Annotated in this window: 35 protein-coding genes; 15 read left to right on the top strand and 20 right to left on the bottom strand. The window is 69.9% G+C overall.

Annotated elements, in window-relative coordinates; all coding sequences use genetic code 11:
- The 12 genes from ACFVX6_RS27160 to ACFVX6_RS27105 all read right to left on the bottom strand — a co-directional run.
- A partial coding sequence (locus ACFVX6_RS27160; protein WP_389695724.1) for an amino acid adenylation domain-containing protein occupies positions 1-8,908 on the bottom strand: 8,908 nt, incomplete at its 3' end.
- A 231-nt stretch (positions 8,909-9,139) separates the two neighbouring features.
- Positions 9,140-9,976 carry a siderophore-interacting protein gene (locus ACFVX6_RS27155; protein WP_389695722.1) on the bottom strand — a complete coding sequence of 279 codons (837 nt, stop codon included), beginning with the start codon at positions 9,974-9,976 and terminating at the stop codon, positions 9,140-9,142.
- Positions 9,976-12,621: an amino acid adenylation domain-containing protein gene (locus tag ACFVX6_RS27150; protein WP_389695720.1), complete on the bottom strand. Its 2,646-nt coding sequence runs from the start codon at positions 12,619-12,621 to the stop codon at positions 9,976-9,978. Before ACFVX6_RS27150 ends, ACFVX6_RS27155 begins: the two co-directional genes overlap by 1 nt.
- Positions 12,622-12,693: 72 nt before the next feature.
- The gene (locus ACFVX6_RS27145) at positions 12,694-13,485 is read right to left on the bottom strand and encodes a 2-keto-4-pentenoate hydratase (RefSeq protein WP_389695718.1); all 792 of its coding nucleotides are present in this window, start codon (positions 13,483-13,485) and stop codon (positions 12,694-12,696) included.
- Between the two features lie 14 nt (positions 13,486-13,499).
- Entirely contained in the window at positions 13,500-14,492 is a 993-nt protein-coding gene (locus tag ACFVX6_RS27140; protein WP_389695716.1) for a class I SAM-dependent methyltransferase, read from the bottom strand.
- A gap of 28 nt (positions 14,493-14,520) precedes the next feature.
- The gene (gene dmpG / locus ACFVX6_RS27135) at positions 14,521-15,558 is read right to left on the bottom strand and encodes a 4-hydroxy-2-oxovalerate aldolase (protein WP_389695714.1); all 1,038 of its coding nucleotides are present in this window, start codon (positions 15,556-15,558) and stop codon (positions 14,521-14,523) included.
- Positions 15,555-16,412 carry an acetaldehyde dehydrogenase (acetylating) gene (locus ACFVX6_RS27130; RefSeq protein ID WP_389695712.1) on the bottom strand — a complete coding sequence of 286 codons (858 nt, stop codon included), beginning with the start codon at positions 16,410-16,412 and terminating at the stop codon, positions 15,555-15,557. Before ACFVX6_RS27130 ends, dmpG begins: the two co-directional genes overlap by 4 nt.
- 109 nt (positions 16,413-16,521) lie before the next feature.
- A complete protein-coding gene (locus ACFVX6_RS27125; protein ID WP_389695710.1) occupies positions 16,522-17,694 on the bottom strand; it encodes a prephenate dehydrogenase in 1,173 nt (390 codons plus the stop codon).
- Between the two features lie 23 nt (positions 17,695-17,717).
- On the bottom strand, positions 17,718-19,208 hold the full coding sequence (locus ACFVX6_RS27120) for a tryptophan 7-halogenase (RefSeq protein WP_389695708.1): 1,491 nt from the start codon (positions 19,206-19,208) through the stop codon (positions 17,718-17,720).
- A gap of 56 nt (positions 19,209-19,264) precedes the next feature.
- Entirely contained in the window at positions 19,265-20,359 is a 1,095-nt protein-coding gene (locus ACFVX6_RS27115) for an alpha-hydroxy acid oxidase (protein ID WP_389695706.1), read from the bottom strand.
- Positions 20,360-21,442: a 4-hydroxyphenylpyruvate dioxygenase gene (hppD, locus tag ACFVX6_RS27110; RefSeq protein WP_389695704.1), complete on the bottom strand. Its 1,083-nt coding sequence runs from the start codon at positions 21,440-21,442 to the stop codon at positions 20,360-20,362.
- 62 nt (positions 21,443-21,504) lie between these two features.
- Positions 21,505-21,717 carry an MbtH family protein gene (locus ACFVX6_RS27105; protein WP_389695702.1) on the bottom strand — a complete coding sequence of 71 codons (213 nt, stop codon included), beginning with the start codon at positions 21,715-21,717 and terminating at the stop codon, positions 21,505-21,507.
- Positions 21,718-22,546: 829 nt separating this feature from the next.
- On the opposite strand from ACFVX6_RS27105, the gene ACFVX6_RS27100 reads away from it, so the two are divergent.
- The 6 genes from ACFVX6_RS27100 (at position 22,547) to ACFVX6_RS27075 (ending at position 37,942) form a co-directional block, all read left to right on the top strand.
- Entirely contained in the window at positions 22,547-23,635 is a 1,089-nt protein-coding gene (locus ACFVX6_RS27100; protein ID WP_389695700.1) for a transcriptional regulator, read from the top strand.
- A gap of 215 nt (positions 23,636-23,850) precedes the next feature.
- On the top strand, positions 23,851-32,721 hold the full coding sequence (locus tag ACFVX6_RS27095; protein ID WP_389695698.1) for an amino acid adenylation domain-containing protein: 8,871 nt from the start codon (positions 23,851-23,853) through the stop codon (positions 32,719-32,721).
- 73 nt (positions 32,722-32,794) lie between these two features.
- Complete coding sequence (locus tag ACFVX6_RS27090) at positions 32,795-34,114, top strand: MFS transporter (protein ID WP_389695696.1); 1,320 nt, start codon at positions 32,795-32,797, stop codon at positions 34,112-34,114.
- A gap of 53 nt (positions 34,115-34,167) precedes the next feature.
- Positions 34,168-35,508: a PLP-dependent aminotransferase family protein gene (locus ACFVX6_RS27085; protein WP_389695694.1), complete on the top strand. Its 1,341-nt coding sequence runs from the start codon at positions 34,168-34,170 to the stop codon at positions 35,506-35,508.
- A 30-nt stretch (positions 35,509-35,538) separates the two neighbouring features.
- A complete protein-coding gene (locus tag ACFVX6_RS27080; protein WP_389695692.1) occupies positions 35,539-36,780 on the top strand; it encodes a cytochrome P450 in 1,242 nt (413 codons plus the stop codon).
- A gap of 166 nt (positions 36,781-36,946) precedes the next feature.
- Positions 36,947-37,942, top strand: coding sequence for a hypothetical protein (locus ACFVX6_RS27075; protein WP_389695690.1), 996 nt, complete (start codon positions 36,947-36,949; stop codon positions 37,940-37,942).
- 215 nt (positions 37,943-38,157) lie between these two features.
- Here ACFVX6_RS27075 and ACFVX6_RS27070 read toward each other — a convergent pair whose 3' ends face one another.
- Together ACFVX6_RS27070 and ACFVX6_RS27065 are read right to left on the bottom strand one after the other, a co-directional pair.
- Positions 38,158-38,505 carry a hypothetical protein gene (locus ACFVX6_RS27070; protein WP_389695688.1) on the bottom strand — a complete coding sequence of 116 codons (348 nt, stop codon included), beginning with the start codon at positions 38,503-38,505 and terminating at the stop codon, positions 38,158-38,160.
- Between the two features lie 16 nt (positions 38,506-38,521).
- Complete coding sequence (locus ACFVX6_RS27065) at positions 38,522-38,695, bottom strand: hypothetical protein (RefSeq protein ID WP_389695686.1); 174 nt, start codon at positions 38,693-38,695, stop codon at positions 38,522-38,524.
- Between the two features lie 695 nt (positions 38,696-39,390).
- Here ACFVX6_RS27065 and ACFVX6_RS27060 point away from each other — a divergent pair.
- Positions 39,391-40,320, top strand: coding sequence for a LuxR C-terminal-related transcriptional regulator (locus ACFVX6_RS27060; protein ID WP_389695684.1), 930 nt, complete (start codon positions 39,391-39,393; stop codon positions 40,318-40,320).
- Between the two features lie 133 nt (positions 40,321-40,453).
- A complete protein-coding gene (locus ACFVX6_RS27055) occupies positions 40,454-43,726 on the top strand; it encodes a tetratricopeptide repeat protein (RefSeq protein ID WP_389695682.1) in 3,273 nt (1,090 codons plus the stop codon).
- Between the two features lie 81 nt (positions 43,727-43,807).
- Here ACFVX6_RS27055 and ACFVX6_RS27050 read toward each other — a convergent pair whose 3' ends face one another.
- Positions 43,808-44,026 (bottom strand): hypothetical protein, encoded by a 219-nt coding sequence (locus ACFVX6_RS27050; RefSeq protein WP_389695680.1) that lies wholly within the window; start codon positions 44,024-44,026, stop codon positions 43,808-43,810.
- A gap of 2 nt (positions 44,027-44,028) precedes the next feature.
- Positions 44,029-44,910 (bottom strand): mycothiol conjugate amidase Mca, encoded by an 882-nt coding sequence (mca, locus tag ACFVX6_RS27045; RefSeq protein ID WP_250751581.1) that lies wholly within the window; start codon positions 44,908-44,910, stop codon positions 44,029-44,031.
- 120 nt (positions 44,911-45,030) lie between these two features.
- On the opposite strand from mca, the gene ACFVX6_RS27040 reads away from it, so the two are divergent.
- Both ACFVX6_RS27040 and greA read left to right on the top strand, forming a co-directional pair.
- Positions 45,031-45,444 carry a DUF4307 domain-containing protein gene (locus tag ACFVX6_RS27040; protein WP_389695678.1) on the top strand — a complete coding sequence of 138 codons (414 nt, stop codon included), beginning with the start codon at positions 45,031-45,033 and terminating at the stop codon, positions 45,442-45,444.
- Positions 45,445-45,638: 194 nt separating this feature from the next.
- A complete protein-coding gene (gene greA, locus ACFVX6_RS27035; RefSeq protein ID WP_389695676.1) occupies positions 45,639-46,136 on the top strand; it encodes a transcription elongation factor GreA in 498 nt (165 codons plus the stop codon).
- Between the two features lie 118 nt (positions 46,137-46,254).
- Here the strand turns inward: greA and ACFVX6_RS27030 are convergent, their stop codons facing one another.
- The 3 genes from ACFVX6_RS27030 to ilvA all read right to left on the bottom strand — a co-directional run bounded on the left by ACFVX6_RS27030 (position 46,255) and on the right by ilvA (position 49,583).
- Positions 46,255-47,106 carry an ABC transporter permease gene (locus tag ACFVX6_RS27030; protein ID WP_389695674.1) on the bottom strand — a complete coding sequence of 284 codons (852 nt, stop codon included), beginning with the start codon at positions 47,104-47,106 and terminating at the stop codon, positions 46,255-46,257.
- A complete protein-coding gene (locus ACFVX6_RS27025) occupies positions 47,103-48,143 on the bottom strand; it encodes an ATP-binding cassette domain-containing protein (protein ID WP_389695672.1) in 1,041 nt (346 codons plus the stop codon). The genes ACFVX6_RS27030 and ACFVX6_RS27025 overlap by 4 nt, the downstream gene beginning before the upstream one ends.
- A 207-nt stretch (positions 48,144-48,350) precedes the next feature.
- A complete protein-coding gene (gene ilvA, locus ACFVX6_RS27020; RefSeq protein ID WP_389695670.1) occupies positions 48,351-49,583 on the bottom strand; it encodes a threonine ammonia-lyase in 1,233 nt (410 codons plus the stop codon).
- Between the two features lie 243 nt (positions 49,584-49,826).
- Between ilvA and ACFVX6_RS27015 the strand changes: the two genes are divergently transcribed.
- The 3 genes from ACFVX6_RS27015 (at position 49,827) to ACFVX6_RS27005 (ending at position 51,231) form a co-directional block, all read left to right on the top strand.
- The gene (locus ACFVX6_RS27015) at positions 49,827-50,360 is read left to right on the top strand and encodes a MarR family winged helix-turn-helix transcriptional regulator (protein ID WP_250751631.1); all 534 of its coding nucleotides are present in this window, start codon (positions 49,827-49,829) and stop codon (positions 50,358-50,360) included.
- A 113-nt stretch (positions 50,361-50,473) separates the two neighbouring features.
- Positions 50,474-50,992, top strand: a complete 519-nt coding sequence (locus ACFVX6_RS27010) for a sigma factor-like helix-turn-helix DNA-binding protein (RefSeq protein ID WP_389695668.1) — start codon at positions 50,474-50,476, stop codon at positions 50,990-50,992.
- Positions 50,989-51,231, top strand: coding sequence for a hypothetical protein (locus tag ACFVX6_RS27005; protein WP_389695666.1), 243 nt, complete (start codon positions 50,989-50,991; stop codon positions 51,229-51,231). The genes ACFVX6_RS27010 and ACFVX6_RS27005 overlap by 4 nt, the downstream gene beginning before the upstream one ends.
- 74 nt (positions 51,232-51,305) lie before the next feature.
- On the opposite strand, the gene ACFVX6_RS27000 is transcribed toward ACFVX6_RS27005, so the two are convergent.
- Positions 51,306-52,463 (bottom strand): cystathionine gamma-synthase, encoded by a 1,158-nt coding sequence (locus ACFVX6_RS27000; RefSeq protein ID WP_389695664.1) that lies wholly within the window; start codon positions 52,461-52,463, stop codon positions 51,306-51,308.
- 135 nt (positions 52,464-52,598) lie between these two features.
- Between ACFVX6_RS27000 and ACFVX6_RS26995 the strand changes: the two genes are divergently transcribed.
- Entirely contained in the window at positions 52,599-53,705 is a 1,107-nt protein-coding gene (locus ACFVX6_RS26995) for a hypothetical protein (protein ID WP_389695662.1), read from the top strand.
- A gap of 86 nt (positions 53,706-53,791) precedes the next feature.
- A complete protein-coding gene (gene msrA, locus ACFVX6_RS26990; RefSeq protein WP_389695660.1) occupies positions 53,792-54,457 on the top strand; it encodes a peptide-methionine (S)-S-oxide reductase MsrA in 666 nt (221 codons plus the stop codon).
- The last annotated feature ends 47 nt before the right edge of the window (positions 54,458-54,504 follow it).

Genomic DNA, 54,504 nt, shown 5'->3' with positions numbered 1-54,504 from the left:
GCACCATGAACAGGGTGGTGTTCGTTTCCTGGGCCAGTTCGGCGAGCGCGCGGTGCAGTGCGGCGTCGATCCGGATCGGGACGGTGTCACCGCGGAAGCCGGCCACCTTGGGCCGCGGGCGGTCGAAGGGCAGCTCGAGCTGGTCGGGAATCCCGGCCAGGGTGCTCTTCCAGAAGTCCAGCTGCCCGCTCACCACGGAGTCGGAGTCCTCCTCCGAGCCGAGGAGTTCGCGCTGCCACAGCGTGTAGTCGGCGTACTGCACCGGGAGCGCGGACCACTGCGGTGCGCGGCCCTGGAGCCGGGCGCCGAAGGCGGCCTCCAGATCGCGTCCGAAGGGCCCCATCGAGGCACCGTCGCTCGCGATGTGGTGCATGAGGAGCAGCAGGGTGTGCTCGCCGGGGGCCACCGTGAACAGAGTGGCCCTCAGCGGGAGTTCGGCGGTCAGGTCGAACACGTACTGACCCGCGTCGCTCAGCGCCGTGGCCAACTCGTCTGCGCGGCACGTGGTGTGGTGCAGCTCCAGAGCGACGGCGTCCGCCGCGAGCACCACTTGGGCCGAGCTTCCGTCGATCTCCAGGAAGACGGTCCGCAGGCTCTCGTGGCGCACCACCACATCGCTCAATGCCCGTTCGAGAACACCCGCGTCCAGGTCACCGGTGATCCGGAACGCCACCGGGACGTTGTACGTGGCATTCGCACCCTCCAGCTTGTTGAGGAACCAGAGGCGGTTCTGTGCCGGCGACAGCGGAATCCGTGCCGGGCGCTCCATCGCGGTCAACGCGGTCCTGGCTGATCCGGCCTGCATGATCTGGGCGGCCAGGCCGGCGATGGTGGGGGTCTCGAAGAGGGTGCGGACGGGGAGTTCGATGTCGAGGGTGGTGCGGATGCGGCTGATGAGACGGGTGGCGAGGAGGGAGTGGCCGCCGAGCTCGAAGAAGCTGTCGTCGATGCCGACGGTCGGGAGACCGAGGGTGTCGGCGAACAGGCCGCAGAGGATCTCCTCGCGCGGGGTCCGCGGTCCGCGCCCTGTTCCGGGCGCGGACAGGTCGGGGGCGGGCAGGGCCCGGTGGTCCAGCTTGTTGTTGGTGGTCAGCGGCAGCTGGTCCAGGACCACGATGGCGGAGGGGACCATGTACTCCGGGAGGAGTCCGGTGGCGTGCGTGCGCAGGGCTTCGATGTCCAGCGTGTCGGGGCCGGTTTCGGCGACCACGTAGGCGACGAGGCGCTTGTCGCCGGGCTGGTCCTCTCGGGCGACGACCGCGACCTGGGATAGTCCCGGGAACTGGCCGAGTACGGCTTCGATTTCGCCGAGTTCGATGCGGAAGCCGCGGATCTTGACCTGGTCGTCGGCCCGGCCGACGAAGTTCAGGAGTCCGTCGCCCGACCAGCGGGCCAGGTCTCCGGTGCGGTACATGCGGCTGCCGGCCGGCCCGAACGGGTCGGCGACGAACCGTTCCGCGGTCAGGTCCGGGCGGCCGTAGTAGCCGCGGGCCAGACCCGTGCCCGCCAAGTAGAGCTCACCTGCAACGCCTTGGGGGACCAGGGAGAGGGTGTCGTCGAGGATGTAGGCGCGCATGCCGTCCAGCGGGCGTCCGACCGGGACCGGCGCGGGCACGGTGTCGCCCGCGGTCCAGGGGGCCTGGGTCGCGAACAGGGTCGTTTCGGTGGGGCCGTAGGCGCAGCGGACCAGGGTGTCGGGGCTGTGTTCCAGTACGCGGCGTACGGCGGTGGGGGAGATGAGGTCGCCGCCGGTGATGACTTCCCGCACTCCGGTGAAGCAGTCCGGGGCCTCCTCGGCCATGACGCGGAACAGGCCTGCGGTGATGTCCAGGCCGGTGATCTCCTCCTCGATGATCAGACGGGCGAGTTCGGCGACCGCAAGGTCGCCCTCGGGGGTGATGACGGTGCGCCCGCCGTGCAGCAGCGGTACCCAGAACGCGTAGGTCGAGGGGTCGAAGGCGTACGAAGCCAGGAGCAGGACCCGCTCGTGGGCGCCGGGCCGCTCGAACATGCCGTCCACGACCAGGTCGAGGATGTCGCGGTGGGTGACCGCGACTCCCTTGGGACGCCCGGTGGAGCCCGACGTGTACATCACGTACGCCAGCTGCTCCGGCCGGCATGCCACCCCCGGGTCGGAGACCGGGAGCGAGGCCAGCTCGGTGTCCTGGTCGATGAGGACGACCTGCGGGGCGTCGGGCAGACCCCGCTCATACATCGTGGCGTCAGCGAGCAGGACCGGGGCGGAGGTCTCGTCGACGATCCACTGCATCCGCTCCAGCGGATATCCACTGTGCAGCGGCAGGTAGAACGCTCCGGCCTTCAGCACCGCGAGCAGTGCCACGACCAGGTCCACGGAGCGTTCCATCAGCACCGCGACCGGTGCTTCCGGGGCCACGCCCAGACCCACCAGGCGGTGGGCGAGCTGGTTCGCCCGCCCATCGAGCTCCCGGTAGGACAGCTCCCGACCGGCACACCGCACCGCGACCGCGTCCGGGGAACGCAGCGCCTGCGCCGCGAAGGCCGCCTGCACGGAACCGGCCTCGAGCTGCCGGCGGGGCTCCGCGCCCGCCCACGACTCCAACAACCGCACACGCTCGGCCGGATCGATCACGTCGATGCGGCTGATCGTCTGCTCCGGGTCGGCGGAAACGGATTCCAGGACACGGACGAGAGTGGCGAACAGACGCTCGATGGTCTCCCGGTCGAACAGATCCGTGGCGTAGGTGACGTACGCGCGCACCGGCCCGGGAAGGCCTTCATCGGTGTGCTTCATGAGGAAGTTCAGCGACATGTCGAACTTCGCCGTCTGCTGCTCCCCGACGATCTCCCGGGCTGCCAGACCGGGCAGGTCCAGGGCACTGCCGTCGCCGGTCTGCAGGTTGAGGAGGACCTGGAACAGCGGGTGGCGGGCCAGCGAGCGCTGAGGGTTGACGGCCTCCACGACGCGCTCGAACGGCACGTCCTGGTGGGAGTACGCGGCCAGGTCGGTCTCCCGGACCTGCTCCAGCACCTCGCGGAACGTCGGATTCCCCGAGGTGTCCGTGCGCAGCACCAGGGTGTTGACGAAGAAGCCCACGAGGTCGTCCAGCGCTTCGTCGGCGCGCCCTGCGACCGGGGTTCCGACGGGGATGTCCGTCCCCGCGCCCATCTTCGTCAGCGCCACCGCCAGTGCCGCCCGCACCACCATGAACGGGGTGGCACCGGTGGAACGGGCCAGGTCGGCCATCCCGCGGTGCGCTTCGGCGGCCAGCTCGAAGAAGACCGTGTCGCCGCGGTAGCCGGCCGTCTTCGGCCGGGCGTGGTCGTAGGGCAGTTCGAGCTGGTCCGGGATCCCTTCCAGGGCCTTGGTCCAGAAGGCGAGCTGCTCGCTCACCAGGGAGTCGGGGTCGTCCTCCGCTCCGAGGAGCTCGCGCTGCCACAGCGTGTAGTCCGCGTACTGCACCGGCAGCGCCGGCCACGACGGCTCGGCCCCCTGGGCCCGGGCCCGGAAGGCGACCTCCAGGTCGCGCCCCAGCGGCCCCAGCGAGGCGCCGTCGCTCGCGATGTGGTGCATGAGCAGGAGCAGCACGTGCTCGGTGGGGGCGACGGTGAACAGCGTTGCCCGCAGGGGCAGTTCGGCCGACAGGTCGAACACGTACTGACCGGCCTGGCCCAGGAGCGCGTCCACCTCGTCCGCACCGCAGGCGATCCGATGCAGTTCCACGCCGGCGGCGTCCTCGGCGAGGATCACCTGGACCGGGTCCCCGTCCACCTCCTGGAACACCGTCCGCAGGCTCTCGTGGCGTGCCACCACGTCGCCCAGGGCGCGTTCGAGCACGTCGGGGTCCAGCTCCCCGGCCAGTCGGAAGGCCACCGGAGCGTTGTAGGTGGCGCTGGTCTCCTCGAGCTTGTCGAGGAACCACAGCCGGTTCTGCGCCGGAGACAGCGGGATCCGCTCCGGGCGGGCCACCGCGGTCAGCGCGGGCCGGGCCGCCCCTGCCTGCGCGACCCTCTCGGCGAGGGCGGCGACGGTGGGCGACTCGAACACGGTCCGCACCACCAGCTCGACACCCAGGACCGAACGGATCCGGCTGGCCAGCCGGGTGGCGAGGAGCGAGTGGCCGCCGAGCTCGAAGAAGTTGTCGTCGACACCGACCGCGGGCACGCCCAGGACGTCGGCGAACAGGCCGCACAGGACCTCCTCGCGCGGGGTACGGGGAGCACGCCCGGCCCCGGCGGCCGGCAGCTCGGGGGCGGGCAGCGCGCGCCGGTCCAGCTTGCCGTTGGTGGTCAGGGGGAGCCGGTCCAGGACCACGAGGGCGGAGGGGACCATGTACTCCGGGAGGAGCCCGGCGGCGTGGGTGCGCAGGGCCTCGGTGTCCACCGCGTCGTGACCGGCCTCGGCGACCACGTAGCCCACCAGGCGCTTGTCGCCGTCCTGGTCCTCACGGGCTATGACGGCCACCTCCGACAGTCCCGGGAAGCCGGCCAGTACGGCTTCGACCTCGCCGAGTTCGATGCGGAAGCCGCGGATCTTGACCTGGTGGTCGACCCGGCCGACGAACTCCAGCAGTCCGTCCTCCTGCCAGCGCACCACGTCACCGGTGCGGTACACCCGTGCCTGAGGGTCGTCCGAGAACGGGTGCTTGACGAACCGCTCCGCGGTCAGCTCCGGGCGGTTCCAGTAGCCGCGGGCGAGGCCGGGGCCGCCGACCCACAGCTCGCCGGGAATCCCGGGGGGAAGCAGGGCACCGTTCTCGTCCATGACGAACACTTCCGTGTTCGTCAGCGGTCGGCCGATGGGGAGCTGCCCCGTCCGAGGGGTGGTGCGGTCCACCGTGTAGCACGTGGTGAACACCGTCGCCTCGGTCGGACCGTACCCGTGGATCAGGTGCTCGGGGGCCCACGGCCCGGCCACCAGCTGGTCCACCACCGGCCGGTCGATCGCCTCGCCGCCGAAGAACACGTAGGGGAGGTCGGCCAGGAGGTCGGGGCAGTCCAGCAGGTGCTGGCGGAGCAGGGGGGACGTCAGCCACATCATCGTCACGCCGGAACGGCGCAGGGCGGCCTTGAGCTCGACGGCGTCGAGGAGGACCTCCTTGTCCATCACGGCCATGGCGGCGCCGGACGTCAGCGCGGGCCAGCATTCGAAGGTGAAGGCGTCCCAGGCGAAGTTGGAGGGATGGGCGACCACGTGGCCGGGCCCGATGCCGTCGAACACGTCGCTGTCGACGAGCCGGCAGACCGAGCGGTGCTCGATCATGACGCCCTTGGGCGTCCCGGTGGAGCCGGAGGTGTAGATGACGTGGAACAGGCTGTCGGGGCGGACCTGCACGGACGGGTCCGTGTGGGGCCGGGTGGCGATCTCGTGCCACTCCTCGTCGATCAGGAGCAGCTCGGCTTCCACGGCCCCCAGCCGGTCCTGGAGGTGGGCATGGGTGATGACCAGCGGCGCCTCCACATCGGCCACCATGAACTCCAGCTGGTGGACCGGGTAGTCGTGGTTGAGCGGCACGTAGGCGGCGCCCGCCTTCAGTACGCCCAGGACGGCGACGACCGCGTCGATTCCCCGCTCGACACAGACCGGAACCAACTGCTCCGCGCGGACCCCCAGGTCGATCAGGTGGTGGGCGAGCTGGTTCGCCCGCATGTCCAGCTCGCGGTAGCTCACCGCCTCCTCGCCGCAGAACACCGCGGGCGCGTCCGGAGTTCTGGCTACCTGGTCCTGGAACAGCTGGTGCACGGTGGTGTTGTCGGGGTACGGCGCTGTCGTGTCGTTCCACTCGACGACGAGCTGCTGGTGTTCCGCCGCGGACAGGAGGCCGATCCGGCTCAGCGGCAGCTCCGGTTCCGCCGCGACCGCGGCGAGCAGTCTCTGCAGGGACGCCGCGATCCGCTGTGCGGTGTCCGCGGTGAACAGGTCGAGGGCGAACCCCAGCCGCCCGGTGACTCCGTCGGGAGCTCCGTCTCCCGCGTGCTCCTCGAAGAGTTCCAGGGTGAGGTCGAACTTGGCGACGTCGGTGTCGCCCAGGCTCACGTCCGCGGTCAGGCCCGGCAGGTCCAGGCGGACGGCCGTGTTGTTCTGCATGGCGAGCAGTACCTGGAAGAGCGGGTGCTGGGCGGCGGAACGCTCCGGGTTGAGTACGTTCACCACGTGCTCGAAGGGGACGTCCTGGTGGGCGAAGGCCTCCAGGGACACCTGGCGCACCCGGTCCAGCAGTTGGTCGAAGGAGGGGTCGCCGGTGGTGTCGGTCCGGATCACCAGGGTGTTCACGAAGAATCCGACCAGGTCGCCCAGCGCCTCGTCCGTCCGGTTGGCGATGGGGGTGCCCACCGGAATGTCGTGCCCGGCGCCCAGCCGGGAGAGCACGGCGGCGAAGGCGGCCTGCATCACCATGAACAGACTGGCCCCATGGGTGCGGCCCAGGCCGATCAGGCGTCGGTGCAGCTCTGCGTCCAGCTCGAAGGAGACCGTGTCTCCGCGGTGGCTTGCCGTCTTCGGCCGGGCGTGGTCGTAGGGCAGTTCGAGCTGGTCCGGGATCCCTTCCAGGGCCTTGGTCCAGAAGGCGAGCTGCTCGCTCACCAGGGAGTCGGGGTCGTCCTCCGCTCCGAGGAGCTCGCGCTGCCACAGCGTGTAGTCCGCGTACTGCACCGGCAGCGCCGGCCACGACGGCTCCTGCCCCGCGCACCGCGCCGCGTAGGCACGGCTGATGTCATGGGTCAGCGGGGCCAGCGACCAGCCGTCGGATGCGATGTGGTGGACGAGCAGGAACAGGACCTGCTCGGTCTGCGACAGGGAGAAGAGCCGGAACCGGACCGGCGGGTTCACCGCCAGGTCGAAGCGCTCGCCGGAAAGGGTGGCGATCCGGGCGGTCAGGGCAGCCTCGTCGGTCTCCACGACCTCGAAGTCCTGCAGCGCGCGGTACGCCGGCAGGACCTGCTGGAACGGCACGCCCTGGGCGTCCTCGGGGAAGACGGTGCGCAGGCTCTCGTGCCGGTCCACCACGTCCAGGAGCGCGGCCCGCAGCGCGGCCCGGTCCAGCGGACCCGACAGCCGCACGGTGAGGGGAAGGTTGTAGGTGGCGCTGGTCTCCTCGAGCTTGTCGAGGAACCACAGCCGGTTCTGCGCCGGAGACAGCGGGATCCGCTCCGGGCGGGCCACCGCGGTCAGCGCGGGCCGGGCCGCCCCTGCCTGCGCGACCCTCTCGGCGAGGGCGGCGACCGTGGGCGACTCGAACACGGTCCGCACCACCAGCTCGACACCCAGGACCGAACGGATCCGGCTGGCCAGCCGGGTGGCGAGGAGCGAGTGGCCGCCGAGCTCGAAGAAGTTGTCGTCGATCCCTACGGTCGGGAGGCCGAGGGTGTCGGCGAACAGGCCGCACAGGACCTCCTCGCGCGGGGTGCGCGGCCCGCGTCCGGTGCCGGGGGCGGCCAGGTCGGGGGCGGGCAGCGCGCGCCGGTCCAGCTTGCCGTTGGTGGTCAGGGGGAGCTGGTCGAGGACCATGAACGCGGAGGGGACCATGTACTCCGGCAGCAGGCCGGCCGCGTGCACACGCAGGGCCTCGGCGTCCGGCGTCCCGTCGCCGTGGCCCGGCTCGACGACCACGTAGCCCACCAGGCGCTTGTCGCCCGGCTGGTCCTCCCGGGCGACGACGACCACTTGGGACACTCCCGGGAAGCGGGCCAGCACCGTTTCGATCTCGCCGAGTTCGATGCGGAAGCCACGGATCTTGATCTGGTCGTCGGCCCGGCCCAGGAACTCCAGGAGTCCTTCGGCGGACCAGCGGGCCAGGTCTCCGGTGCGGTACATGCGGGTGCCGGCCGGGCCGAACGGGTCGGCGACGAACCGCTCCGCGGTCAGGTCCGGGCGGCCGAAGTAGCCGCGTGCCACGCCCGTACCCGCCAGGTACAGCTCACCGGTCGTGCCCTGCGCCACCGGGGACAGGCCGTCGTCGAGAACGTGGGCCTGCATCCCGTCCAGCGGAAGCCCGATCGGCAGCGGCGCCGGCAGTTCGCCGTCGCCGGACCACGGGTGCTGCGTTGCGTACAGGGTGGTCTCGGTGGGGCCGTACGCGCTGCGCACGACGATGCCCGGGCAGTGGTCCAGCACCCGGCGCACCGCCGTCGGGGAGACGATGTCACCGCCCGAGATGATCTCCCGTACTCCTGCGAAGACGGTCGGGTCCTCCTCGGCCATCACCTGGAACAGCCCTGCGGAGACGTCCAGGGCGGTGATCTCCTCCTCCGCGATCAGTCGGGCCAGCGTCGCCACACTCACGTCGCCCTCGGGTGTGATGACGGTGCGCGCGCCGTGCAGCAGCGGCACCCACAGGCCGTAGATCGAGGGGTCGAAGGCGTACGGAATGACCATGAGCACCCGCTCGTGGGCGCCCGGTCGATCGAACATGCTGTCCACCATCAGGTCCAGGACATCGCGGTGGGTGACCGCGACTCCCTTGGGACGGCCCGTCGAGCCCGACGTGTACATCACGTACGCCAGCTGGTCCGGCCGGCACTCCACACCCGGGTCGGTCACCGGCAGCGAATCCAGCTCGACGTCCCGGTCCACGAGGACGACCTGCGGGGCATCGGGCAGACCCCGCTCGCCCATCGCGGCATCGGCCAGCAGCACCGGAGCAGAGGTCTCGTCCATGATCCACTGCATCCGCTCCAGCGGAAATGCACTGTGCAGCGGCACATAGAACGCCCCGGCCTTCAGCACCGCCAGCAACGCCACCACCAGATCCACCGAGCGCTCCATCAGCACCGCCACCGGCGCCTCCGGACCCACACCCAGACCCAGCAGCCGGTGCGCCAGCTGGTTGGCCCGCTCGTCCAGCTCCCGGTACGACAGCTCCCGCCCGGAGCACCGCACCGCGACCGCACCCGGAGAACGCAGCACCTGCGCCGCAAAAGCCGCCTGCACCGAATCACCGATCAACGTCGTACCCGACTCGAACGACCGGTCCTCGGCAAAATCAACAGCAGTTGCAACACGCATTGCCAATTTCTCTCTTTCAGGGGTTTGGTGGATCGCGCGACTTTCGGTTGGCCCAGCAAAAACTGACGCGCACGGGATCACCGGTGACCCCGCCGTCCACGAGCAGTGGGGCGCGAGGTCACCGATGTCCGGGAGGAGACCGGGAAAGACCGGGAACTACGCCGGGGTCGGGTCCGCCACGTCGCGGTTCCACTCGGACTTCGTGGACTGCCAGCCGTCCTCGTCCACCCCGCGCCGCCAGTAGCCGGAAATGGACAGCTGCTCACGCGCCAGGCCGCGTTCCACCCGGAGGTGATGCCGCAGCGACTTCACGAAGTGCGCCTCTCCATGGACGAAGGCGTGCACCGTGCCCTCCGGGAAGTCCGCTGCGCAGACGGCCTCGTGAAGCGCCGTGCCGATCTGGCCGTCCCCGCGGTGCAGCCAGACGATGTCGGCATCGGCCGGCGCGTGGATCTTCTGTTCCTCGTCCGGACCGGAGACCTCGATGAACGCCTTGGCCACCGCCCCCGGCGGCAGCGCCTCCAAGGAAGCTGCGATCGCGGGCAGGGCGCTCTCGTCCCCGGCGAACAGATGCCAATCGGCCTCCGTGTCGGGCGAGTAGCCGCCGCCGGGTCCGACGAAATGGATCTCGTCCCCGGGCTGGGCGTTCGCGGCCCAGCGAGCGGCCAGACCGTTGTCACCGTGACAGGCGAAGTCCACGGCCAGCTCGATGGCGTCCGGGTCCCAGCTGCGCACCGTGTACGTCCGGGTCCTGGGCCACTGGTCCCTGGGGAGGTCCTTGCGGACGGCCGCGAGGTCGAACGGCTCGGGGTACTGCACGTCCTCCAGGGGGAAGACGAGCTTGACGTAGTGATCGGTGTACTGCCCGGCGTCGAACCCTTGCAGGCCCTCGCCGCCGAGCACGACCCTGACCATGTGCGGGGTCAGCCATTCGACCCGCAGCACCTGCCCTCGGTGCATCGCCGACCTATTGGGCTTCGGATTGTCGGACATTAGTGGCCCCTTTTCCCATCCGGTCCATCTGCGTTGTTCTTCAGCGCTCGCGCCAGAACGGGAGCGATGTCCGCGAGTGCGTCCGCACTCATCAGCTGCATGTGCGTGAACGGAGTGACGTGATGCTCGATCCGGCCGCTCACGTACGGCTCCCAGAGCTCGGAAAGTCCGGTGGAAGCACCGTCCTGGCCGGCCGCCTCGAAGAAGAGCATGCCGCCGTCGTACTGCTCGGGGGCTGCCACCCGGCTGATCTTGAGGTTGTTCTCGGTGATGTCGATGAGGGCGGCGACGGTCCGTTCCTCAAGGCTGGCAAGGGTTCCGCCATGGGACTTGAGGATTTCGAGGATGCGCGGCATCTCGATCGGCTCGTCACCCGGTTCGGCGTGAAAGGCACCGATTCCGTCGAACGCGAGTTCCAGGAGATCGCGCTGGCTGCGCGTGCTGTCGTCCGCGCTGGCGTGCCCTCCGGTGCCGGCATCGAGCACGGCCAGCAGGGACACCTCCTCGCCCTCCTGCTGGAGGCGAGCGGCCAGGGTATGGGCGGCCTTGCCGCCGAAGGACCAGCCCAAAAGGGCATACGGGCCTGACGGCTGGATCGCCCGGATACGGCCGAGGTAGTCCTCGATCAGCTCGTCCATGTCGGCGGGGAGCGGCTCGTCCGCGGCCAGTCCGCTGGCCTGGAGCCCGTACACCGGGTGGTCCTTCGGTACGTAGCGCAGCAGCCCCGCGTAGCACCAGGCCATGCCGCCTCCGGGGTGCACGCAGAACAGCGGCGTACGGCTGCCGACCGGCCGCAGGTTCAGCACGTGCTCCAGCCCGCTGTCCTGCGCCTCGCTGTTCGCCTGGCCCAGGTTCGACAGGGCGGCCACGGTCGGAGTGTTGAGCAGGCTGCGGATCGAGAGCCTCACGCCCAGGATGGCCCGGATGCGGCTGATGAGACGGGTGGCGAGGAGGGAGTGGCCGCCGAGTTCGAAGAAGTTGTCGTCGATGCCGACGGTGGGCACGCCCAGGATCTCCGCGAACAGGCCGCAGAGGATCTCCTCGCGCGGGGTCCGCGGACCGCGTCCGGTTCCGGGTGCGGGGGCGGGCAGCTCGGAGGCGGGCAGGGCCCGGTAGTCGACCTTGCCGTTGCCGGTCAGCGGCAGCCGGTCCAGGACCAGGAACGCCGAGGGCACCATGTACTCGGGCAGCAGGCCGGCGGCGTGGGTGCGCAGGGCCCCGGTGTCCACCGTGTCCTGGCCGGCCTCGGCGACCACGTAGGCCACGAGGCGCTTGTCGCCGTCCTGGTCCTCACGGGCCATGACGGCCACCTGGGACAGTCCGGGGAAGCGGCCGAGTACGGCTTCGATTTCGCCGAGTTCGATGCGGAAGCCGCGGATCTTGACCTGGTCGTCCGCCCGGCCCACGAAGTCCAGGAGTCCTTCGCCCGCCCACCGGGCCAGGTCTCCGGTCCGGTACATCCGGCTGCCGGCCGGCCCGAACGGGTCGGCGACGAACCGCTCCGCCGTCAGGTCCGCACGCCCGTAGTAGCCCCGGGCCAGACCCGTGCCCGCCAGGTACAGCTCCCCTGCCACACCCTCGGGGAGCAGGGAGAGGGCGTCGTCCAGGATGTAGGCGCGCATGCCGTCCAGCGGACTCCCGATCGGGATCGGCGCCGGCACCGCGTCGCCCGCGGTCCACGGGGCCTGGGTTGCGAACAGGGTCGTCTCGGTGGGCCCGTACGCGCCGCGCACCACGGTGTCGGGGCAGTGCTCCAGCACCCGGCGCACCGCGGTCGGGGAGATCACGTCGCCGCCGGTGATGACTTCCCGCACCCCTGCGAAGCAGGCGGGGTCCTCCTCGGCCATCACCCGGAACAGACCCGCCGTCACCTGAAGCCCGGTGATCTCCTCCTCCGAGATCAGCCGTGACAGCGTCGCCACACTCAGGTCGCCCTCGGGTGTGATGACGGTGCGGCCGCCGTGCAGCAGCGGAACCCACATCTCGTACGTCGAGGGGTCGAAGGCGTACGGAGCCATCATCAGGACCCGCTCGTGGGCGCCCGGCCGCTCGAACATGCCGTCCACCACCAGCTCCAGGATGTCGCGGTGGGTGACCGCAACGCCCTTGGGGCGGCCCGTGGAGCCCGACGTGTACATCACGTACGCCAGCTGCTCCGGCCGGCACTCCACACCCGGATCAACCACCGTCAGCGAGGCCAGCTCGACGTCCCGGTCCACAAGGACGACCTGCGGCGCGTCGGGCAGACCCCGCTCACGCTTCGCGGCGTCGGCCAGCAGCACCGGAGCGGAGGTCTCGTCGACGATCCACTGCATCCGCTCCAGCGGATAGCCGCTGTGCAGCGGCAGGTAGAACGCGCCGGACTTCAGCACCGCCAGCAGGGCCACCACCAGGTCCACGGAGCGTTCCATCAGCACCGCGACCGGAGCCTCCGGGCGCACGCCCAGACCCACCAGCCGGTGCGCCAGCTGATTCGCCCGCTCGTCCAACTCCCGGTACGACAACTCCCGTCCGGCACACCGCACCGCCACCGCGTCCGGAGAACGCAGCGCCTGCGCCGCAAAAGCCGCCTGCACGGAATCACCGATCAGCGCCGTACCCGACTCGAACGGCCGGTCCTCGGTAAAACGAACAACACTTGACATGAGCATTTTTCAATCACCCTCTTTCGGGGTCGAGATCGCACGTGTGCCGCACGGAGAGGGCCACACAAGACCTCAGTTGCTTGAGGCAGAAAGGGACACGGATCCCAAGGACCCGAATGACGCCCTGACGGTGGCACCTGCCGTGAGGTCAACCGCTGCGGCCAGGGATCCGGCCAGGACCACGTCGCCGGCACCGATCCCGGCACCGAAAGAGGCCAACAGGCGCACGAGACATGCCACGGACTCCGCCGGATGCCCCATCACGGCCGCACCGGTCGCCGTCAGCACGCGGTCACCCGACTCGAAGACCATGGTCTCGGCGGCGAGATCGCGTCCGTCGAAGGGAACCGCCTCACCCACGACGACCATGGCCGACGAGGCGTTGTCCGCGACGGTGTCCACCCACGCGATGTCCCAGTTCTCGATACGACTGTCGAGCACCTCCAGGGCCGGGAAGACCTCGATGGTGGCGTCCAGTACGTCCGCAGCGGTCGTACGGGGATCGGAGAGATCGGCGCCGATCCGGAAGGCGATCTCCCCTTCGACCTTGGGCGAGATGAACCGTCCCGGATCGAGGCGGGCGCCGTCGGCGAGGATCATGCCTTCGGTCAGGAAGCCGAAATCCGGTTCGTCGACACCGAACATCTCCTGAATGGCCAGACTCGTCGCGCCGATCTTGTATCCGGCGTGCACCGCCCCGTCCTCGTGTTCCAGGTCACGGAATGCGCGCTGGATGACGTAGGCGTCCTGTGCGGTGAAGTCGGGATACCGGGCGGAGATGGGCGGTATCGGCTTGCGTTCCTTCTTGGCGTTCCACAGTTCGACGGCTATGCGCTGGTGAACGGCTCGGGGTTCCTGAAGCATGACGCGTGCCCGGACTACTTGGTCGCCAGGAACAGCCGGCCACCCGGCATGACCTGGGAGGTGCAGTCGACGTCCGAGAAGCCGGCGCTGCGGAACTTCTCCACCCACTGGTCCGCAGTGGGCAGGTTGATGCCCATGAAGTCCGAGTGCAGGTAGGTGAAGAGGGCGCTGAACTTGCGCTCGCGCTCCTCCTGCCCGTAGGAGACCGCGTCGACCACGGCCAGGACGCCGCCGGGGGCGAGGGCCTTGTGGCAGGTGCGCAGCACGTCGTCGAAGGCGGCCTCGTCCTGCAGGACGTCGTGCATCACGAAGCAGGCCTGGATGACGTCGGCCCCCTCCAGCGGACTGGGGTCGTCGATCAGGGACTCGACCGACCGCTCCACGACCTGGAGCCGGCCGTCGACCCCGGCGCGTGCCGCATCTTCCCGCGCGGCGGCGCAGGCCCCCGAGCTCAGGTCCAGGGCGACGCCGGTCCGGCTGTCGTCCTGGACGAGAAGGTCGATGAGCAGGCCGGCCGCACCCGCGCCGAGGTCGACGACGTGCTTGGCGCCTGCGGCCACGACCCGTTCGACGACGGCGGGGTAGAAGGTACGGTCCCCGATCCAGCGCGAGCTGACCGCCACCCGGCGCCCGTCGCGCTGGTAGGTGTCGGCGGCGGTCTCGCTGTCGGAGAGGAAGGCGCGCGCGTTCTGCAGGAACGGGCTGTTGGCGGTCAGGGACCAGGACAGGTACCCGACCTGGTGCCTCCAGTCCGCGTAGTCGTCGGACGCGCGGTACAGGCCGTTTCCGTCCTCGGCCGCGAGCAGTCCGGCGGCCGACAGCGCGTGCACGAATGCCCCGAGGCGTTCCTGGGAAAGACCCGTCACCTCGGCCAGATCGGCGACACCGAAGGTGCGGCCCGAGTCCAGCACCTGGTCCACGCCGATCTCGGCGCCGATCTGGAGCAGTGCGGCGACCGCCGCGTAATCCGCTCCGACCTCGCGTGCGGAATCCAATGTCAACGTCATTTTTGCTCCTCGGATTTCTGAAAGTCCGTCACATGACGGCGTAGAGAGAGTTCTTCTGGGCGAGATCCATCGCGACTTCGATGATCGAGTCCTCCTGGCCGGCGACGACGCCCCGGCGGCCCAGCTCCATCAGGATTTCCCGCGGGTCCACCTGGAACTGCTCCGCGGCGCGGCGCGTGGGTCCGGCGAATCCGGAGAAGACACCGGCGATTCCGCTGGTGATGGTCACGCTGTCGTTCGTCGGAACGCGCTTGACGAAGGTGGATTCCGCGAGATCGCCCGCGTCGAGGGCGGCGAACAGCTGGAGCTTGGTGTCGATCTGCTCCAGGTGCAGGTTCGCTGCGATCAGTTCGAGCGGTGCGTTGCCGGCGCCGGCGCCGAAGCCGCGGGCCGTGACGTCCACGATGGTCGCGCCGGCCTTGATGGCGGCCATGCTGTTCGTCACCGAGAGGCCGAGGTTGTTGTGGCCGTGGAAGCCGATCTCGATGTCGAGTGCCTCGACGAGCGCGCCGACCTTCTCCGTGACGGCGTCCGGGGTGTAGGCGCCGGCCGAGTCCATCAGGATGACGGCGTGTGCTCCGTACCCCTCCATGAGCCGGGCCTGCTCGATGAGCTTCTTGGTCGAGGCCATGTGGCTCATCAGCAGCAGGCCTTTGACGGTGACGCCCATCGAACGCAGCATGGTGATCTGCTGGCGGGTCACGTCCGCTTCCGAGCAGTGCGCACCGACCCGGACCTCGTCGACTCCGCAGTCCAGTGCGGGCTTCAGATCGCGTTCGACGGTGGCGAACCCGGGGATGGACAGGACGCCGAGGCGCGTCTGCTTCAGCTGGTCGCGGGCGGCCGTGAGCATCTCGATGTCGCTCAGCGCGGCACGGCCGACCTGGATGGACGAGGCACCGAGTCCATTGCCGTGCCCGACCTCCAGGAGGTCGGCGCCCGCGAGTTCGGCGGCCTTGGCGTAGGCGACGATGTCCGAATGACCCAGCTGATGCGCCACTGCGTGATTTCCGTCGCGCAGGGTCGTGTCACAGATTTCGAGCCGGCGCTCGTCAAGGGTCCTCATCGACGTGCCTCCGCTCGGCCCTCGGCGACAGCCACCGCCGCGCAGGTGATGACGTCCAGATTCCCGGCGTAGCGCGGGAGCCAGTCACCGAGTCCTTCCACTTCGATGGTCACCATGATGCGATCGCCCGTCGCAACCGGCGGAACGACAACGCGATACCCAGGTACATAGGAATTGATCCGCTTCTCCATGAGGTCGACCGAGACGCGCAGCGCCTCCATGTCGATGTTTTCGGAGGCCGGGACCGCGATGGTGTTCCTCATGACGATTCCCGGCTCTGCCGGATTGATGATGAGGATCGTCCTGGCGGTTTCCACCCGGCTGAATTCGTGCGTCGCCTTCTGAGTGGTGAAGGCGTATTCGTCGATGTTCGCCCGCGTCGCGGGGCCGACGCTCTCCGACGAGCTGGCCGTGGCGATCTCCAGGTAGCCCAGGCCGTTCTCGGAGGCTTCGCTGAAGCAGTGCGCGATGGGAACGGCAGCCTGTCCGCCGCAGGACACCATGCTCACGTTGGGCTCGGTGAGGCACTCCTCGAGGTTCAGTGCCGGAACGCAGAACCTGCCGAGATTCGCCGGCGTGAGGTCGATGACCGGAACGCCGAGGGCTTCGAGCACCTTGTAGTTGTGCACCGCGTCCGCGGCCGACGTCGCATCGAAGACCAGGTCGATCCGGTCCGCGATCGCGACGACGGCGTCGATTCCGTCGGCGGACGTCGGAACCCCGCGATTTTCGGCGAGTTCGATGCCCGGGGAGGTGGTCCGGCGGCCGGCGAACATGTCGCACCGCAGATAGGGCGAGGCGATGACCTTGAGCAGCAGGTCGCAGCCGATGTTTCCCGTGCCGATGATGGCCACGCGAAGAGGGTCAGCAATGGTGTCATTGTATGTGTGCATTCACCTGTCCTCGTTTCCTCTGTGTCGATCCGACGAAATGTTTGTGCGTGGCGCCGTCCCGAAAACAGACCTACGCCACATGGAATTGATCAGCCGCGCGGACTGCCCTTTCCGGGATTTCTCCGGCCGTCTTCCGTACGCCGGACACCGGGACCGGGCTGACGGATTCGGATTTCCAGCCGGCTCCGTCCAGCTCCCGTACGATCCGGCCGGCACGCACGGTCGGGACCGCGAACGTGAGGGCGAGGGCGCCTTCCTCCGCGGAGTACCGCGGTACGACGTCCTCCTGCTCCACGTGGAGCGTCCTGAGCACGTCCAGCAGGCGGACCAGCTGTCCGGGCCCCTCCGGGACCAGGACCTCCACGTGCGTCTGCCGGTCCGCGACCTGCCGTTCCTGAATCGCCGCCAGTCCGGCAGCGCCCCTGTTCAGCAGATCGGCCACCGGTCCCAGGCTCTGGCCGCCGTCGTCCTGCGGTGCGCTGGACAGGTCGTCGAGCGTGGCCATCAGGGTCGTCAGGTCGTCCCTGAGTTCCCGGAGCACTCCGGCGACGGCCGGTGCGTTGGCCTGCAGGATGTCGTTCCACAGCTCGGTGTCCCGGACGGCCATCCGCGTCACGTCGCGCAGCGCCTCCCCGGCGAGCCGGAACGAGGCCCGCGAGCCGTGCTCCAACCGCGCGGCCATCAGGCTGGCCACCACGTGGGGAGCGTGCGAGGTCAACGCCACCGCGTCGTCGTGTGCGCGGTCCCCCATGATCGCGGGGACGGCCCCGCACAGCGCGATCATTTCGAACACCCGGTTCACCGCGTCCTGGGACGTCGTCTCCGACGGAGTCAGCACCCAGGGCCGGTCCTCGAACAGATCCGCGCGGGCGGCGAGCGGACCGCCTCGCTCGCGGCCGGCCAGAGGATGCCCGCCCACGTAACTGGCCGACGTACCTCCGGACTTCCAGACGTCCCGGGCCGGCTGCGCCTTCACACTGGCCACGTCGGTGTAGGTCCGGGCCAGCCCTCGCGCCTGCATCTTCGCGAGCACACCGCCCACCGCGCCCGGCGGTACGGCGATCACTGCAAGGTCGACCGGCTCGTCCGGCGCACCCCTCACGCCTGCTCCCAAGGCGGCGGCCGTGCGGGCGGCCACGTCGTCCTTGTCCAGCAAATGCACTCGTACGCCGTGCCGGCTCACCGCCAGGCCGATCGAGGTGCCGATCAGACCCGTGCCGACCACGGCCATCGTTCGTATCACCGCTACCCCCGTCAGCCTGTAGGTCAGTAGCTGGGGTCCGCCCAGCGCATTCCGTCGGCGGACGGCACGAGACCGCCCTCGCGGATCGGGTCTTCGTCGTCGAGGACCTCGCCCAGCGCGGCGTGGACCTGGATCTTGGCGCCCTCTTCCAGGACGGACTGCACGAGCGTCGAGTCGAAGAGATCGCGATCCGTTCCGCTCTCGCCGGCCGGCTCGTCGACCAGCTCGGAGAACTCCCGGAACGTGGACTCGTGCTGCTCGGCGTAGGAGCCGGCGTTGACCAGTCCGCTTTCGCCCGAGGCGCCGCCGCCGACCAGTTCGACGAAGGACTCGAGTCCGGACGTCGAGCTGTTCATGACCTTCTTGGCGGTCCAGAAGTACGAGTCCTCGTCCCGGTGCATGTCGTAGAAGGCCACCAGGAAGTCATGGAAGAGCGCGTACTCGTTCCGGTAGCGCGCCTCGTACTCCTCGAAGCACTTCTCCTCCTCGAAGTCCCCGCTCAGGACCGAGTTGATGGAGCGCGCGGCCAGCAGACCGCTGTAGGTGGCGAGGTGCACACCGGAGGAGAAGACCGGGTCGATGAAGCACGCCGCATCGCCCACCAGGACCATGCCGGGGCGCCAGAACTTCTCCTGGATGTACGAGTAGTCCTTGCGGATCCGGATCTCGCCGTAGGGACCGCTCTCCACCCGGCGCGCCTCGGACAGGTGCTCCGCGATGAGCGGGCATTCCTCGATCAGGCTCATCAGAGCCTTCTCCTTGTCGCCCTGCACGCGCTCCAGCGCCTCGCGCCGCAGGACCGCGCCGACGCTGGTGAGTTCGTCGGTGAGCGGGATGTACCAGAACCAGCCGTCGTCGAAGGCGGCGCAGAGGATGTTGCCGGAGTTGGGTGCCGGGAGGCGCTTGCCGCCTTCGAAGTAGCCGAAGAGCGCGATGTTCTGGAAGAACTCCGAGTAGTGCCGGGTGCCGCCGATCTTGGTGTGAATGCGGCTCTTGTTGCCGGAGGCGTCCACGACGAAGCGGCTGCGCACCTCGTGGCGCACTCCGTCGGCGTCGGCGTACCGCACACCGCTGATGCGGCCGTCCTCCTCGATGACGTCCACCACGGAGCTCTTCTCGCGGACCTCGACGCCCTTGGAGCGCGCGTTGTCCAGGAGGATCTGGTCGAACTTCATCCGCTCGACCTGGTAGGCCAGCGAGGTCGGGCCCGAGAAGGTCTCGGAGACGGAGAACGAGAACGTCCAGGGTTCGGGGCTGCTCCCCCACCGGAAGGTGCCGCCGCGCTTGGGCATGAACGCGGCCTTCTCCAGCTCCTCCGAGACGCCGAGGAGCTTGCAGATGCCGTGCACCGTCGAGGGCAACAGGGACTCCCCGATCTGATACCGGGGGAATTCCTCCTTCTCCAGGAGAAGGACACGGTGCCCCTGCATGGCTATCAGGGTGGACACGGTGGAACCGCCCGGACCACCACCTACGACAACGACATCGAATTGGTGGTCGTTCTTGTCAGACATGACTTCATTTCTCCTTCGATGGCACCGGAGGGCGTCCAGGCCGCAAACAGCGGTATTCAGACCCGCAAACCGGAAACAATTGAGCGCAAGCTACGTGCGGCAGCCAGATCGGCACAGCCGGCCAGGAGGAGGGCCTCTTCGAGTTCCGTCCGCAGGATCGAGAACACCTGGGCGACTCCCTGCGCCCCGGCTGCGCTCAACCCCCACAGCACCGGGCGCCCGATCAGGACCCCGTCGGCGCCCAGCGCGAGAGCGCGCAGGATGTCGGTGCCGCTGCGGACACCGCTGTCCATGAGGACCTGGCACTGCCCGTCCACCGCTTCGACCACCCAGGGCAGTGCGGTGATGCTGGCCGGTGCGCTGTCCAGCTGTCGGCCACCGTGGTTGGAAACCACCACGGCGTCGGCCCCGAGCCGGACGGCCTGTTCCGCATCCCTGGGATCGAGGATGCCCTTGACCACCAGGGGAAGTCGGGTCTGCTCCCGGATCCACTCCAGGTCGGACCAGCCGAAAGTCGAGTCGAAGGCCATCTTCGTGTGGGCGGCCACGGCCGACTCGCCCGGCCGGCGCGCATGGGCCGCGGAGGGTCCGTCGGGCTCGAGGTTGGCGCTGCGGATCCAGGAGGGGAGCGTGAACTCGTTGCGCAGGTCGCGCAGTCGGCGGCCCATGATCGGGACGTCCACGGTCACCATCAGGGCCTGGCAGCCGACGTGTTCGGCGCGGCGGATCAGCTCGAGCACCCGGCCGCGATCGTGCAGCCAGTAGAGCTGGAACCACAGGTCCGCTCCGACCGCGGCGATCTCCTCCAGCGAGTGACTGCTGATGGTGCTGACCACGAAGGGCACCCCCGCCGCCAGAGCACCCTCCGCGGCGGCGAGTTCGCCCTCCGGGTGCAGCAGACGCTGGTACGCCATCGGCGCGACCGCGAGGGGAAGCGCCGCCGAGCCGCCCGGCAACTGCGCGCCGGTGTCGCTCGCCTTGACGCCTGCCAGCACCCTGGGTACCAGCGACACACCGTCCAGCGCCGCCCGGTTGGCCTCCAGGGTTGATTCGGTTCCGCTGCCGCCGGAAATGAAGTCCCACACCGCCGGCGTCAGGCGTGCGGCGGCGGACCGTCGCAGGTCCTCCACGCACAGGGGCTGCTGGGTCATTTACTTCCCGACCTCTGCTTCGGCCCGCTGCCGTTCGACCGCTTCGTAAAGCGCCTTGATGTTTCCGCTTCCGAAGGTACGAGCGCCCATTCGCTCGATGACCTCCATGAAGAGCGTGCGGCGCGGGTGGACCGAGGCGGTGAAGATCTGGAACAGCTGGCCGTCGTGGTCCTCGTCGACCAGGACGTCCAGTTCCTTGAGTTCGGAAACCGAGTACTTCGTCAGATCCACGCCCAGCAGCCGGTAGTAGGCGGCAGGAGTGCTCAGGAAGGAAACACCCCGCGACTTCATGAGGCCCACCGACCCCACGATGCTGTCCACGGTGAAGGCGATGTGCTGGACACCGGCCCCGTCGTGATTCTTCAGGAACGCGTCGATCTGCCCCGGCTCCAGCGAGGTGTCGGGTTCGATCAGCGTGAGCGTGACAGCACCGGACCGGCTCTGGACCACCCTGGAATCCATTGCCTGCTTTCCCACCACGATGCGCTCTTCGAAGATCATCTGGAAGTCCAGGACCTTTTCGTAGAACTCCACGGTGGCTGCCAGCTGCCCGGCTTCGAGGCAGATGGCGAAATGGTCGATCGTGTTCAGGCCGCTGTCGAACCGGGCGCCCGTCTCGGGAACCGGGGAGAAACCCGGAAGCTCCCGCACATCGCTGCCGGCCGGCCGCTGCACGAAGGTGTGGAACACGTCCCCGAAGCCTCTGATCGAGGCAGTCAGCACCCCGTCCCGCTCCGCCGGCTCCGCGACCGCCACCGCACCCCGACGCACTGCCTCGGCGAACATTTCCCTGGCGTTGGGGGTCGTCAGTGCGATGTTGGCCACCCCGTCACCGTGCTGCGCCACGTAGGCGGCCGCAGGATGGTCGACACCCTCCGCCGACGTCAGCACCAGCCGGATCTCGTTCCTGCCGAGCGCCACCGACCTGACGGCCGTGACGGATTCCGCCGATCCGGCGGCTCCGTAGATCTCGAATCCGTAGCCGTCGATGAACTGCTCCGCAGCCACCGCTGTGTCCTGGACGTAGAACTCGACATGGTCGATGGCGAGCCCATCGAAAATGGATGCGTCCGAATGAGTCATTTACTTCACCGTTCCGGTCGTCTGCCTGGGCAGGAACTGGAGGTTGCGAGGGAGAAGAACGCTCACGCCGTTGCGCTCATCTGCTGGACCAGGCTGTGCGGCCGCATTTCCGTCCAGGTCGAGTTGATGTACTCGATGCACGATGTGCGATCACTCCGGTGAACGACGGTCCAGCCTGCCGGCACCTCGGCGAACTTCGGCCAGAGCGAATACTGCTTCTCCTCGTTGATCAGTACGAGGTATTCCGCTTCGGGGTCTTCGAAAGGATTGGTCACGACCTCACTCCTTCTACTTACTCATCCTTGACGAACTGAAGGGGGTCACGGTCCGGATTCGATGGCCGCAGAAAAGCCTCTGCCCGGCCAATCACCTTGTGAACGATCCCCCGTCGAATGGCCCAGCGGCCTTGTGGAGCGAGATTCGCATGGCCACGGGGAGGAATTCAACTCGATGGCTGCTGCGTGAAACACGCCTCTGCAAAAGGAATTCCTCACGCGCCGGCGGCCTCACCGGTAAGGCGCCGCACGGTAATCGGGGGGTCTCCCTGCTCACCGTGCGGCGTCACCCGCAAAGGCCTGGTCCGGCGGGGTGTCCATGTGCGGCGCTGCCGCAGTTGGACGCCCCCGGTCTCTCCTCACTCACACTCACAGCCGGCGGCCCTGCGTTGTTTCGCCGGTGCCGTGGCTGTCCCCGCAGCATGGTCCATGCCGTCGAGTCCGGTCCAGGCAGCGAGTGGACACCGGATAACGGCTCCACCAGGGCCCTTTCGGGGAATGGCCACTACCGGCCTGGCCGGTGAATGCCAATCCGGAAACACGCTGGTCGACCGCTTTTCCGGGACCCGGCGATTGGCACCAAACGGCCCGGGCGAGTCCTGCCAGCCACAAGTCCTTACGAGCGGGGTGTGCAGAGGGAGAAGCTCTCTCCATCACCACCGGGAACGGCCTCCGAACAGGCCGGATCCCCGGTCATTGACCACACCTCTCTCTTCTGGAGGAGCACCGCTATGCCTCGCGCCCCGCGTGGCCGGATCGACCCGCGTCGTCTTGAGGGCCTGCGAACCGGCCCACTCCGCATCACTGCCCACCTCTGGAGGCCGACCCAGTGAGAGCGACGTACGCAGCGACCGCCGTCATCGGAGCCGAGAGCCTGGTCCGACCGACCGCATCCGGAGCGGAACCACGCGAAGCACAGTGCGCCGAGGTTCCCGTCACCGCGGTGACGGTCGGCGACTCCCCCCGGTCCGCGGGGGCGGACGAGGAACACATCGCCCGGCTGGCCGAGACCGAGGAGCCGCTTCCGCCCATCCTGGTGGACCGCCGGACCATGCGCGTCATCGACGGGATGCACCGCCTCGCCGCCGCCCGGCTGCGCGGCCAACAGACCATTTCCGTGAAGTTCTTCGACGGCTGCGCCGACGACGCGTTCCTGCGCGGCGTCGAGGCGAACGTCACGCACGGGCTCCCCCTGTCCCAGGCCGATCGGCGCGCTGCCGCGGCAAGGATCGTGGCGACCCATCCGCACCTGTCCGACCGGTCCATCGCCCGGGCCTCGGGCCTCGGCGCCAAGACGGTGGCGGCGCTCCGCCGGAGTTCCGGCGCGGGCACCCGGGACGACCTCCGGGTCGGCGGGGACGGCAGGGTCCGGCCGCTGAGCAGCGTGGAGGGCCGGCAGCGCGCGGCCGAGATCCTGGCCGAGCATCCGCAGGCCTCCCTGCGCGAGGTGGCGCGGATGGCCGGGATCTCGCCGACGACGGTGAGCGACGTCCGCAGGCTCCTGGAGGCAGGGAGGGATCCCGGCGCTTCAGGCGGCGGTCCCAGAGCGCGCACCGAGGTCAACTCCTGTGCGGTAAAGGGGCGTTCGAGCACACCGATCACCACGCCGATCATCGCGGTGGTCAACCCGGCGGGGCGGCGCGTGGAGCCGCCCCAGGTGGACCCCGCAACGGTGCTGCAGAAGCTGCTGCGCGACCCCGCCCTGCGCCAGCGGGAATCCGGCCGCCACCTGCTGCGCCTGCTGCAGCACAACGTCGTCGACCAGCACATGTGGGCCGAACTGGCCGCCGCGGTACCGGCGCACGCCGGCGGCCTGGTGGCGGATCTGGCGCGCCAGTACGCGCAGACCTGGGCGGTGTTCGCGCAGGAGTTGTACGCACGATCCGAGGATCTGGAGAGCCAAAGGATGACCGGGTGAGCCGCCGCCCCGACGACTGCCGTTCGTCAGGTTGATCGCGCAGCGGCCACCCGCCGCGACGATCACCTGGCACCCGCAGAGCCGCGTTGCCGGCCCACCTGAATTCGCGCGACCCCAACCCCGAAAGAGAGTTATTGGCAATGCGTGCTGCAACTGCTGTTGATTTTGCTGAGGATCAGCCGTTCGAGTCGGGTACGGCGCTGATCGGTGATTCCGTGCAGGCGGCTTTTGCGGCGCAGGCGCTGCGCTCTCCGGGTGCGGTCGCGGTGCGGTGCTCCGGACGGGAGCTGTCGTACCGGGAGCTGGACGAGCGGGCCAACCAGCTGGCGCACCGGCTGCTGGGCCTGGGCGTGACTCCGGAAGCACCGGTCGCGGTGCTGATGGAACGCTCCGTGGACCTGGTCGTGGCACTCCTGGCGGTACTGAAGGCAGGCGCCTTCTACCTGCCGCTGCACAGCGGGTACCCGCTCGAGCGGATGCAGTGGATCGTCGACGAGACCTCCGCCCCGGTGCTGCTGGCCGACGCCGCGAAGCGTGAGCGGGGCCTGCCCGACGCCCCGCAGGTCGTCCTCATCGACCAGGACACCGAGCTGGCCTCGCTCTCGGTCACCGACCCGGGGGTGGAGTGCCGGCCGGAGCAGCTGGCGTACGTGATGTACACGTCGGGCTCGACGGGCCGCCCCAAGGGAGTCGCGGTCACCCACCGCGACGTCCTGGAGCTCGTCGTGGACGGACTGTTCGAGCGGCCGGGCGCCCACGAGCGGGTGCTCATGGTGGCTCCGTACGCCTTCGACCCCTCGACGTACGAGATGTGGGTTCCCCTCCTGCACGGCGGCCGGACGGTCGTGTCGCCCGAAGGCGACCTGAGCGTGGCCACGCTGTCACGGCTGATCTCGGAGGAGGAGATCACCGGGCTTCAGCTGACGGCGGGCCTGTTCCGCGTCATGGCCGACGAGGCCCCGCACTGCTTCACCGGCGTGCGGGAAGTCATCACCGGCGGCGACGTGATCTCCCCGACCGCGGTGCGCCGGGTACTGGAGCACTGCCCCGACACCGTGGTGCGGTCGACGTACGGACCCACCGAGACGACCCTGTTCGCGACCCAGGCCCCCTGGACCGCGACCGACACCGTCCCCGCGCCGATCCCGATCGGCCGTCCGCTGGACGGCATGCGCGCCTACATCCTCGACGACCGTCTGGAGCCCGTCCTGGAGGGGACCGGGGAGCTCTACCTGGCGGGTGCGGGCCTGGCCCGGGGCTACTACGGCCGCTCGGACCTGACCGCGGAACGGTTCCTCGCCGACCCGTTCGGGCCGGCCGGCAGCCGCATGTACCGCACCGGAGACCTCGCCCGCTGGGCGGGCGACGGACTCCTCGACTTCGTCGGCCGGGCCGACGACCAGGTCAAGATCCGCGGCTTCCGCATCGAACTCGGCGAAATCGAAACCGTGCTCGGCCAGTTCCCCGGACTCTCCCAGGTGGCGGTGATGGCCCGCGAGGACCAGCCCGGCGGCAAGCGCCTGGTGGCCTACGCGGTCGTCGAGACCGGCCACCACACGGTGGACCCCGAAGACCTCCGCACCCACACGGCCGCACTCCTCCCGGAGTTCATGGTCCCCTCCGTCTTCGTGGTCCTGGACCAGCTGCCGCTGACCAGCAACGGCAAGGTCGACTACCGGTCCCTGCCCGCGCCCTCGTACGAGACGGAGGCGTCCGGGCGCGGGCCCCGCACTCCGCGCGAGGAGATCCTCTGCGGCCTGTTCACCGAGATCCTGGGCGTGTCAGAGGTCGGCATCGACGACAACTTCTTCGAGCTCGGCGGCCACTCCCTCCTCGCCACCCGTCTCATCAGCCGCATCCGCACCACCCTCGACATCGAAATCCCCTTCCGCACCTTCTTCGAGGCCCCCACCGTCGCCGGCCTGGCCGACCAGATCACGCGGGCCGGATCGTCCAGGACCGCGCTGACCGCGATGGAGCGCCCGGAACGGATTCCGCTGTCGCCGGCACAGAACCGCCTCTGGTTCCTCAACAAGCTGGAGAGGACGACCGCCACGTACGTCCTGCCGTTCGCGGTGCGGCTTTCCGGACACCTCGATCACGCGGCCCTGGAAGCGGCGCTATGCGAGGTGATCGGTCGGCACGAGAGCCTGCGGACGGTGTTCCCGGAGGTCGACGGGGAGCCTCGGCAGCGCATTCTGGAGCCCGGCCAGGTCCGCCCCGAGCTTCCCGTGGTGGAGGTCGGCGCGGCGGACCTGGAGGAGGCGCTTCGAGCCGCCGGCAACACCGGCTTCGACGTCACCGTCGATCCGCCGATCCGGGCCCGGTTGTTCACGACCGGCCCGGACCACCACGTCCTGCTCCTCCTGCTGCACCACATCGGAAACGACGGCTGGTCGCTGGCCCCGCTGGCCCGTGACATCAGCCTCGCCTACGCCGCACGCTGCGCGGGCACGGCACCGGCCTGGTCACCGCTGCCCGTGCAGTACGCCGACTACACCCTGTGGCAGCGTGAACTCCTCGGCGCGGAGGACGATCCGCACTCCCCGATGCACGAGCAACTCGCCTTCTGGAAGCAGGCCTTGGCCGGGATTCCCGACCAGCTCGAGCTGCCCTTCGACCGCCCCCGGCCCAAGGTGGCCGACTACCGCGGTGACACCGTCCCGATCCGGATCGACGCCGCACTGCACCGCGCGCTCGCCGAACTGGCCCAGGAAACGAACACCACCCTGTTCATGGTGCTCCAGGCCGCCGTCGCCACCCTGCTCAGCCGACTCGGCGCAGGCACCGACATCCCCCTGGGAACCCCCGTCGCAGGACGCACCGACGAAGCCCTCGACGACCTCGTCGGGTTCTTCGTCAACACCCTGGTCCTGCGCAACGACACCTCCGGAAACCCCACCTTCCGCGAACTCCTCGCCCGCACCCGCGAAACCGACCTCGCCGCCTACTCCCACCAGGACGTCCCCTTCGAACGACTCGTGGAGGTCCTCAACCCGGAGCGCTCGCTGGCCCGCAACCCCCTGTTCCAGGTGATGCTGGCGCTGCACACCCAGGCGGCTCCCGCGTTCGACCTGCCCGGTCTGTCGGCCGTCACCGAGGACCTCACCAAGGACGTGACCAGCTTCGACCTCACGTTCAACTTCTACGAGTCCACGGACGTCGCCGGGGCCCCCGCGGGGCTCGACGGCTTCCTGGAGTACCGCACCGACCTGGCCGACACGACCACCGCGGAGCGGTTCACCGAGGGCCTGCGGCTGCTGCTGGCGGCCTTCGCCGAGCGCCCCGACCTGCCGATCAGCGCCGCCGCACTGCTCTCCCCCGCCGAGCGGAGCGCACTGCTCGCCGAGGGGGCCGGGGCCCCTGCCCCCGGGCACCGGTTCCTCACCGACGTGTTCGAGGAACATGCGGCGCTGCGCCCCGACGCACCGGCGCTGGAGCACGAGGGCACCGTACTCACCTACGCCGAGCTGAACACGCGGGCCAACCAGGTCGCCCACTGGCTCATCGGGCAGGGCGTCGGCTCCGAGCACCTGGTGGCGCTGGCGGTGCCCCGGTCCGTGGAGATGGTGGCGGCGCTGCTGGGCGTCCTGAAGGCCGGCGCCGCCTTCCTCCCCGTCGATCCGGCCTACCCGGCGGACCGCATCGCCTTCATGCTCCGGGACGCCGCCCCGGTCCGGGTGCTCACCAGCCGCGAGGCGGCCGGGCTGCTCCCCCAGGACGGCCCGCGGGCCCTCCTGCTGGACGATCCCGCTGCCCTGGCCGGACTCGACGGCGCCGATCCCACGGATGCCGAGCGGACCGCCCGACTCCGGCCGGACGACCTGGCGTACACCGTCTACACATCGGGCTCCACCGGCACCCCCAAGGGCGTGGCCGTCACCCACCGCGGCATCTGCGCACTGACCGCCACGCTGGCGGAGACGTACCAGGTACGGCCGGAGGACCGGGTCCTGCAGTTGGCCTCGATCAGCTTCGACATGGCGCTGGAGGACTTCCTCCGGGCGTTCTGGTTCGGCGCGACCCTCGTCGTCCCCGCCCCCGGCCCCCTGGTCGGGGACGCCCTCGGCGACTTCCTGGAGCAGCGCCGGATCTCCTGCGCCGACATGCCGCCCAGCGTGCTCGCCACGCTCCCGGCGCGGCCCTTCCCCGCCCTGCGCGTCCTGAGCGTCGGCGGCGAGGCGTGCCCGCCCGCACTGATCGCACGCTGGGCGGACGGCCGGCGGATGCTCAACCTCTACGGGCCCACCGAGTCCACGATCTCGGCGACGGCCAGCAAGCCGCTGTCCGGCACCGACCCGGCCGCGTCCATCCCCATCGGGGCGCCGGTGCGGGGCACCCGGGCGTACGTCCTGGACGAGCGCCTGCACCTGACGCCGCGAGGGGTGCCGGGAGAGCTGTACATCGCGGGCGCGGGCCTCGCCCGCGGATACCTGCGGCGTCCGGGGCTGACGGCGGAGCGGTTCGTCGCCGACCCCTTCGGCCCGGCCGGCAGCCGCATGTACCGCACCGGTGACCTGGTGCGGTGGCGCGCCGACGGCCAGCTGGAGTTCGTCGGCCGGGCCGACGACCAGGTCAAGATCCGCGGATACCGCATCGAGCTGGGCGAGATCGAAGCCGTGCTGGGCCGTCATCGGGCGGTGGCACAGGTCGCGGTGGTGGTGCGGGAGGACCGGCCGGGCGACAAGCGCCTGGTGGGGTACGTAGTGGCGGCCGAGTCCGCGGGCGCCGAGGTGAGCGCGGACGACCTGCGCACTCATGCACGCAGCTCCTTGCCGGAGTTCATGGTCCCCTCCGCCGTCGTGGTCCTGGACCGGCTGCCGCTGACCACCAACGGCAAGCTGGACCGACGGGCCCTGCCCGCGCCCGTGTACGAAGCCGAGACCGGCGGTCGTACTGCGCGCAGTCCGCAGGAGGAGATCCTGTGCGGGCTGTTCGCGGCGATCCTGGACGTGCCGACGGTGGGCATCGACGACAGCTTCTTCGAGCTGGGCGGGCATTCCCTGCTGGCGGCCAAGGTCGTCAGCCGGATCAGGTCGATCCTGGGCGTCGAACTGCCGGTACGGGCCCTGTTCGAAGCTCCTACGGTTGCCGCCCTGACCGGCCGGGTCGCAGAGGCGGATACGGCCAGGCCCGCGCTGACGGCAGTGGAGCGCCCGGAACTGGTGCCGCTGTCGCCGGCCCAGAACCGGCTGTGGTTCCTGAACGAGCTGGAAGGGGCGAGTGCCACCTACAACGTTCCGGTGGCGTTCCGGCTCACGGGAGACCTGGACGCGCATGCGCTGGAGCAGGCTCTCAACGACGTAGCGGTACGGCACGAGACCTTGCGGACGGTGTTCCGGGAGATCGACGGCCGGACGACACAGACCGTGCTGGGTGCGGACGCCACACCCCTGACGCTGCATCACATCAGCTGCGATGCGGACGGACTGAATGCGGCGCTGCACGCCGCCGGGCAGTACGTCTTCGACCTGTCCGCCGAACCTCCGTTCCGGGCAACGCTGTTCACCATCAACCCGAAGGAGCGGGTACTGCTGCTGCTCATGCACCACATCGCGAGCGACGGCGCCTCGATGGGACCCTTCGGACGCGATCTGGAGACCGCGTTCGACGCCCGGCTCCAGGGCCGCGCACCGCAGTGGTCCGCGCTCCCGGTGCAGTACGCCGACTACACCCTGTGGCAGCGCGAACTCCTCGGCTCGGAAACGGACCCCGAATCTGCGGTGAGCAGGCAACTGGCCTACTGGAAGGAGGCCTTGGCGGGAACACCGGCCCATCTCGAGCTGCCCTTCGACCGTCCGCGGCCCAAGGTGGCCAGCTATCGGGGCGACATGGTTCCGGTCCGCATCGACGCCGAGCTGCACCGTGCGCTCGTCGGCCTGGCCCGGGAGACCAACACCACGCTGTTCATGGTGCTCCAGGCCGCCGTCGCCACCCTGCTGAGCCGGCTGGGCGCGGGATCGGACATTCCGCTCGGCACCCCGAGCGCAGGACGCACCGACGACGCTCTCGACGACATGGTCGGGGTCTTCCTCAACACGCTCGTGCTGCGGACGGACACCTCGGGGAACCCGACGTTCCGGGAACTCCTGGAGCGGGTCCGCGGGACCGCGCTGTCCGCCTACACGCACCAGGACGTGCCGTTCGAGCGCGTGGTCGAGGCCGTGAATCCGACGCGCTCGCCTGCCTGGCATCCGCTCTTCCAGGTCATGGTCGTCCTGCAGAACTCCGTGGGAGGCGCGCTCTCACTGCCCGGCCTGGTGGTGGAAGCCGAGGAGGCCTTCAGCACCCGTACGGCCAAGTTCGATCTCGGCTTCGTCCTCAACGAGTGCCACGCGGCCGACAACGGGCCGGCCGGGCTCGCCGGAATGCTGGAGTACAGCACTGACGTCTTCGAGAAGGACACTGCCGAACGGATGGTGGCCCAGCTGGTGGCGGTGCTGACGCAGCTCGGCACCGCTCCCGACCGCCGGATCGGTGAAGCGCAGATCCTGTCGCCGGCCGAGCGTGTGCGGTTGCTGGAGTCGTGGGCGGGGGCGGAGCCCCGTCAGGAGCTTGAGGCCGGTTCCGTGCAGGAGGCTTTCGCGGCGCAGGCGCTGCGTTCTCCGGACTCGGTGGCGGTGCGGTGTGCCGGACGGGAGCTGTCCTACCGGGAGTTGGACGAGCGGGCGAATCAGCTGGCGCACCGGCTGCTGGGTCTGGGCGTGCGCCCGGAGGCTCCGGTCGCGGTGCTGATGGAACGCTCCGTGGACCTGGTGGTGGCCCTGCTGGCGGTGCTGAAGTCCGGCGCGTTCTACCTGCCGCTGCACAGCGGATATCCGCTGGAGCGGATGCAGTGGATCGTCGACGAGACCTCCGCTCCGGTGCTGCTCGCTGACGCCGCGACACGTGAGAGCGGTCTGCCCGATGCCCCGCAGGTCGTGGTGATCGACCAGGACGCCGAACTGGTCTCGCTGCCGGTGGTTGATCCGGGTGTGGAGTGCCGGCCGGAGCAGCTGGCGTACGTGATGTACACGTCGGGCTCCACCGGGCGTCCCAAGGGAGTCGCGGTCACCCACCGCGACATCCTCGACCTGGTGGTGGACGGCATGTTCGAGCGGCCGGGCGCCCACGAGCGGGTCCTGCTCCTGGCTTCGTACGCCTTCGACCCCTCGACGTACGCGTTCTGGGTACCGCTGCTGCACGGCGGGCGCACCGTCATCACCCCCGAGGGCGACCTTGCGGTCGCCGAACTCGCCCGTCTGATCATCGAGGAGGAGATCACCGGCCTGGACATCACCGCAGGCCTGTTCCGCGTCATGGCCGAGGAAGCCCCGGACTGCTTCACCGGCGTACGGGAAGTCATCACCGGCGGCGACCTCATCTCCCCGACCGCCGTACGCCGCGTACTGGAACACAGCCCCGACACCCTGGTCCGCTGCGCCTACGGCCCCACCGAAACGACCCTGTTCGCGACCCAGGCCCCCTGGACCGCGGGCGACACCGTGCCCGCGCCGGTCCCGGTCGGACGCCCGCTGGACGGCATGCGCGCCTACATCCTCGACGACACCCTCTCCCTGGTCCCCCAAGGCGTCGCAGGTGAGCTCTACTTGGCGGGCACGGGCCTGGCCCGCGGCTACTACGGCCGCCCGGACCTGACCGCGGAGCGCTTCGTCGCCGACCCGTTCGGGCCGGCCGGCAGCCGCATGTACCGCACCGGAGACCTCGCCCGCTGGTCGGGCAACGGACTCCTGAACTTCGTCGGCCGGGCCGACGACCAGGTCAAGATCCGCGGCTTCCGCATCGAACTCGGCGAAATCGAAGCCGTACTCGGCCAGTTCCCGGGACTGTCCCAAGTCGCGGTCGTCGCCCGTGAGGACCAGCCCGGCGACAAGCGCCTCGTCGCCTACGTCGTCGCCGAAACCGGCCCCGACACCGTGGACGCCGAAGCCCTGCGCACCCACACGGCCGGCCTGCTGCCCGAATACATGGTGCCCGCGGCGTTCCTGGTCCTCGACCAGCTGCCGCTGACCGCCAACAGCAAGCTGGACCACCGGGCCCTGCCCGCGCCCTCGTACGAGACGAACGCGTCCGGGCGCGGGCCCCGCACCCCGCGCGAGGAGATCCTGTGCGGCCTGTTCGCCGAGATCCTGGGCGTACGAGAGGTGGGCATCGACGACAACTTCTTCGAACTCGGCGGCCACTCCCTCCTCGCCACCGGCCTCATCAGCCGCATCCGCACCACCCTCGACCTCGAACTTCCCGTCCGCAGCCTCTTCGAGACCCCCACCATCGCGGCCCTCGTCGAGCAGCTGGACAAGGCGCCCGGGACCTCTTCCGGGAACTCGTTGGGCGTTCTGCTCCCTCTCCGCGCCGAAGGAGACCTCGACCCGCTGTTCTGTGTCCATCCGGCGATCGGGCTCAGCTGGTCGTACTCAGGGCTCCTGCGCCACCTGGACCGCCGGCAGCCTCTCTACGGGCTGCAGGCACGCAGGTTCAGCGAGCCGGATGCCCCGGCACCCCGGCTGGAGGAGATGGTCGAGGACTACCTGAAGGAGATCCGGGCGGTCCAGCCCTCCGGCCCGTACTCCCTCCTGGGATGGTCCTTCGGCGGCATCGTGGCGCACTCCCTTGCGGTCCGCCTGCAGGAGGAGGGCGAGGAAGTCGCGCTGCTCGCCCTGATGGACAGCTACCTGCCCACGGACGGCTGGGAGAGCGAGCGGCTGTCGTACGACAGCCCGGAGGTGCTGGGTGCCATCACCGAGTCCATCGGACACGACCCGACATCACCGACAAGTCCTCTCGCCGGACTCGGCGCGGAGGGGCTCTCCGCGCTGGTCGGGGTCTTCGTGGACATCGCCAACCTGAGCGATCGCATCAGTGCCGGGAAGTTCCTGGGCGACATCCTCTTCTTCGCCGCCACGGCCGACAAGCCGGGCAGCGACCTCACTCCCGACGTCTGGTCTCCGCATACGACCGGACGGATCGACGTGCACGACATCGACTGCGTGCACGGAGCCATGACCCAACCCCGCCATCTGTCCGCCATAGGACAGGTATTGGCGGCCCGCTTGGCCGACACCCCGGGGAGCCGGGACAAGGCGTGACCCTCCCCCAGTCTCCGGGGCTGTCCCTGTCTCGGTACAGCCATCCATGAACGCATATCTCAGGAGAAACGTGATGTTCAGCAGTAAAGAGAAGGAAGCCCAGCCGCGCATGAGCAGCAGCTTCAACAAGGTGTGGGTGGCGACGATCTCCTCGTCCCTGGGCGACGGTGTCCAAATGGCCGCGCTGCCCCTGCTGGCCGTCCAGCTGACCGATGACCCCATGCTCATCGGTGCGTCCGGCGCAGTCGCGATGCTGCCCTGGTTCCTGTTCGGTCTGCCGGCCGGAGCCCTGGTGGACCGGTGGAACCGCAAGAAGGTGATGCTGCGTGCGGACCTCGTCCGGCTCGCCATCCTGGCCCTGCTCGCGGTCGCCGTACTGACCGGCAACATCAACATCTACATGCTGATCGTGGCGGGATTCGCGCTGGGCTGCGGAGACATCTTCTTCGACATCGCCGCACAGGCCGTCATGCCGGTGGTCACCTCCGGGGAGAAGGAGCTCATCCGGGGCAACAGCCGGATCTCCGCAGCTCAGATCAATGGCGAACAGCTCGTGGGCCCCACGCTCGGCGGTGTGCTCTTCACGGTGTCGCATTCGCTGCCGTTCGTGGGGAACGCGATCTCCTTCCTGGTCAGCGCGATCTGCGTCGGTTCCCTGAAGGGTGACTTCGGGAACGCGCCCACCGAGGAGCCGGCCCGAAGGAACCTGCGCGCCGAGGTCTCGGAGGGTCTGACCTGGCTGCTGAAGCACCCGGTCCTGCGCACGCTGGCCGGCACGGCCGCCATCGGCAACCTCGTCTTCACCGCCCAGATGTCGCTGCTGGTCCTGCTGGCCAAGAACGAGCTCGGTCTCGGAGAGATCGGCTACGGCCTGCTGCTGAGCTCGACCGCCGTCGGTGCCTTCATCGGCAGCTTCGCGGCCTCCGCGATCTCCAAGAAGCTCCAGGTCGGCACCATGCGAGTCCTCGGCATGTCGCTCGAAGGACTGGCGATCATCGTCCAGGGCCTGACCGGAAGCCCCTGGGTGGCCGGCGCGATGATGGCCGTCATCGGCTTCTCGATGAGCGTCCAGATCGTCATCGTCGGCTCGCTGCGCCAGCGTCTCGCCCCGGCGAACATCCGTGGCCGCGTGCTCTCCGCCAGCCGGCTGATCTCGCTCGTGGGCGCACCCGTCGGCGGTCTGCTCGGCGGCTACCTCGCGAGTGCGGTCTCCCTGCGGACGCCCTTCATCTGGGGCGGCGCCCTGATGGTCCTGGTGGCCGTGGCCAGCTTCCCCGCGCTCAGCAACCGCGCCATTCGCGCGGCGACGGAAGGGATCGCCGACACCACGGCCGACACGAAAGCCGACACGACGGAAGCCGCAGAAGAGCCTGCCGGCGCGTCCTCGAAGTAGCCCACCTCGAAGTAGTCGCGGGACCACCGGTCCCCCTAGGCAAGCGAGATTGCATGAACGACACCGGAGTGGAACTCCTGGCCGCCGACCTCGGTACGGATCGGCTGCACGCAGCGCTCCAGGACCCGGCGCTGGCCTCCATGAACTTCTTGAACGAGGTGTCCGGCCGATTCCCCGAGGCAATCTCGCTCGCCGCCGGCCGGCCCCGCGAGGACTTCTACGACGTCGAGGACCTGCCCCGGTACCTGCAGATCTTCAGCGACTACCTGGCGGCCGAGAAGGGGGCGGACGCAGAGACGGTCCGCCGCACCCTCTTCCAGTACGGCCGGACCAAGGGCATCATCCACGACCTGCTCGCCCGGCACCTCGTCCGCGACGAGGGCATCGACGTCGACCCCGAGTCGATCGTCGTCACGGTCGGCTGCCAGGAGGCCATGTTCCTGGTGCTCCGGGCACTGCGCCGGGACGAGCGGGACGTCGTACTGACGGTTTCGCCGGGCTACGTCGGACTGACGGGTGCCGCGCGACTGGTGGACATGCCCGTATGGCCGGTACGGGACGACGAGCGCGGCATCGACCTCGACCACCTGGTCGACCAGATCGAGGCGGTCCGCGCCGCCGGCAAGCGGCCACGGGCCTTCTACCTCGTCCCGGACTTCGCCAACCCCTCCGGCGCGAGCCTCGACCTGGCGGCCCGCCGGAAACTGCTCGCCATCGCGGCCGAGCACGACCTGCTGATCCTCGAAGACAATCCGTACAGCCTGTTCCAGGCCGAAGACGGTCAGCGCCTGCCCACGCTCAAGGCCCTCGACACCGCGCGCCGGGTCGTCTATCTCGGCTCGCTCTCCAAGACCTGCTTCCCCGGAGCCAGGATCGGATTCGTCGTCGCGGATCAGCGCGTCGCCGGTGCTGAGGGGGACTCCACGCTCTTCGCGGACGAACTGTCCAAGATAAAGAGCATGCTCACCGTCAACACCCCACCCGTGGCCCAGGCCATAGCGGGAGGGAAGCTGCTGGAGCACGACTGCAGTCTGGTCGAGGCCAACACCAGGGAAATCCAGTTCTACCGCCGGAATCTGCGACTGCTGCTGGATGGCCTGAGCCGGCGGTTCCCGCCCGGCGGAAACCACCAGGTCTCGTGGAATGCACCCAGCGGTGGATTCTTCGTGGTGGTGACCGTTCCCTTCATTGCCGACAACGCCGCTCTGGAATACGGGGCCGCCAAGTACGGCGTGCTGTGGACACCGATGAGCCATTTCTACGACGGCCCCGGCGGAGAGGACACGTTGCGCCTTTCCGTGAGCGCGGTGTCGCCGGACGGGATCGAAGCAGCACTGGACCGATTGGCGTTGCTCATCGCCGACCTTTCCGGCCCGCGAATATCCATGCACTAGTCCCTCATTCCGAGGGCCAGGAGATTTCACATGTCACATAGAGGAACACTTACCGAGGACCTCACCAGCGTGGACCTCACGGACCCGAGCACCTTCCTGCACCCCGGAATGGAAGAATTCTGGCGGAGCGCCCGGACCGAGCAGCCCGTATATCTGCACCCGGCAACGGAGCGCGGAACCGCTTTCTGGGTGGTGTCCCGCTACGCGGACGTCATGGCCGTGCTGCAGGATTCCGAGCACTTCAGCTCGAAGCCCGGAAACATGATGTCCTCGCTGCACAAGCCCGGAGGGGATCCGGCGGCCGGCAAGATCCTCGCGCTCACCGATGCGCCGCGCCACAATGCCATGCGGACCATCCTGCTGAAGGCGTTCAGCCCCCGGACCCGCAAGGCCGTGACGGACAAGCTGCAGCAGAGGGTCGACCATCTCATCGGCCGCGCCATCGCCACGGGGACCTTCGACTTCGCCAGGGAGGTCGCGGAAGCGATCCCCATGGGAATGATCTGCGATCTCCTCGGCTTCCCGTCGGAGGATCACCAGTACCTGCTCGACCTGAGCCAGAAGGCGCTCAGCACGGACGAGGACGGGCTGACCACCGAGGACATCTGGCTGTCCCGCAACGAACTCCTCATCTACTGCCAGGAGATCATCGAGGCCCGCCGCGAGGATCCCCAGGACGACCTGATCAGCGCGATGGCCACCAGCGAGATCAACGGTGTGCCGATGACCGACGACGAAGTGGTCGTCAATTGCTACGGGTTCATCCTCGCGGGAGATCACACCAGTCGCCTGGCCATGATCGGCGCCGTGCACGCCTTCTCCCAGTACCCCGATCAATGGCGGGCGCTGAAGGAGGGCCGCGTCCCGATCTCCAGTGCGATCGAGGAGATCCTGCGCTGGACGACGCCGGCCATGCACACCGGTCGTACGGCGAAGTCCGAGGTCACCATCGGCGGCCGGACGATCCGGGAGGGCGACCACGTCATCCTCTGGAACAGCTCCGCGAACCGCGACGAGGACGTCTTCCCGGATCCGCAGACTTTCGACCTGTCAAGGACTCCCAACAAGCACCTCTCCTTCGGCGCCGGATCCCATTTCTGCTTCGGGTCCTACCTCGCGCGAGCCGAAATCACCGCCGTCCTGAAGACCCTCTGCAGCACGGTGGACCGGATCGAGCTCGCGGGCGACCCCAAGCCGCTCCACTCGACGTTCCTCCGCGGATACAGCAGCCTGCCGGTCTCCCTCGTTCCCGGCGAGTCCGCCGCGCCATAGCCGGCCCGCTCCTCCTGTCGTCCCGGATCGCGCACACCACGTACAACGCGAAGGATTTTGTGAAGTGATTGAGGTTGAAACCCAGGCTCATCATGCGAATGTCCCGCCCCTCCACCTGCTGAAGGCGGAACAGCTTCCCACCTCACGGAGCGCCGTCAGGGGCCAGATGAACCAGCGCACGGCGGACGCCCTGCGGACCGTCATCGACATACCCCCGCACGACTCCGACCGGCGCGCGTGGGCCGCCGTCGATGCGGCCCTGGCCTGCCTGACTGCACCCGTGGCTTCCACCCGGTACACCGATGCGGAGCGAAAGTCCGTGCCGGAGGACCTCTACGAGGAACACGACCTGTTCTTCGGCGCGTTCAGGGTCACCGGGAACCCGGTGGAGATCTTCACCTACACGATGCTCGAAGCCCTCCGCAGCCAGCTCGGCGATGCCATCGCAGCCGGGATAAGCCTCAGCAGCGGCGAACGGGCCCAACTGCGCGAGTCGTTCTGGACCACCTTCCACGGGCTGTGGCGACTGGGAGTCGCAGGAACCCCGTTCGAGTACGCGGCCCAAGTCCACACGCGGGGCACGGGCACGGAGCTCGACGACACGAAGAGCGATCCCCTGACCCGCTGGCGGCTCGGCCACCAGGTGTTCTTCGCACTCATCCAGGCCCTGATCGTGTCGGTGGGCTGCCTTCACGAGTACCTCAAGGACGATCCGGACGACGTCGACGGCGCCTGCCGGCTGATCGAGGACGCCACGGTGCTGATGATCGGGTCCGGCACGTCGATGCGGTACGCCGGCGACTTCACGAGCACGCACTACTCGGATTCGGTACGTCCCGCGATGATGCCGCCGCACATCAATCCCAAGTTCAGCGGTCTCCAGGTGCGTGATCACCGGATCCTGCTCAAGCTGCTCAACCGGGTCAAGCCGCTGCTCGCGACGCCCGCCCCGGCCGTCGACAAGTCCTACAGGCAGCTGCTCGATGCGATGTCGACGGCGTACGACGCACACATCGCGGTCTGCTCGAGGTTCGGCGGCGATCGCGAATCGAGTCTCCGCACGCCCGGCTCCAAGGTCCCCGCGGCGGAGATCCTCGAGCGGTTCCGCGCCCGGCGGGTCGGCGCCGCAACGCCGGTGTGCCCGATGGCAGCGGTGCGGTGATCCGGGATCGCATCCACGGCCCGGCTCCGGGCGTACCGGCTGCGAGCCACGGGTACGGCCCGGAGCGCACAACGCAAGCAGTCGCCTCGGTCGGAGACGACCTTGGCGACGGCGTTGCAGCAACCCGAGCGAGGAGCTACTGGTGTGGCGGTGTGGCGGACAGGGGAATCGGTCTTCGGCCACGCGCTCACCCGGCTCAACCAGCTCGGCTGCGGCTACATGTCGAAGATGCGGTTTCCCTGAGGGACTATCAGTTCATTGCCGGAGCCCGGCTCCCGGGACAGATCGACGGCGGAACATTCGATGACGCTCCAGCCCCGTAAAGCGCCTGCGCGTCTCACGGCGCGGTCAATGAGCCCTCGGGCCTGGGTGGTTGCCCGCCCCTTGTCGACCGCGGACACGAACGCCATCAGGCCGATCCGGCCCTCGGCATCGCCGACCACTGTGAGGTGCTCCAGGCCGTCCTGCGGTTCGGCCGCCGCCCAGACGACTTCCTCCACCACTACGGATCGCGCCTGCTCGGCATCGGGGGCCGGGATCATACGGATGAGTACAGCGAGCACGGAACGGCTCCTCGGATCACGGGCCCCAGGTGAACGTGTCGGACGGGCCGGTCGTGGCGGACGCAGCAGTCACTACGACGGCCGCGGCGGGCTCCGTGTTGGCGGCGCTGGGGCCGGCGGCGACGAAGGTTCCGGTCAGAGCGAGCAGGGTAACCAGGGCGAACTTCTTGAAAGACGGCTTTCCGGGCATAGTGATACTCCTCAAGAGGCGGGGTGGTCAATTCCGCTTCAGCTGGCGGCCGTTGAGCGGCCCGACCGGCTGGCGATGACTAGAGCTTGACCCGCCTCCACCCCGCCCCGTAAGCACTTCGGGCTGGCATGATCCGCGCTGTCACCATGGTGCAAACCCGAACACCCCTCGCGAGGGCGCTGACCACGCCGTTCTCCCCTGTGGCAGTCTCGTGCCTGGCCGCGAGATGCCACTCCACATCCGGCTCGCAGCAGGCACGCTTTCCGGACATAACCTTTTGACGCCAAAGGGCATGGAGAGTGCATGCCGCACTTCACAGGCTTCGCGGACCCATATCGCCAAGAAGCGGCCCGTCGAGATCGCGCCAATTGAATCGTGTGCCTCTTACTGAAACGAGCTATGATCCCTCCGACGCCGACAGGGGAACGTCGACGTCCAACTGACCTCGGGGGAGTGCAGAGCAGCGTGTATGGCGTGCGGGCAATTACGGGGGACATCTGCGGACAGACCAGCCGCAGGCGTCCGCATACCCCAATACCGCCCACTCGCCTCTCGCTGGCCGGCTACGACCACTCGGAATCGCAGAACTTCGCGTACCCCGACCCCTGTCGTCGCCGCACCAGCACGAAAGAGGTGAAGCCTTGCTCGAAGCACTCGGCCTGGAACCCGCCGCTGAAGTAGTTTACCGCTCACTCTTGGACTCCCCCCAGTTGGGGATCGAGGAACTGTGCGCCCGCTCGGGACTCACCGAGAACGCGGTGCGAACCGCCTTGGACCAGCTGGCCCACCTCCATCTACTGCGCCCCGGCGGACCAGGGGCGGAGGGCCTTCGTCCGGTCGATCCGGGGGTAAGCCTCAGCGCGCTGCACGCGCGCCAGAGCGCCTCCCTGACACGACACCAAAAGCAGCTGGCAGAGGCCAAGGAATCCATAGCCGCACTGGCCGCCGAGTACGGCGGTTCGCGCCGGGAATTCCTGCCCGAGGTTGCCGAATGCCTCGACGGAATCGACGCGGTCCGCGACCGCCTGGAGGAACTGGCGGAGAGCACCAAGGAAGAGTGCCTGTCCTTCGTCATCGGCGGCGCCCAGCGCCCCGAGGACATGACCGCCGCCAAGGGGCCCGACCAATTGGCCCTGGAGCGCGGCGTCTCCGTCCGCTCGATCTACCAGGACAGCCTGCGCAACGACGCGGCGACCACCGGCTACGTCCGTTGGCTCTCCGCGCTCGGCAGTGAGACCCGTACCGTTCCCGTGCTGCCCATGCGCATGATCATCGTGGACCGGAAGGTCGCCGTCGTCCCCCTGGAGCCGGGCAACCCCCTCAAGGGCGCCCTGGTCCTGCACAGCCCGGGAGCCGTCATGGCCCTCGTGATGCTCTTCGAGGAGGTGTGGAGGAACGGCACCCCCTGGGGCGTGCCGCTGCCGAAGGACCACCGCGGCCTCGGCCCCCAGGAGCGCGAACTGCTGCGGCTGCTCGCCGCGGGCTCCACCGACGAGGTCGCCGCACGCCACCTCGCCATCTCGGTGCGCACGGTCCGCCGGCTCGCCGCCGATCTCATGACCCGTCTGAATGCGCACAGCCGCTTCGAGGCCGGCGTGCTCGCCACCCGCGAGGGATGGGTGTGACCGGCTCGCCAGGACGGCACGCCCTTCCCTTCTGAGGTCAACTCCCTCTGAACTAGCTCAGATTCTCTCGCGCTCGCGACCGTCACGGCGGACACTTGGGGCTCCATGCCGGAGCTCTCTGAGGGGGATGCCGATGCGGGACAGTCATCGCGGTGAGGCCGAGCGGCTGCTGGGGCGGGCCGTGGAGGAGGAGTCCCGGCGGGGAGCGGGCGGGGCGGCGGGGACTGCCGAGGCCAAGGCGGCGCTGCTGGCACGCGGGAAGCAGGCTCTGGACGCGCTCGCGGCGAGTGCGGCCACCGAGTACGAGGCCTACACCCGCGCCCTGGACGAGGCGGCCGCCGGGGACGAGTCGCTCGGCGAGGCCTTCCGGCGCGCGAACACCTCGACCGCCTTACTGGTCACGGGTGTTGCGGCCGCGGCCGCGATCGTGGCCGATCTGGCCTTCAGCGTGGCGGTCGGCACCGCCCTGACCACCGGTGCCATCGTGGGCGTGGCCGGGGCGACGGCGACCGTGGCCAAGGTGACGGCCCTGCACCTGCCCGCGGCGAACCGGCGCGCCGGAGAGCTGGGCCGGCCGGGCGGCGCGGAGCAGCTCAAGCTGCAGTGGCTGTCGGCGCTGGAGGTGCGCGGGATACGGCCCTTCCTGGAACAGCAGCGCAAGGTGGCCGTGGCGCTGCACACCCCGCCCAAGGTGAACGGGACGGGCGGCAACGCCGGCTCCGCCCTCCAGCTGCGCGGCGCCAACCGCAGTGCCGAGGCCCGCCGGCGGGCCATGCTGGAGCAGTCCTTCGGTCAACTCCCGGCTTTGGAGGGCGCGTTCGTCGGACGGCGGGCCGAGCTGGCCCGGATCGCGCAATGGGTGCACAGCGCTCGGGCGAGCACCGAGACCCGTCCGGTGGTCGTGGTGCTGCACGGGGAGCCCGGGGTGGGCCGCACCACGCTCGCGCTGCACGCCGCGCAGGCGCTGCGGGACCAGTTCAGGGGTGCCTGCGTGGTGGACCTGCGCGGCGGGGGTGTCTCCGCACCCTCGGTGATTCCGCTGCCGACCCGTGAGGCGCTGCTGCACCTGATGAACCGGCTCGGCGCGCCGCGCGAGCAACTGCTGTTCCGCGAAGGCTCATCGGCTGAGCAACAGGTGCGCAGGCTGGGTGAGTTGTACCACCAGCACGTGCAGGGCACGCCGGTGGCGGTGGTCCTGGACGATGCCGTGGACGCCGCGCAGGTACGGATGCTCGTGCCCGAGCGCTCCGAGAGCCTGGTCCTGGTCACGGCCCGGGAGCCGCTGGAGCTGCCCGCCGAGCTGGCGGCCTGGGTGTACCAGCTGCCGGTGACCCGGCTGGCGGAGGAGGCCGGCGCGGAGCTGGTCCGTGCGGCGGGCGCCGGCGCGTCGGGGACGGAGCCGCCCGACGGCGCGGCCGCGTCCGCAGCCGCGTACCCGGAGGGGACCGTACGGTCGCTGCTCGCGCTCGGCGCCGGGCTGCCGCTGGCGCTGCGCGTGCTGGCCCCGCTCGGGGACGTCGGGGAGGCCCCGGAGAGCGGCGGTTCGCTGGACGCCGCCCTCGACCTGGCCTACGCGGCCCTCCCCGAGGAGCGGCGCAGGCTGCTGCGCCGGCTGACGCTGGCCGGCCGGGCCTCGCTCGGGGCGGCGGCCGCGGCGGCACTGATCGACGCGGACCAGGTGGAGGCCGGGCGGCTGCTGCGCGAGCTGGCGCGGGCGGGGCTGCTGGACCACGTACGCGGGGACCGGTTCCGGATGCACGACGCGGTGCGTGCGTACGCGGCGGCGCGCCTCGCACAGGACGAGGACCGGGCGGACGCCTCGGCGGCGCACGAGCGGCTGATCCGTACGTACGCGCAGCTCGCGGACTCGGTGATCCGGATGGTCGACGGGAAGATGTCCACGCGGGCGAACGCCCTGTCCAAGGCGAGCACGGTCGGCGGACACGGCTTCGCCTCCCTGGACGCGGCCCTGCGCTGGCTGGACGACGAGTCGAGCTTCATCACGGCGGCGCTGCGCCACTCGGAGGGCGTGGACCAGCAGGCCGTACTGGACCTCCTGGGCGCGCTCTGCGACTTCTGCCTGCTGCGCGGAGACCTGTACCGGCTCGGTGAGATCAACGAGCTCACGCAGGCCGTCGACCAGGGTCTGCTGGTCCGCTCGGTGCAGTGGCGCACGGGCATCGCGGCCCGCCAGCTCGGCGAGCTCGACAAGGCCCGCACCACCCTGACCTCGCTGGTCGACCAGTACATGGAGGCCCGGCAGGAGGCGGGCGCGGGCATGGCGCTGGTCTCACTCGGGATCACCCTGCACCACCAGGGCAACCTGCCCGAGGCCTCGGCCCGCATCCGCGAGGCGCTGGTGCTCCAGGCTCCGGACGAGCTGGCGGGCGACCGCGCCTGGGGCCTGCACGCGCTCGGTGCGGTGGAGCGCGACCGTGCGCACCTCGCGGAGGCGCTGCGGCTGCTGCGCGAGTCGCTGGTGCTGCACCGGGAGAGCGAGAGCGTGCACGGCGAGGCCTGGGCGCACCTGCAGCTCGGCCAGGTGTACCTGCGCCTGGGCGAGGTGCCGCGTGCGGAGGCGGAGCTGCGCCTGGCGCTGGAGCTGTACGGGCGCACGCGCGACGACCGGGGCCAGGCGTGGGCGCTGACCCAGCTGGGCCGGGCCCGGGTGGTCGACGGGGATCCCGGGCCGGCGCTGGAGCGGTTGCGGGACGCGCTGGCCCGGCACCGGGAGGCGGAGGACGCGCGCGGCGAGGCGTGGACGCTGTACTACCTCGGGCAGGCGCTGGAGGAGGCCGGGGAGCGGGACCGGGCGGTGCGGGAGCTGGAGCGGGCCCGCACGATGTTCTCCCGGATGCGCGACGTGTACGGGCTGGCGCACGCCCGCCACCACTCGGGCCGGGTCACGCGCGACCAGCGGGCGGCGCAGACGGGGAACCTGAAGAACTCCGGGTTCGCCCGTCAGCTGCTGGTGGACGCGCGGGCGGACTTCCGGCGGATCGGGCTGGCCCACGGGGAGGCCTGGACCTGTCTGGAGCTGGCGGTGGTGGACGCGGGCAACGGCCGGACCGCGCAGGCGCTGGACCTGTGCGAGGAGGCGGTGCGGCTGTTCATCTCCTACGGGGACCGGCGCGGGGAGGACTGGGCGCGCTTCCTGCGCTGCACGCTCCTGCCGTACGCGCTCCCGGCGGCCCCGGACGAGGCGCGGACCGAGCTGGCACGGCTGGCGGCGGCCCCGCACCCGATGCGGGACGGGCGGCTGGAGGACTGCCTGGAGTCCTACACGGTGATCCTGGCGCGCGGGGTGGACCCGGCGGAGGGCTGGCAGGCGTGGCGGCTGTCGCTCGTACCGAACCTGCACTCGCGGGAGATCATGGGCGTCCCGGTGCCGCTGCCGTCGGTGTAGGACGCGCGGGGAGCACGCGGAAACCCGCCGCCCGGCCGTCTTCCACGGCCGGTCGGCGCGGTCACCGCACCTGAACGTCCCCTACGGGGCGCGGGTGCCCTCCGTCGGGGCGGGCTCGGGGGCTTCCTTGAAGTCGACGCGGCCCATGTGGCGGCTCATCGACTTCATCAGGCCCCACACCCCGAGGGCGAGGGCCGCGAACACGAGGAATCCGAGGAGGCCCGGGGTCACCTTGTTCTTGTCGAAGGTGTCGCCGGCCAGCGGGAGGAGCTGGGCGATTGCTTCGTGCGTAGCGCTCATAGCTACGCATTCTCCCGGATGCCCGCGAAGAGGTCGGACTCGGGGAGGGAAGTGTCCACGAGGGACTTCGCGAGCTCGTACTCCTCCGTCGGCCAGACCTCCTTCTGGATCTCCATCGGGACGCGGAACCAGCCGCCGTCGGGGTCGATCTGCGTGGCGTGGGCGATGAGCGCCTTGTCACGGATCTCGAAGAAGTCGGCGCAGGGCACGTGGGTGGTCAGGGTCCGCTCCTTGCGCTCGAACTCCTTCCACCGCTCCAGCCACTCCCCGTACGGGGATTCCAGGCCGCGGGCGAGCAGCGCCTCGTGCAGGGCGATGGTGCGCGGCTTGTTGAAGCCCTGGTTGTAGTAGAGCTTCTGCGGCTGGTACGCCGGGCCGAACTCGGCCTCGGGGTACTTCTCGGTGTCGGCCGCGTGATCGAAGGCCACCATCGTGATCTTGTGGGTCATGATGTGGTCGGGGTGCGGGTAGCCCCCGTTCTCGTCGTACGTGGTGACGGCCTGCGGCCGGAAGGCGCGGATCTTCTTCACCAGGCGGCCGGCCGCCTCGTCGACGTCCGCCAGCGCGAAGCAGCCCTCGGGCAGCGGAGGCAGCGGGTCGCCCTCGGGCAGCCCGGAGTCGACGTATCCCAGCCACTCCTGGTCCACGCCGAGGATCTCGCGCGCCTCGTCCATCTCCTTGGCGCGCACCTCGTGGATGTGCTCCTCGATGTACTTGTCCCCCTGGAGCTTGGGGTTCAGGACGGAGCCGCGCTCGCCGCCGGTGCAGGTCACGACCAGCACGGACACCCCCTCGGACACGTACTTGGCCATGGTGGCCGCGCCCTTGCTCGACTCGTCGTCGGGGTGGGCGTGGACGGCCATCAGTCGAAGCTGCTCGGTCAAGACAGGATCCTCTTTGAGTCGTCAGGGCGGGCGCTCCTATAGTGACCGAATCGGGAGGTGGAAAAATTCCGGGGGGTCACCCCGGGATCCCGATGTTCACCACCTCGAAGGGAACGATCGATGAGCGCGGTGCGCGAAGAGCTGCCCCAGGGTCGCTACGGCCGGTCGGCGGACGAGCGTACGGACCGCAAGCTCAAGGTCATCGGCTCCGTCCTCGGGGCCGCGCTGCTGGGTGTGGTCGGCTGGATCGGCTGGGACTACGTGGCCGGGCAGAGCGTCAGTGCCGAGGTCATCAAGTTCAAAGTCGTCTCCGACAGTGCGGTCCAGGTGCACCTGGAGGTGCGCAAGGGTGCCTCGGACACCGGCGTGTGCACGCTGAGCTCGCAGGACGAGGGGCACGGCGAGGTCGGCCGCGCCGATTTCACCTTCGCGGAGCCGCACAAGCGCGTGGACCAGATGGTCACGCTGAAGACCACCGGGCGCGCCACGATGATCGAACTGATCGGCTGTCGCGTGGCGGGTTCCGCGAGCTGACCCGACGCGTGACCTGGTGGAGAGCCGACGCCTGATCTGAGGCGCGGCCCGAGGCGTGCCCGAGGTGTGCCCGAGGTGTGATCCGACGTAGTTCACACACTTGGCGTCCTCCCCCTTTTCTTCCCGAATTGTTAGGCTCGTGGTTTCGTCCGCCGCTGGCGGCTTTGTAGTCCCTGTACCGACGAGGAGCACCCGTGACCCAGACGAGCGAGAGCGTCACCTGGCTGACCCAGGCGGCGTACGACCAGCTGAAGGCCGAGCTGGAGTACCTCTCTGGTCCCGCACGGTCGGAGATCACGATCAAGATCGCGGCGGCCCGCGAGGAGGGTGACCTCCGCGAGAACGGCGGTTACCACGCGGCCAAGGAAGAGCAGGGCAAGCAGGAGCTGCGCATCCGCCAGCTCACGCAGCTGCTGGAGAAGGCCAAGGTCGGCACGGCCCCCGCCTCCGACGGCGAGGTGGCCCCCGGCACCCTGGTCAAGATCGCCTTCGACGGCGACGAGGACGACACCATGGAGTTCCTGCTGGCCTCGCGCGAGTACGCGTCCTCGGACTTCGAGACCTACTCCCCGCAGTCCCCGCTGGGCTCCGGCGTGCTGGGCAAGAAGATCGGCGAGGACGCCCAGTACGAGCTGCCGAACGGCAAGCAGGCGTCGGTCAAGATCCTCGACGTCAAGCCCTTCACCGGCTGATCACCCCCCTGTTCTTTTCGATCTTTTCGACGCTTTCACCGCGACGCCCCGCCGAGCAGCAGCTCGGCGGGGCGTCGTGTGTGAGGGGGCCGGATCGCTCGTACCTGCGCCGTCGTGGCTACACCGTCGCCGAGCGGTACTTGCGTACGGCCAGGGTGCGGAACACCACGATGATCACGACGGACCAGATCAGCGAGGCCCACACCGGGTGCGTCATCGGCCAGGCGTCCGACGGCGACACACCCGGGTTTCCGAAGAGTTCGCGGCAGGCCTGGACGGTCGCACTGAACGGGTTCCACTCCGCGATGGGCTGGAGCCAGCCCGCCATGTTCTCGGTGGGCACGAAGGCGTTGGAGATGAACGTGACCGGGAACAGCCAGATCAGCCCGCCCGAGGTGGCCGCCTCCGGGGTCCGCACCGACAGGCCGATCAGGGCGCCGATCCAGGAGAAGGCGTACCCCAGGAGCAGCAGCAGGAGGAAGCCCGCCAGGGCCTTCGGCACGCCCTCGTGGATGCGCCAGCCCACGAGCAGCGCCACGATCGCCAGGACGACCATGGTCAGGGCGGTCTGCACGAGGTCGGCCAGGGTGCGGCCGGTGAGGACCGCGCCGCGGGCCATCGGCAGCGACCGGAAGCGGTCGATCAGGCCCTTGTGCATGTCGTCGGCGATGCCCGCGCCGGCTCCGGCGGTGGCGAAGGTGACGGTCTGCGCGAAGATGCCGGCCATCAGGAAGTTCCGGTAGTCGCTGGCGCTGGTCGAGCCGCCGATCATCATCGAGCCGCCGAAGACGTAGCTGAACAGCACGACGAACATGATCGGCTGGATCAGCCCGAAGATGACCATCTCGGGGATGCGGGACATGCGGATCAGGTTGCGCTTGGCCATGACCAGGGAGTCGTTGATCCCCTGGACGATGCCGCCGCGCGGGCGGGGCGCCGCCAGCTCCGGGGTCGTGGAGGTGAGGGTCACTTCGCCACCTCCTTACGGTCCTTGCGGCTGCCCGTCGACTTCGCGGCCTTCGCGGCCTTCTCGTCGGCGGAAGCCTCTCCGTTCTCCTCGGCGGTGAGCTCCGCCGCGTGGCCGGTCAGGGAGATGAACACGTCGTCCAGGGTGGGACGGCGCAGGCCGATGTCGTCTATCTCGATGCCGCGACCGTCGAGTTCGCGGATGACCTCGGCGAGCAGCTTGGCGCCGCCGGAGACCGGCACGGTCAGCTTGCGGGTGTGTTCCTCGACGGTGGTCTCGCCCTTGCCGAAGCCGGCGAGCACCTCGCGGGCGGTTGCCATGTGCTCGCGCTCGTGCACGACGACCTCGACGCGCTCGCCGCCCGTCTGGGCCTTGAGCTGGTCGGAGGTGCCGCGTGCGATGACCCTGCCGTGGTCGACCACGCAGATGTCGTGCGCGAGGTGGTCGGCCTCCTCCAGGTACTGCGTGGTGAGCAGCAGGGTGGTGCCGCCGGCGACGAGCTCCTGGATGATGGCCCACAGCGCCTGGCGGTTGCGGGGGTCGAGACCGGTGGTGGGCTCGTCCATGAACATCACGGGCGGGCTGACGACGAGGGCCGCGGCGAGGTCGAGGCGCCTGCGCATGCCGCCGGAGTACGTCTTGGCCGTACGGTCTGCGGCGTCGCCGAGGTTGAAGCGCTCCAGCAGTTCATCGGCCCGGGCCTTCGCCGCCTTGGCGCCCATCTGGTAGAGCCGGCCGACCATTTGGAGGTTCTCGCGGCCGGTGAGGTATTCGTCGACGGCGGCGAACTGGCCGGAGAGGCCGATCGAGCGCCGGACTTCGTTGGGGTGCTTGAGGACGTCGATCCCGGCCACGACCGCCTTGCCGCTGTCGGGCTGGAGGAGGGTGGTCAGGACGCGTACGGTCGTGGTCTTGCCCGCTCCGTTGGGGCCGAGCAGACCGAGGACCGTGCCTTCGGGTACATCGAGGTCAACGCCGTCCAGAGCCCGTACGTCACCGAAGGTCTTGACCAGACCTTCGGCGTAGATGGCGCCTGGCATATGGGTACTCCCAGTGCGAATCGAACCGGTTGAATCGTGACATTCCTACGCGAATCCTATGGGCGCCGAGCCGACCTCGCTCGGCCGAACGGGCGACACCGTATCGCGTCATATCGCGTCTCGCCACCGGGACGGGAGTATCGCGTCAGAGTCGTTCCATGACCCCGTGACCGCGCCCGGCCACGACCTTGCCGGCTCTTCGCCTTGCTAGCCCATGACCTTGTACCCCGCGCCGTGCAGCGCCCGCGCGACTTCCGCACAGTGCTTCGGCCCCTTCGTCTCCAGGTGCAGCTCCACCTCCACCTCCGTGAGCCCCAGGCGCGGATCCGTCCGCACGTGGCTCACGTCCAACACGTTCGCATCCACCAATGACAACTCCCCCAGCAGACCGGCCAGCGCCCCCGGCCGGTCGGTCACCCGCAGCCGCAGCGACAGGTAGCGGCCGGCCGCCGCCATGCCGTGGCGCAGGATCCGCTGCAGGAGCAGCGGATCGATGTTGCCGCCGGACAGCACGGCCACCACCGGGCCGTCGCCGTACAGTTCGGGCTCGCTCAGCAGCGCGGCCACCGGGCTGCACCCGGCCGGCTCGACCACCAGCTTCGCCCGCTCGAGGCAGAGCAACAGCGCGCTGGAGAGCGCGTCTTCGGACACCGTACGGACGTCGTCGAGCAGCTCGCCAATGATTTTGAAGGGGATGTCGCCGGGCCGGCCCACCTTGATGCCGTCCGCCATCGTGTTCGGGTTGTCGATCGACACCGGGTGCCCGACCTTCAGCGAGGGCGGATACGCGGCCGCGCCCGCCGCCTGGACTCCGATCACCCGGACGTCGGGGCGCAGCGCCTTCACCGCGACCGCCACCCCGGCGGCGAGCCCGCCGCCGCCGATGCCGACCAGGATCGTGCGCACCTCGGGGCACTGCTCCAGGATCTCCAGGCCGACCGTGCCCTGGCCCGCGATGATGTCGCGGTGGTCGAAGGGGTGGATGAACACCGCGCCCGTCCGGTCCGCGTACTCCTGCGCCGCGGCCAGCGTCTCGTCCACGACCTGCCCGTGCATCCGCACCTCGGCGCCGTAGTCCTGGGTCGCGGCCACCTTCGGCAGGGGCGCCCCGACCGGCATGAACACGGTCGAGCGGACCCCGAGGAGGGAGGAGGCCAGCGCCACGCCCTGGGCGTGGTTGCCCGCGCTGGCGGCGACGACCCCGGCCGCCCGCTGCTCGGGGCGCAGGCCCGCGATGCGCACGTAGGCGCCGCGCAGCTTGAAGGAGCCGGTGCGCTGGAGGTTCTCGCACTTGAAGTGGACCGGGGAGCCGGTGAGCGAGGAGAGGTACCGGCTGCCCTCCATCGCGGTCACCCGGGAGACGCCGGAGAGCATCTTCTGGGCCCCCCGGATGTCGTCGAGGATGACCTGCGGGACGGGCTGCGGCACGCGGTAGTTCATACGGCCAGTCTCGCAGCCGGTCCGCCGCGCGTTCCGCTGCGCTGGGCGGGACGGGTGAGCAGGGTCGGTGCGGGACCCGGACGGGACCCGCTCCGGAGCGGCGATATCTCGCCATGCGGGACGGCTCGCAGTCGCCGTTTCACCGCTGCCGTATCAGTTCTTGTACGAGGAGTACGAGCCGTCGCACGGCCGCGTACTCTGTCCCCCATCCTTGTCGGCCCCATGCGAAGAGAGCCCACGGCCATGCCCTCCACCCCGGCCAGTTCCGACCTGCCCGCGCCGGCCGGCGCGCCCGCCGAAGCCGGTCTCCTCGACGCGCTCCAGCACCAGGTGGCGGTCTTCGCCCGGCGCGCCGAGCAGACCCGCCTGGGCGGGGTCGGTCAGGCCCGCAACTCCATGGACCGGGCCGCGTACCTGCTGCTGAACCGGCTCGACCTCGAAGGCCCGATGGGCGTCAAGGCGCTCGCCGGCGGCATGGGCATCGACTCCTCCACCGTCACCCGCCAGGTCGCCCCGCTCGTCGACAGCGGCCTGGTCAAGCGGACCTCGCACCCCGAGGACGGCCGGGCCGTGGTGCTCGCGCTGTCCCCGCGCGGGCTGGCGCGACTGGAAGAGGTCCGCTCCTCGCGGCGCGAGCTGATGGCCCGGGTGACGGACGGCTGGGACCAGGAGGAGCGCGAGGCGTTCACCGGTCTGCTGACCCGTTTCAACGTCTCGCTGTCCGAGCTGATGTCGGCCGGCTCCGAGCCCGGTTCCGAGGCCGGCCCCGCCTCCTGACGCCCGGCTGACCTCCGGCTGACGCCCGGCTGACCTCCGGCTGACGCCCGGCTGAGATCCGACTGGCGCCCGACCCCTTCCGAGGCGGTCCCTCCGGCCGCACTATGTGGACTGTGGACCACGGGCCGGGCCCCTACGCCGAGTTCGAAGCCTTCGTCGCGGGTGCGGCGGGGCGGCTCCTGCGCGTCGCGATCCTGCTGACGGCGGAGCCCGCGACGACCGCGTCCGACGCCCCGACCCTCTCCGACGCCGAGGCCACCGCCACCGCCGAAGCCCCCGCCGCGCGCGGGCTGCTCGGCGGCGCGCTGGCCCGTACGTACGCGAACTGGCGCAGGCTGCGCGGGGACGACCCGTACGACCACACCCGCCAGGAGCTGTGCGCTGCCTTCGCCCGTACCGGCCGCCGCCACCACGGGGGCAGCGGGGTACTGGGGCGGCTGGCCCCGCTGGAGCGGCTCGTCGTGGTGCTGCGGCTCTACGAAGGGGTCGCGGAGGAAGTCACGGCCGCGCAGCTGGGGCTGACGCCCGAGCGGGTACGGACCCTGTGCAACCGGGCCGTCGCCGAGTTGGGCTCCCGCCCCGGCGTCGCCCCCGGTCCCCGGCCGGACGCCCGCCGCAAGGAGGCGGCATGAGTCCCCCCGATGCCCGGGAAGCCCGGGTCAAGCGGCTGCTGGAGGGCCCGTACCCGACGGTGCCGCCCGATCTCGCGGCGGGCGCGGCAGCGCACGGCGACCGGCTGCTGCGGCGCCGCAGGGCCATGCAGCGGATCGGCTGGGGCCTGCTGTGGGCGGCGGTGGTGGCCTTCGTGGTGTGGGCCTCGCTGACCGGCGCCTGGTCGACGCCTTCGAGCGAGGTCTCCCCGCCCTGGTAGGACGTGCTCGGGCGGGGAGACCTGTACGGGCCTACGGGCGTGCAGGCCTGCGAGCACGCAGGCCTACGCGCTGACTAGCCCAGCGCCTGCGTGAGGTCGGCCAGCAGGTCGTCGGCGTTCTCGATGCCCACCGACAGGCGGACCAGGTCGCCCGGGACCTCCAGGGCCGAGCCGGCCACCGAGGCGTGGGTCATGCGGCCCGGGTGCTCGATGAGGGACTCGACGCCGCCGAGGGACTCGCCCAGGGTGAAGATCTTGGTCCGGTCGCAGATCGCGACCGCCTCCTCCTCGCCGCCGGTGACGCGGAAGGAGATCATGCCGCCGAAGTTACGCATCTGCTTGGCGGCGATCTCGTGGCCCGGGTGCTCGGGCAGGCCCGGGTAGAGGACCGTGTGGACCTTGGGGTGGCGGACCAGCATCTCGGCGATCTTGCCCGCGTTCTCCGCGTGCCGGTCCATGCGGACGGCCAGCGTCTTGATGCCGCGCAGCACCAGCCACGAGTCGAAGGGGCCGGCCACCGCGCCCATGGCGTTCTGGTGGTAGGCCAGTTCCTCGCCCAGCGCCGCGTCCGCGGCGACGAGCGCGCCGCCGACGACGTCGGAGTGACCGCCCATGTACTTGGTCAGCGAGTGCACGACCACGTCCGCGCCGAGCGCGAGGGGCTGCTGCAGGTAGGGGGACGCGAAGGTGTTGTCCACGACCAGCTTCGCGCCGGCCGTCCGCGCGATGTCGGCGACGACGGCGATGTCCGTGATGCCGAGCAGCGGGTTGGAGGGGGTCTCGACCCAGATGACCTTGGTCTTCGGGGTGATCGCCGCACGCACCGACGCCGGGTCGGAGGTGTCGGCGACCGACCACTCGACGCCCCAGCGGGAGACGACCTTGGCGAAGAGGCGGAAGGTGCCGCCGTACGCGTCGTTCGGGATGACCACGTGGTCGCCCGGGGAGAGCAGCGTACGCAGCAGGCAGTCCTCGGCGGCGAGCCCGGACGCGAAGGCGAGGCCGCGCCGGCCGCCCTCCAGCGCCGCGAGGTTCTCCTCCAGCGCGGTACGGGTCGGGTTGCCGCTGCGGCTGTACTCGTAGCCGCCGCGCAGTCCGCCGACGCCGTCCTGCTTGTACGTGGACACCTGGTAGATCGGGGGCACGACCGCGCCGGTCAGCGGGTCCGCCGTATTGCCCGCGTGGATGGCGCGGGTCTCGAAGCTCTGGTGCTCGTGGCTGTCGTCGCTCATGGCCCGATGCTATGCCCCGTACGGCCCCTCCGCGGCCCCGCCCCGGGCCTTGCGGGGCACCTGCCGGGACTCCCCTCCCCTGCTCTCTTTGCCTCCTATTGGCCTTCGCCCGGGTCGGTCTGGTTCGCTGGGGTCATGGAGATTCTGTGGTTCCTGCTCGCGATGGGTCTGCTCTTCGCCGCCCTCTCACCGATCCTGCGGCGCAGGCGCGGCGGACTACGCCTCGTCGCACCCGGGAGCCCTGACGCCGCCGACCCGGCGGACTACGGATTCGCCCTCCAGGAGGAGCTCGACATCCGGATCCCCGGCCCCGACCGGGACCTGATGGACGCCCTCGACCACGTACGGCAGACCGGGCAGTGGCAGGCCGCCTCCCAGCTGCTGGCCGGTACCTCCCGGGAGGGCGAGGTGCGCTGGCAGCGCGTCCAGGCCTTCGCCGGCTCTGCGGCGCTGGAGCTCTCCCAGGAGCCCGGGGCCGGGGCGCGGTGGCTGAAGGCCTGGCGGCTGGAGGCCCCGAAGGACGCGGGCGGTGCGCAGGTGCACGCCGAGCTGCTGGCGCAGCAGATGTGGCGGCGCCCGGAGGGCATGAGCGAGGCTGACGTCCGGATCATCGCGGAGGAGGCCCGGGAGTCCTGCCACAAGGCCGCGCTGCTGGCCCCGGGCGACCCGATCCCGTACGTCATCGAGCTGTCCGTGGCCCGCATGCTGCACTACTCCGAACCCGAGTACGACACCCTGTGGGCGAAGATCATCGACCGGGCGCCCCAGCACATGGGCGCGCACCTGGCGGCGCTGAACTACTGGTGCGAGAAGTGGCACGGCTCCCGGGAGAAGGCCGACGCCTTCACCCACCACGCGGCGGCCCGCGCCCCGCAGGGCTCGCTCCTGGCGGCGCTCCCGCTCTTCGCCCTCTACGAGCACATCCCCGACGTCGTCCTGATCCGCAGCTTCCACCAGAGCGCGTCCGTGACCCGCGCGGTGGAGGGCGCCCTGTACGCGGTCCACAGCGCGCGTCCCGACGACCCGATGCTGGCGCACGTACGCCACCTGCTCAGCTTCTTCCTGGTCGGCGGCGAACGCTGGGCGGAGGCGATGGACCAGATCCGCCACGTCGACGGCTACGTGGGCGCCCTCCCCTGGTCCGCCGACCCGGACCCGGCGGCCTCGTACGCGATCTACCGCGCCCTGGCGGTGGCCGGCTACGAAGCCAACGGCGGCTCCCCGGCAACACTGCCGCACTGAGGGCGACCGGGGGGCGGTACGAGAAGGAGAAGAGGGAATCCCGGCCCGCCGTCCGCCGTTATCGGTAGACCACTAGGAGGGAATCCATGTTCTCGTACCGCCGCACGCCCGAGCTCCCGACCCGCGAGGAAGCCCTGACCGGCCGCGCGGAGCCGCTCTTCGGACTGCCCGCCGTGCACACCGTGCTCGGCAACCCCCTCGCGGGCCCGTACCCCGCCCACCTCGAGGTCGCGGACTTCGGCCTCGGCTGTTTCTGGGGCGCCGAGCGCAAGTTCTGGCAGACCCCGGGGGTGTGGACCACCCTGGCCGGCTACCAGGGCGGCTTCACCGAGAACCCGACCTACGAAGAGGTCTGCTCGGGCGGTACCGGCCACACCGAGGTGGTCCGGGTCGTCTTCGACCCCTCCCTGGTCTCCTACGAAGCCCTGCTGAAGCTGTTCTGGGAGTCCCACGACCCCACCCAGGGCTTCCGCCAGGGCAACGACGTCGGCACCCAGTACCGCTCGGCGGTCTACACCCACTCCCCCGCCGCCCAGGCCACCGCCGAAGCCTCCCGCGAGGCCTACCAGCGCGTCCTGACGGCCTCCGGCTACGGCACGATCACCACGGCCGTCCTCCCGGCGTCGGAGCGCCCCTTCTGGAACGCCGAGGCGTACCACCAGCAGTACCTGGACAAGAACCCCGGCGGCTACTGCGGCATCGGCGGCACGGGCGTCTCCTGCCCGATCGGCGTGGCCCGCGCCGAGGGCTGAGATCGAGGGACGAGTACGACGGAGCCCCGGCCCCCGCGCTTCGCGGG

It is taken from the genome of Streptomyces sp. NPDC058289, from assembly GCF_042880975.1.
Classification (GTDB): Bacteria; Actinomycetota; Actinomycetes; order Streptomycetales; family Streptomycetaceae; genus Streptomyces; species Streptomyces stoeckheimensis.
The sequence above is the reverse complement of the archived record's forward strand: the minus strand, read 5'-3'. Positions and strand labels throughout refer to the sequence as shown.

Coding starts and splice junctions, on each gene's coding strand:
- ACFVX6_RS27150 (WP_389695720.1), bottom strand. CDS start 12,621: ATGTCAAGTGTTGTTCGTTTTACCGAGGACCGGCCGTTCGAGTCGGGT.
- ACFVX6_RS27120 (WP_389695708.1), bottom strand. CDS start 19,208: ATGTCTGACAAGAACGACCACCAATTCGATGTCGTTGTCGTAGGTGGT.
- ACFVX6_RS27050 (WP_389695680.1), bottom strand. CDS start 44,026: ATGAGCGCTACGCACGAAGCAATCGCCCAGCTCCTCCCGCTGGCCGGC.
- ACFVX6_RS27140 (WP_389695716.1), bottom strand. CDS start 14,492: ATGACGTTGACATTGGATTCCGCACGCGAGGTCGGAGCGGATTACGCG.
- ACFVX6_RS27155 (WP_389695722.1), bottom strand. CDS start 9,976: ATGTCCGACAATCCGAAGCCCAATAGGTCGGCGATGCACCGAGGGCAG.
- ACFVX6_RS27145 (WP_389695718.1), bottom strand. CDS start 13,485: ATGCTTCAGGAACCCCGAGCCGTTCACCAGCGCATAGCCGTCGAACTG.
- ACFVX6_RS27080 (WP_389695692.1), top strand. CDS start 35,539: ATGTCACATAGAGGAACACTTACCGAGGACCTCACCAGCGTGGACCTC.
- ACFVX6_RS27015 (WP_250751631.1), top strand. CDS start 49,827: ATGCCCTCCACCCCGGCCAGTTCCGACCTGCCCGCGCCGGCCGGCGCG.
- ACFVX6_RS26995 (WP_389695662.1), top strand. CDS start 52,599: ATGGAGATTCTGTGGTTCCTGCTCGCGATGGGTCTGCTCTTCGCCGCC.
- ACFVX6_RS27090 (WP_389695696.1), top strand. CDS start 32,795: ATGTTCAGCAGTAAAGAGAAGGAAGCCCAGCCGCGCATGAGCAGCAGC.
- ACFVX6_RS27055 (WP_389695682.1), top strand. CDS start 40,454: ATGCGGGACAGTCATCGCGGTGAGGCCGAGCGGCTGCTGGGGCGGGCC.
- ilvA (WP_389695670.1), bottom strand. CDS start 49,583: ATGAACTACCGCGTGCCGCAGCCCGTCCCGCAGGTCATCCTCGACGAC.
- hppD (WP_389695704.1), bottom strand. CDS start 21,442: ATGACTCATTCGGACGCATCCATTTTCGATGGGCTCGCCATCGACCAT.
- ACFVX6_RS27065 (WP_389695686.1), bottom strand. CDS start 38,695: ATGCCCGGAAAGCCGTCTTTCAAGAAGTTCGCCCTGGTTACCCTGCTC.
- ACFVX6_RS27005 (WP_389695666.1), top strand. CDS start 50,989: ATGAGTCCCCCCGATGCCCGGGAAGCCCGGGTCAAGCGGCTGCTGGAG.
- dmpG (WP_389695714.1), bottom strand. CDS start 15,558: ATGAGGACCCTTGACGAGCGCCGGCTCGAAATCTGTGACACGACCCTG.
- msrA (WP_389695660.1), top strand. CDS start 53,792: ATGTTCTCGTACCGCCGCACGCCCGAGCTCCCGACCCGCGAGGAAGCC.
- ACFVX6_RS27040 (WP_389695678.1), top strand. CDS start 45,031: ATGAGCGCGGTGCGCGAAGAGCTGCCCCAGGGTCGCTACGGCCGGTCG.
- ACFVX6_RS27000 (WP_389695664.1), bottom strand. CDS start 52,463: ATGAGCGACGACAGCCACGAGCACCAGAGCTTCGAGACCCGCGCCATC.
- ACFVX6_RS27025 (WP_389695672.1), bottom strand. CDS start 48,143: ATGCCAGGCGCCATCTACGCCGAAGGTCTGGTCAAGACCTTCGGTGAC.
- ACFVX6_RS27115 (WP_389695706.1), bottom strand. CDS start 20,359: ATGACCCAGCAGCCCCTGTGCGTGGAGGACCTGCGACGGTCCGCCGCC.
- ACFVX6_RS27085 (WP_389695694.1), top strand. CDS start 34,168: ATGAACGACACCGGAGTGGAACTCCTGGCCGCCGACCTCGGTACGGAT.
- ACFVX6_RS27075 (WP_389695690.1), top strand. CDS start 36,947: ATGAACCAGCGCACGGCGGACGCCCTGCGGACCGTCATCGACATACCC.